The sequence below is a fragment of the Micromonospora sp. NPDC051924 genome (genome assembly GCF_055586005.1).
The window spans coordinates 56,757-106,125 of the sequence record NZ_JBVJJA010000028.1 but is presented as its reverse complement, the minus strand read 5'-3'; the positions used below and the strand labels follow the sequence as shown (position 1 = coordinate 106,125).

At 74.2% G+C, this 49,369-nt stretch carries 48 protein-coding genes and 1 riboswitch (1 of these 49 running past the window's edge); of the genes, 28 read left to right on the top strand and 20 right to left on the bottom strand.

The genetic code is table 11. The features are described from left to right. Positions 1-161 precede the first annotated feature (161 nt). The 3 genes from ACZ6S5_RS22190 (at position 162) to truA (ending at position 2,690) form a co-directional block, all read left to right on the top strand. Positions 162-1,184 carry a DNA-directed RNA polymerase subunit alpha gene (locus ACZ6S5_RS22190; protein ID WP_007073009.1) on the top strand — a complete coding sequence of 341 codons (1,023 nt, stop codon included), beginning with the start codon at positions 162-164 and terminating at the stop codon, positions 1,182-1,184. Between the two features lie 34 nt (positions 1,185-1,218). After that, positions 1,219-1,782: a 50S ribosomal protein L17 gene (rplQ, locus tag ACZ6S5_RS22185; RefSeq protein ID WP_466003248.1), complete on the top strand. Its 564-nt coding sequence runs from the start codon at positions 1,219-1,221 to the stop codon at positions 1,780-1,782. Positions 1,783-1,856: 74 nt separating this feature from the next. After that, complete coding sequence (truA, locus tag ACZ6S5_RS22180) at positions 1,857-2,690, top strand: tRNA pseudouridine(38-40) synthase TruA (protein ID WP_466003247.1); 834 nt, start codon at positions 1,857-1,859, stop codon at positions 2,688-2,690. Between the two features lie 48 nt (positions 2,691-2,738). Here truA and ACZ6S5_RS22175 read toward each other — a convergent pair whose 3' ends face one another. Continuing rightward, a complete protein-coding gene (locus ACZ6S5_RS22175; protein ID WP_466003245.1) occupies positions 2,739-3,881 on the bottom strand; it encodes a hypothetical protein in 1,143 nt (380 codons plus the stop codon). A 126-nt stretch (positions 3,882-4,007) separates the two neighbouring features. On the opposite strand from ACZ6S5_RS22175, the gene ACZ6S5_RS22170 reads away from it, so the two are divergent. From ACZ6S5_RS22170 to thiC, 11 genes are all read left to right on the top strand, one after another. Next, positions 4,008-4,613: a class I SAM-dependent methyltransferase gene (locus tag ACZ6S5_RS22170; RefSeq protein WP_466003254.1), complete on the top strand. Its 606-nt coding sequence runs from the start codon at positions 4,008-4,010 to the stop codon at positions 4,611-4,613. Between the two features lie 41 nt (positions 4,614-4,654). Continuing rightward, positions 4,655-6,331: an ABC-F family ATP-binding cassette domain-containing protein gene (locus tag ACZ6S5_RS22165; RefSeq protein WP_466003243.1), complete on the top strand. Its 1,677-nt coding sequence runs from the start codon at positions 4,655-4,657 to the stop codon at positions 6,329-6,331. Continuing rightward, positions 6,328-6,465, top strand: coding sequence for a hypothetical protein (locus ACZ6S5_RS22160; RefSeq protein WP_466003241.1), 138 nt, complete (start codon positions 6,328-6,330; stop codon positions 6,463-6,465). The genes ACZ6S5_RS22165 and ACZ6S5_RS22160 overlap by 4 nt, the downstream gene beginning before the upstream one ends. A 73-nt stretch (positions 6,466-6,538) precedes the next feature. Continuing rightward, positions 6,539-7,501, top strand: a complete 963-nt coding sequence (locus tag ACZ6S5_RS22155; protein WP_466003239.1) for an aldo/keto reductase — start codon at positions 6,539-6,541, stop codon at positions 7,499-7,501. Between the two features lie 210 nt (positions 7,502-7,711). Continuing rightward, a riboswitch (TPP riboswitch) is annotated at positions 7,712-7,822 on the top strand. Beyond that, positions 7,817-8,443, top strand: a complete 627-nt coding sequence (thiE, locus tag ACZ6S5_RS22150) for a thiamine phosphate synthase (protein ID WP_466003237.1) — start codon at positions 7,817-7,819, stop codon at positions 8,441-8,443. Its footprint overlaps the riboswitch before it by 6 nt. Next, positions 8,437-9,552, top strand: coding sequence for a glycine oxidase ThiO (thiO, locus tag ACZ6S5_RS22145; protein WP_466003235.1), 1,116 nt, complete (start codon positions 8,437-8,439; stop codon positions 9,550-9,552). Before thiE ends, thiO begins: the two co-directional genes overlap by 7 nt. Then, on the top strand, positions 9,543-9,743 hold the full coding sequence (thiS, locus tag ACZ6S5_RS22140; RefSeq protein WP_466003233.1) for a sulfur carrier protein ThiS: 201 nt from the start codon (positions 9,543-9,545) through the stop codon (positions 9,741-9,743). The genes thiO and thiS overlap by 10 nt, the downstream gene beginning before the upstream one ends. Beyond that, on the top strand, positions 9,740-10,519 hold the full coding sequence (locus tag ACZ6S5_RS22135; RefSeq protein ID WP_466003231.1) for a thiazole synthase: 780 nt from the start codon (positions 9,740-9,742) through the stop codon (positions 10,517-10,519). The genes thiS and ACZ6S5_RS22135 overlap by 4 nt, the downstream gene beginning before the upstream one ends. 77 nt (positions 10,520-10,596) lie before the next feature. Then, positions 10,597-11,265, top strand: coding sequence for a thiamine phosphate synthase (locus ACZ6S5_RS22130; protein ID WP_466003252.1), 669 nt, complete (start codon positions 10,597-10,599; stop codon positions 11,263-11,265). Beyond that, positions 11,262-12,050, top strand: coding sequence for a bifunctional hydroxymethylpyrimidine kinase/phosphomethylpyrimidine kinase (thiD, locus tag ACZ6S5_RS22125; RefSeq protein WP_466003229.1), 789 nt, complete (start codon positions 11,262-11,264; stop codon positions 12,048-12,050). Before ACZ6S5_RS22130 ends, thiD begins: the two co-directional genes overlap by 4 nt. A gap of 17 nt (positions 12,051-12,067) precedes the next feature. Beyond that, the gene (gene thiC, locus ACZ6S5_RS22120; protein WP_466003227.1) at positions 12,068-13,660 is read left to right on the top strand and encodes a phosphomethylpyrimidine synthase ThiC; all 1,593 of its coding nucleotides are present in this window, start codon (positions 12,068-12,070) and stop codon (positions 13,658-13,660) included. A 45-nt stretch (positions 13,661-13,705) separates the two neighbouring features. Here the strand turns inward: thiC and ACZ6S5_RS22115 are convergent, their stop codons facing one another. The 4 genes from ACZ6S5_RS22115 to ACZ6S5_RS22100 form a co-directional block, all read right to left on the bottom strand. Then, on the bottom strand, positions 13,706-16,372 hold the full coding sequence (locus ACZ6S5_RS22115; protein WP_466003225.1) for a hypothetical protein: 2,667 nt from the start codon (positions 16,370-16,372) through the stop codon (positions 13,706-13,708). 73 nt (positions 16,373-16,445) lie between these two features. After that, entirely contained in the window at positions 16,446-16,754 is a 309-nt protein-coding gene (locus ACZ6S5_RS22110) for a cupin domain-containing protein (RefSeq protein ID WP_466003223.1), read from the bottom strand. Further along, positions 16,751-17,701 carry an LLM class F420-dependent oxidoreductase gene (locus tag ACZ6S5_RS22105; RefSeq protein ID WP_466003221.1) on the bottom strand — a complete coding sequence of 317 codons (951 nt, stop codon included), beginning with the start codon at positions 17,699-17,701 and terminating at the stop codon, positions 16,751-16,753. Before ACZ6S5_RS22105 ends, ACZ6S5_RS22110 begins: the two co-directional genes overlap by 4 nt. Before the next feature lie 2 nt (positions 17,702-17,703). Beyond that, positions 17,704-18,546, bottom strand: coding sequence for an ABC transporter ATP-binding protein (locus tag ACZ6S5_RS22100; protein ID WP_466003219.1), 843 nt, complete (start codon positions 18,544-18,546; stop codon positions 17,704-17,706). Between the two features lie 288 nt (positions 18,547-18,834). Here ACZ6S5_RS22100 and ACZ6S5_RS22095 point away from each other — a divergent pair, with 288 nt between their 5' ends. Beyond that, entirely contained in the window at positions 18,835-19,866 is a 1,032-nt protein-coding gene (locus tag ACZ6S5_RS22095) for an ABC transporter substrate-binding protein (RefSeq protein ID WP_466003218.1), read from the top strand. A gap of 107 nt (positions 19,867-19,973) precedes the next feature. Next, complete coding sequence (locus tag ACZ6S5_RS22090; RefSeq protein WP_466003216.1) at positions 19,974-20,795, top strand: ABC transporter permease; 822 nt, start codon at positions 19,974-19,976, stop codon at positions 20,793-20,795. 152 nt (positions 20,796-20,947) lie between these two features. On the opposite strand, the gene ACZ6S5_RS22085 is transcribed toward ACZ6S5_RS22090, so the two are convergent. Beyond that, positions 20,948-22,129 (bottom strand): ABC transporter substrate-binding protein, encoded by a 1,182-nt coding sequence (locus ACZ6S5_RS22085; protein WP_466003215.1) that lies wholly within the window; start codon positions 22,127-22,129, stop codon positions 20,948-20,950. 446 nt (positions 22,130-22,575) lie between these two features. Between ACZ6S5_RS22085 and ACZ6S5_RS22080 the strand changes: the two genes are divergently transcribed. The 4 genes from ACZ6S5_RS22080 to ACZ6S5_RS22065 all read left to right on the top strand — a co-directional run bounded on the left by ACZ6S5_RS22080 (position 22,576) and on the right by ACZ6S5_RS22065 (position 27,056). Beyond that, entirely contained in the window at positions 22,576-25,620 is a 3,045-nt protein-coding gene (locus ACZ6S5_RS22080) for a sensor histidine kinase (RefSeq protein WP_466003213.1), read from the top strand. Beyond that, positions 25,617-26,024, top strand: a complete 408-nt coding sequence (locus ACZ6S5_RS22075) for a roadblock/LC7 domain-containing protein (protein WP_091666130.1) — start codon at positions 25,617-25,619, stop codon at positions 26,022-26,024. Before ACZ6S5_RS22080 ends, ACZ6S5_RS22075 begins: the two co-directional genes overlap by 4 nt. 68 nt (positions 26,025-26,092) lie before the next feature. Next, positions 26,093-26,458, top strand: coding sequence for a DUF742 domain-containing protein (locus ACZ6S5_RS22070; RefSeq protein ID WP_466003211.1), 366 nt, complete (start codon positions 26,093-26,095; stop codon positions 26,456-26,458). Further along, positions 26,439-27,056 (top strand): GTP-binding protein, encoded by a 618-nt coding sequence (locus ACZ6S5_RS22065; protein WP_466003209.1) that lies wholly within the window; start codon positions 26,439-26,441, stop codon positions 27,054-27,056. The genes ACZ6S5_RS22070 and ACZ6S5_RS22065 overlap by 20 nt, the downstream gene beginning before the upstream one ends. 51 nt (positions 27,057-27,107) lie before the next feature. Here the strand turns inward: ACZ6S5_RS22065 and ACZ6S5_RS22060 are convergent, their stop codons facing one another. The 5 genes from ACZ6S5_RS22060 to ACZ6S5_RS22040 all read right to left on the bottom strand — a co-directional run bounded on the left by ACZ6S5_RS22060 (position 27,108) and on the right by ACZ6S5_RS22040 (position 34,686). Further along, positions 27,108-28,196 carry a uroporphyrinogen-III synthase gene (locus ACZ6S5_RS22060; protein ID WP_466003208.1) on the bottom strand — a complete coding sequence of 363 codons (1,089 nt, stop codon included), beginning with the start codon at positions 28,194-28,196 and terminating at the stop codon, positions 27,108-27,110. Next, positions 28,196-28,543: a nitrite reductase small subunit NirD gene (nirD, locus tag ACZ6S5_RS22055; RefSeq protein WP_466003206.1), complete on the bottom strand. Its 348-nt coding sequence runs from the start codon at positions 28,541-28,543 to the stop codon at positions 28,196-28,198. Before nirD ends, ACZ6S5_RS22060 begins: the two co-directional genes overlap by 1 nt. Then, positions 28,540-31,071, bottom strand: coding sequence for a nitrite reductase large subunit NirB (gene nirB, locus ACZ6S5_RS22050; RefSeq protein WP_466003250.1), 2,532 nt, complete (start codon positions 31,069-31,071; stop codon positions 28,540-28,542). Before nirB ends, nirD begins: the two co-directional genes overlap by 4 nt. Positions 31,072-31,141: 70 nt before the next feature. Continuing rightward, positions 31,142-32,581, bottom strand: coding sequence for an FAD-dependent oxidoreductase (locus tag ACZ6S5_RS22045; protein WP_466003204.1), 1,440 nt, complete (start codon positions 32,579-32,581; stop codon positions 31,142-31,144). Beyond that, on the bottom strand, positions 32,578-34,686 hold the full coding sequence (locus ACZ6S5_RS22040; RefSeq protein ID WP_466003202.1) for a molybdopterin oxidoreductase family protein: 2,109 nt from the start codon (positions 34,684-34,686) through the stop codon (positions 32,578-32,580). Before ACZ6S5_RS22040 ends, ACZ6S5_RS22045 begins: the two co-directional genes overlap by 4 nt. A 146-nt stretch (positions 34,687-34,832) precedes the next feature. On the opposite strand from ACZ6S5_RS22040, the gene ACZ6S5_RS22035 reads away from it, so the two are divergent. After that, positions 34,833-35,528 (top strand): class I SAM-dependent methyltransferase, encoded by a 696-nt coding sequence (locus ACZ6S5_RS22035; RefSeq protein WP_466003200.1) that lies wholly within the window; start codon positions 34,833-34,835, stop codon positions 35,526-35,528. A 3-nt stretch (positions 35,529-35,531) separates the two neighbouring features. On the opposite strand, the gene ACZ6S5_RS22030 is transcribed toward ACZ6S5_RS22035, so the two are convergent. From ACZ6S5_RS22030 to ACZ6S5_RS22010, 5 genes are read right to left on the bottom strand one after another with little or no spacing between them, the layout of a single operon-like run. Beyond that, a complete protein-coding gene (locus tag ACZ6S5_RS22030; RefSeq protein ID WP_466003199.1) occupies positions 35,532-36,590 on the bottom strand; it encodes a hypothetical protein in 1,059 nt (352 codons plus the stop codon). Then, entirely contained in the window at positions 36,587-37,591 is a 1,005-nt protein-coding gene (locus ACZ6S5_RS22025) for a hypothetical protein (RefSeq protein ID WP_466003197.1), read from the bottom strand. Before ACZ6S5_RS22025 ends, ACZ6S5_RS22030 begins: the two co-directional genes overlap by 4 nt. A gap of 37 nt (positions 37,592-37,628) precedes the next feature. Continuing rightward, the gene (locus ACZ6S5_RS22020) at positions 37,629-37,955 is read right to left on the bottom strand and encodes a hypothetical protein (RefSeq protein WP_466003195.1); all 327 of its coding nucleotides are present in this window, start codon (positions 37,953-37,955) and stop codon (positions 37,629-37,631) included. A 21-nt stretch (positions 37,956-37,976) separates the two neighbouring features. Next, positions 37,977-38,381, bottom strand: a complete 405-nt coding sequence (locus ACZ6S5_RS22015; RefSeq protein WP_466003193.1) for a YbaB/EbfC family nucleoid-associated protein — start codon at positions 38,379-38,381, stop codon at positions 37,977-37,979. Then, complete coding sequence (locus tag ACZ6S5_RS22010; protein ID WP_466003191.1) at positions 38,378-38,722, bottom strand: YbaB/EbfC family nucleoid-associated protein; 345 nt, start codon at positions 38,720-38,722, stop codon at positions 38,378-38,380. Before ACZ6S5_RS22010 ends, ACZ6S5_RS22015 begins: the two co-directional genes overlap by 4 nt. 215 nt (positions 38,723-38,937) lie before the next feature. On the opposite strand from ACZ6S5_RS22010, the gene ACZ6S5_RS22005 reads away from it, so the two are divergent. The 6 genes from ACZ6S5_RS22005 (at position 38,938) to glmM (ending at position 43,571) form a co-directional block, all read left to right on the top strand. Continuing rightward, a complete protein-coding gene (locus ACZ6S5_RS22005) occupies positions 38,938-39,198 on the top strand; it encodes a DUF6364 family protein (protein ID WP_123242828.1) in 261 nt (86 codons plus the stop codon). Then, complete coding sequence (locus tag ACZ6S5_RS22000; RefSeq protein WP_199737173.1) at positions 39,176-39,481, top strand: hypothetical protein; 306 nt, start codon at positions 39,176-39,178, stop codon at positions 39,479-39,481. Before ACZ6S5_RS22005 ends, ACZ6S5_RS22000 begins: the two co-directional genes overlap by 23 nt. 124 nt (positions 39,482-39,605) lie before the next feature. Beyond that, positions 39,606-40,976, top strand: coding sequence for an MFS transporter (locus ACZ6S5_RS21995; protein ID WP_466003188.1), 1,371 nt, complete (start codon positions 39,606-39,608; stop codon positions 40,974-40,976). A gap of 192 nt (positions 40,977-41,168) precedes the next feature. Continuing rightward, positions 41,169-41,612 carry a 50S ribosomal protein L13 gene (rplM, locus tag ACZ6S5_RS21990; protein WP_091198201.1) on the top strand — a complete coding sequence of 148 codons (444 nt, stop codon included), beginning with the start codon at positions 41,169-41,171 and terminating at the stop codon, positions 41,610-41,612. A gap of 20 nt (positions 41,613-41,632) precedes the next feature. After that, complete coding sequence (rpsI, locus tag ACZ6S5_RS21985) at positions 41,633-42,097, top strand: 30S ribosomal protein S9 (protein ID WP_030501567.1); 465 nt, start codon at positions 41,633-41,635, stop codon at positions 42,095-42,097. Positions 42,098-42,215: 118 nt separating this feature from the next. Next, positions 42,216-43,571: a phosphoglucosamine mutase gene (glmM, locus tag ACZ6S5_RS21980; protein WP_466003186.1), complete on the top strand. Its 1,356-nt coding sequence runs from the start codon at positions 42,216-42,218 to the stop codon at positions 43,569-43,571. A gap of 15 nt (positions 43,572-43,586) precedes the next feature. On the opposite strand, the gene ACZ6S5_RS21975 is transcribed toward glmM, so the two are convergent. Together ACZ6S5_RS21975 and ACZ6S5_RS21970 are read right to left on the bottom strand one after the other, a co-directional pair. Next, positions 43,587-44,333, bottom strand: coding sequence for an ABC transporter ATP-binding protein (locus tag ACZ6S5_RS21975; RefSeq protein WP_466003184.1), 747 nt, complete (start codon positions 44,331-44,333; stop codon positions 43,587-43,589). A 2-nt stretch (positions 44,334-44,335) separates the two neighbouring features. Continuing rightward, positions 44,336-47,143 carry an FtsX-like permease family protein gene (locus ACZ6S5_RS21970; protein WP_466003182.1) on the bottom strand — a complete coding sequence of 936 codons (2,808 nt, stop codon included), beginning with the start codon at positions 47,141-47,143 and terminating at the stop codon, positions 44,336-44,338. Between the two features lie 99 nt (positions 47,144-47,242). Here ACZ6S5_RS21970 and ACZ6S5_RS21965 point away from each other — a divergent pair, with 99 nt between their 5' ends. Next, positions 47,243-47,845 (top strand): PadR family transcriptional regulator, encoded by a 603-nt coding sequence (locus tag ACZ6S5_RS21965; protein WP_466003180.1) that lies wholly within the window; start codon positions 47,243-47,245, stop codon positions 47,843-47,845. A gap of 52 nt (positions 47,846-47,897) precedes the next feature. On the opposite strand, the gene ACZ6S5_RS21960 is transcribed toward ACZ6S5_RS21965, so the two are convergent. Next, on the bottom strand, positions 47,898-49,013 hold the full coding sequence (locus tag ACZ6S5_RS21960; protein WP_466003179.1) for a threonine aldolase family protein: 1,116 nt from the start codon (positions 49,011-49,013) through the stop codon (positions 47,898-47,900). After that, on the bottom strand, positions 49,010-49,369 hold the 3' portion of the coding sequence (locus tag ACZ6S5_RS21955) for a pyridoxal phosphate-dependent aminotransferase (RefSeq protein ID WP_466003177.1). 828 nt of this gene lie beyond the right edge of the window; only the last 360 of its 1,188 coding nucleotides appear in the window; its start codon lies beyond the right edge, outside the window; it ends in the stop codon at positions 49,010-49,012. Before ACZ6S5_RS21955 ends, ACZ6S5_RS21960 begins: the two co-directional genes overlap by 4 nt.

The following is a 49,369-nucleotide window of genomic DNA, read 5'->3' as shown; positions in this document are numbered from 1 at the left end:
TCCCCCCCCCGCCGCCCCCCCCCCCCCCACCCCCAACGCCCCCCCCCCCCCCCCCCCCCCCCCCCCGCCCCCCCCCTCCCCCCCCCCCCCCCCCCCCCCCCCCCCACCGGAACAGTTTGTCGGGCGTCATATGGCGGGCGCCCCGGAAGAGAAGAGAAAAGATGCTCATCAGCCAGCGACCGTCTCTCTCCGAAGAGTCGATCAACGAGACCCGGTCCCGGTTCACCATCGAGCCGCTGGAGCCGGGCTTCGGCTACACCCTGGGCAACTCGCTGCGGCGCACGCTGCTGTCGTCCATCCCGGGCGCGGCCGTCACCTCGATCAAGATCGACGGTGTGCTGCACGAGTTCACCACGATCCCCGGGGTCAAGGAGGACGTGGTCGAGCTCGTCATGAACATCAAGGAGCTGTGCGTCAGCTCCGAGCACGACGAGCCGGTCAGCATGTACCTGCGCAAGCAGGGCCCGGGCGACGTGACCGCCGGTGACATCCAGCCCCCGGCCGGTGTCTCGGTGCACAACCCGGACCTGAAGCTCGCCACCCTCAACGGCAAGGGCCGGCTCGACATGGAGCTGACCGTCGAGCGGGGTCGGGGCTACGTCACCGCCGCGCAGAACAAGCAGGCGGGCGCCGAGATCGGCCGGATCCCGGTCGACTCGATCTACTCGCCGGTCCTCAAGGTGACGTACCGCGTCGAGGCGACCCGCGTCGAGCAGCGGACCGACTTCGACCGGCTGATCATCGACGTCGAGACCAAGCCGTCGATGGGCCCGCGTACCGCGCTGGCCTCGGCGGGTTCCACCCTGGTGGAGCTCTTCGGGCTGGCCCGGGAGCTGGACGAGACCGCCGAGGGCATCGACATCGGGCCGTCCCCGCAGGACGCCCAGCTGGCGGCGGACCTGGCTCTGCCGATCGAGGAGCTGGACCTGACCGTCCGCTCCTACAACTGCCTCAAGCGCGAGGGCATCAACTCCGTTGGTGAGCTGATCGGGCGTACCGAGGCGGACCTCCTCGACATCCGGAACTTCGGTCAGAAGTCGATCGACGAGGTCAAGATGAAGCTCGCCGGGATGGGCCTGGGGCTGAAGGACTCGGCTCCGAACTTCGACCCGGCGCACGTCGTGGACGCCTTCGGCGAGGCCGACTACGACACCGACGACTACCGCGAGACCGAGCAGCTCTAAGTCCGGCTGCCGCCACATCTGAGGAGCACCAACAATGCCCACGCCCACCAAGGGCCCCCGCCTCGGCGGCAGCCCCGCGCACGAGCGGCTGATGCTGGCCAACCTGGCCACTGCGCTGTTCCAGCACGGCAAGATCCAGACCACCGAGACGAAGGCCCGGCGGCTGCGTCCGCTGGCCGAGCAGCTCATCACCAAGGCCAAGCGGGGCGACCTCGCCGCGCGTCGGCGGGTGCTGGGCGTCGTCAAGGACAAGGACGTGGTCTACGCCCTGTTCGACCAGATCGCGCCCCGGTACGCCAACCGCAACGGTGGCTACACCCGGATCGTGAAGACCGGTCCGCGCAAGGGCGACGCCGCTCCGATGGCGATCATCGAGCTGGTCGAGGAGCTTCAGGTCGCCGAGCCGAAGGCGAACAAGAAGACCGCCGCCCGCAAGGCCGCCCAGCAGGACAAGGTCGAGGCCCTGGCCCCGGCCGAGGAGGCCCCGAAGTCCAGCGAGGTCGCCGACCAGGACGCTGACGCTCCGGTCTCGGCCTCCGGTGACACCGCCGCCGCCCGCGAGGACAGCGACGAGGCCACCGAGAACGAGAAGGCCTGAGCACAGGCAGCATCGTCGGGCCCGGCACCCCTTCGTGGGGTGCCGGGCCCGACGGCGTGAACGGGAGGTACGAGATGGACGAGCGGACCCGGCTGCGGCTGGACGTCTCGTACGACGGCACCGACTTCTCCGGCTGGGCCGCCCAGCCCACCCGGCGCACGGTGGCCGGCGTGCTCACGGAGACGCTGGACCTGGTCCTCGGCGCGGGCACCGCGACCGGGCTGACCGTGGCCGGCCGGACCGACGCCGGCGTGCACGCCACCGGGCAGGTCTGCCACCTCGACCTGCCGACCGAGGTCTGGCGGCAGTACGAGGGGAAGCTGCTGCGCCGGCTGGCCCGGCTGCTCCCGCCCGACGTGCGGGTCCGCGCGATGACCGAGGTGCCGGCCGAGTTCGACGCCCGCTTCTCGGCCACCTTCCGCCGCTACGAGTACCGGGTGACCGACGCCCGGTGGGGCGCCGAGCCGCTGCGGCGTACGGACACCCTCGCCTGGCCGAAGCCCCTGGACCTGGCGGCGCTGAACGCCGCCGCGGCCGGTCTGGTGGGGGAGCACGACTTCGCCGCGTACTGCCGGCGCAAGGAGAACGCCACCACCCTGCGCGAGGTGACCCGGCTGGACTGGCGGCGGGACCCGGACGGGATCCTGGTCGCCACCGTGCAGGCCGACGCGTTCTGCCAGAACATGGTGCGCAGCCTGGTCGGCGCGATGCTGGTCGCCGGGGACGGCCGGCGGCCGGTCGAGTGGCCGGCGAGCCTGCTCAGCCGTCGGGAACGGTCCAGCGAGGTGACCGTGGCGCCGGCGCACGGGCTGGCCCTGGTCGAGGTCGGCTACCCGGAGGACGCCGCCGGGTACGCCCGCCGCGCCGAACTCACCCGCCGGCTGCGGGTGCCCGTCGCCGAGGGCTGAACGCCGGCCCGCCGTCCTCATGGGACGACGGGCCGCTGCGGAGCGTCCTCAGTTGAGGGTGCCGTCCTGACCGGTGACGCCGTCCGTCGGGGCCTCGGTGGGCTGGCTGGCCACCCCGCCGTTCGCCCGCCGGTCGAGGACGCCCCGGTTGAGGTACACCTCGATCAGGTCGTACAGGATCTCGCGGGCCTTCGCGTCGGTGGCCGTGATCCGTTGCCCGTCGGCCCGGGTGACCAGGCAGTACGCGATGTAGTGGCCGCGTACCTGCCAGCCGATCCGGGCGGCGGCCTTCGCCACGGCCTCGGTGCCGGTGCCGGCCGTCATGCCCCGGAACCGGCCCTGCCGTTCGTCGAGCATCTGCCGGATCCGGTCCCGCGCGCGCTGCGCGCTCGCCACGTCGGTGAGGTTGAACAGGCCGGTGGTGAGCAGGTACTTCCCGTCGGAGGAGCGGAGCGTCGCCCGGACCACCTGGTTGCAGCCGAGACGGACCAGCAGGTCGGCGATCTCGCCGCTGACGGCGACCGCGCAGCTGCCGCTGGAGTTCGTTCTGAGCACGTCGTACGCCGGCTGGCCCTCGGTGACCACCAGCTGGCGGCCCGGGAAGACCTCCTTGGCGGTGAGCGCCAGCTGGTCCGTGTCCCGGGAGTCCAGGTCGGTCCCGTCGGCTGCGGCGGACTGCTCCACCACCGGCTGGCCGGTGGTGGCGCCGGCCTGCGGCGTTCCGGTCCGGTCCCGGAGCAGGGCGGCGACCGCCAGCCCGCAGAGGGCGAGCAGGACCAGCACGGCGGCCCCACCGATCAACGCCTGCCAGACCCGGCCGCCACGCCGGCGTTCGTCCCGGCGGGTGCGGGTCAGGTCGAGCGGCTCGGTGGTCCGGAACGCCGCGCTCTCCGGCGGGCGGGGCCCGCCGCCGATGGGCGGCTGCGGCACCGGGACGGCGGCCCGGGGAGCGGCGTGCTCGGCCGGGGGCTGGGCCGGTGCTGGGGCCGGGACGGGGGCCGGCGCCGGCGGGTGGCCGGCGTCGGCGGTCGGCCGGGTGGCCCGGACCGGCGGGGGCAGGGACGGGGTGGGGAAGCGGGACGGCGAGGGGCCTGCGGGCGGAGGCGGCGCGGCACCGGGCACGGACGGGTCCGACCCGGGCCTCGGGTACTCCAGGAAGGCGTCCTCATCGGACTCGTACCGATACACCATGTGAGCCACACTAGGGCCGATTGTCCCTTTCGAGGGTAATATCGGGAAATTCCGGCAGCGTGGCGTCGGGCCCTCCCGGCGGCACCGTCGCCGGTGCCCGGCCCGAGCGGTGCGACAATGCCCGACGTGACCGGCGACCACTACTTCACCGCTGAACCGACCACCGCCGCCCGGCCGCGGGCGGTCGAATTCTCCGTCGCCGGGCGCGACTACACGCTCGCCTCGGCCAGCGGGGTCTTCTCCGCCGACCGGCTCGACCCCGGCACCGCGGTGCTGTTCCGCAAGGCCGACCTGCCGGCGGCCGACGTGACCGGCGCGCTGCTCGACATCGGCTGCGGCTTCGGCCCGATCACCTGCGTGCTGGCCACCACCGCGCTGTCCGCCACCGTCTGGGCGGTGGACGTCAACCAGCGTGCCCGGGATCTCACCGCCGCCAACGCCGCCCGGGTCGGCGCCGCCGACCGGGTCCGGGTCGTCGCGCCGGACGGCGTACCGGCCGACGTCTCCTTCGCCCAGATCTGGTCCAACCCGCCGATCCACATCGGCAAGGCGGAGCTGCACGGGCTGCTGCTGCGCTGGCTGCCCCGGCTCGCCCCGGACGGGATGGCCTGGCTGGTGATCGCCCGGCACCTCGGCGGCGACTCGTTGCACCGCTGGCTGGTCGAGCAGGGCTGGCAGGTCGAGCGGCACGCCAGCCAGAAGGGCTACCGGGTGCTGCGGGTCACCCGGTAATCGAGTGTCGCCCGGCGGTGTCCCTCGGGCAGGATGCCCGCGTGGGATACGTGGACGTGGCTGGAGTCGGGCACATCCTCCCGGACGGCCGGGAGCTCTTCGCAGAGGTGTCGTTCCGGGTCGGTGAGGGGGCCAAGGTGGCCCTGGTCGGTCCCAACGGCGCCGGCAAGACCACGTTGCTGCGGATGGTCGCCGGCGACCTGCCGGTGAAGACCGGTGCGATCGCCCGCTCCGGCGGGCTCGGCGTGATGCGGCAGTTCATCGGCATGATCGGGGACGACTCGACGCTGGCCGACCTGGCGCTGGCGCTCGCCCCGCCGGCGCTGCGCGACGCCGGCCGGCGGCTCGCCGAGACCGAGGCGGCCATGCGGGCGGCCGAGGTCCGCGGCAAGTACAGCAACGCCGCCGGCAAGGCCCAGCTCGCGTACGCGGACTCCCTCGCCGCCTGGGGCGAGGCCGGCGGGTACGACGCCGAGGTGCTCTTCGACACCGTCGCCACCATCGTTCTCGACCTGCCCTGGGATGCCGCCCGGGAGCGTCCGGTGCGGACCCTCTCCGGTGGCCAGCAGAAGCGCTTCGCGTTGGAAATGCTGCTGCGCGGCCCGGACGAGGTGCTGCTGCTCGACGAGCCGGACAACTTCCTCGACGTGCCCGGCAAGCGCTGGCTGGAGGCCCGGTTGCGGGAGTCCGGCAAGTCGGTGCTCTACGTCTCGCACGACCGGGAGCTGCTGGCGCAGACCGCCGACCGGGTGGTCGCCGTGGAGGGCGGCAGCGCGTGGGTGCACCCGGGCGGCTTCGCCAGCTGGCACGAGGCGCGGGTGGCCCGGCACGCCCGCCTCGACGAGCTGCGCCGCCGCTGGGACGAGGAGCACCAGAAGCTGCGCGAGCTGATGCTGATGTACAAGCAGAAGGCCGCGTACAACAGCGGGATGGCCTCCCGGTACCAGGCGGCGCAGACCCGGTTGGGCAAGTTCGAGGAGGCCGGGCCGCCGCCCGTACCCCCGAAGGACCAGGACATCCGGATGCGGCTGACCGGCGGGCGGACCGGCAAGCGCGCGGTGATCGCCGAGCAGCTCGAGCTCGACGGCCTGACCTACCCGTTCGACCTGGAGCTCTGGTACGGCGACCGGGTCGCCGTGCTGGGCGCGAACGGGACGGGGAAGTCCCACTTTCTCCGCCTGCTGGCCCGCGGCGGCACCGACCCCGATCCGGCCAACATCCCGGTCGACGGGGCGAAGCTCGCGCCCGTCGCGCACGGCGGGATGATCCGCCTCGGCGCGCGGGTCCGACCCGGGCACTTCTCGCAGACCCACGACCGGCCGGAGCTGATGGAGAAGGCGCTGGTCGACATCCTCTGGCGGGGCGACGAGCACCGGGCCGGGATGGACCGGCACGCGGCAATGGCGGCGCTGTCCCGCTACGAGCTGGCCGGGCAGGGCGACCAGCGGTTCGGCACCCTCTCCGGCGGGCAGCAGGCGCGGTTCCTGGTGCTGTTGCTCGAGCTCTGCGGGGCGACCTTGCTGCTGCTCGACGAGCCCACCGACAACCTCGACCTGGCCTCCGCCGAGGCGCTCGAGGCGGGCCTGAACGCGTTCGAGGGGACGGTGATCGCGGTGACCCACGACCGCTGGTTCACCCGCTCCTTCGACCGGTTCGTGCTCTTCCGCGGGGACGGCGAGGTGGTGGAGACCCCGGAGCCGGTCTGGGACGTCGGGTGATCGACGGCCATCGGCCCGACTTCGACTGGGACCTGGGCCGGGTGGGCGTGGTGCGGCGGGCGGCCTGCGCGCGCCGCCGGGAGCGAGGGTGGCATCGCGGGCGGCAGGCGGGTGTCGAGGCGCTACGAACCTGATGTCGTGAACGACTCACCCCGGGGGAGCCGGACCCGCGGGCTCGACCGGTGGCCCGGTGGCGGGCGGCATAGGGTGGATCTCGTGACTGAGATGACCTACCGCCGGTTGGGCGACTCCGGGCTCGTGGTGTCCGTGGTCGGCATCGGCTGCAACAACTTCGGCCGCAAGCTCGACCTCGACGGCACCCGCGCGGTGGTCGACGCCGCGCTCGACGCCGGGATCAACTTCTTCGACACCGCCGACATCTACGGCGAGCCGCAGGGCGGCTCCGAGGAACTGCTCGGCCAGGCGCTCAAGGGGCGCCGGGACGACGTGGTGGTGGCCACCAAGTTCGGCATGGACATGCACGGCCTCAACGGGCCCGATCACGGCGCCCGGGGTGCCCGCCGGTACATCGCCCGGGCGGTCGAGGCGTCGCTGCGCCGGCTCGGCACCGATCACATCGACCTGTACCAGATGCACGAGCCCGACCCGGAGACCCCGATCGACGAGACCCTCGCCGCCCTGGACGACCTGGTCCGCGCCGGCAAGGTCCGCTACCTCGGCAACTCGAACTTCGCCGGCTGGCAGATCGCCGACGCCGACTGGACCGCGTCCTCCCAGGGGCGTACCCGGTTCATCTCCGCGCAGAACCACTACTCGCTGCTGGAGCGGAGTGTCGAGGCGGAGGTCATCCCGGCCTGCGAGCGGTTCGGCCTGGGCATGCTGCCGTTCTTCCCGCTGGCCAACGGCCTGCTCACCGGCAAGTACCACCGGAACGAGGCGCCCCCGGCGGGCAGCCGGCTCTCCGGCGGCGGCCGCTACGCCGAACGGCTGGCGGCGGCGGACTGGGACACCATCGAGGCGATCGAGGCGTACGCGGCCGAGCGTGGGCTCACCATGCTGCAGGTGGCGATCGGCGGCCTGGCCGCCCGCCCGGCGGTGACCTCGGTGATCGCCGGCGCCACCACCCCGGAACAGGTACGCGCCAACGCCGAGGCGGGCACCTGGCAGCCCACCGACGAGGATCTGGACGCCCTCGACGCCATCCTCTGACCGGCTTCGTCCGCTGCCCCGGTGCCGTCCCGATCGGCGCCGGGGCAGCGTGCTGCTCGGGTCAGGCCGCCGATACCGCTTCGCGGGCATCCGGACAGCATGGCGTGAGTGGACGATCACCCACTGTCCCCGTCCTCCAATCGGGACGGTGGGTGGGAAAAGTGTCACCCACCCTTGGCGGATCCGGGGGAACGCCGTACGGTAGGCCGCAAGTGACCCACGGGAGCCCGGTGCGTACCGGGCTGAGAGGGGGGCTGGAAGCCCCCGACCGTCGAACCTGATCCGGGTAATGCCGGCGCAGGGAGGAGTGTTGCCGTGCCGTCCCTGGGACGACTGCATCTGATCACCGACACCCGGCCGGGGCGGGACCCGCTCGGCGTGCTGCGCGTCGCCCTGCCGGTGGCCCGCGCCGAGCTGGTCGTCCAGGTCCGGATGGCGGACGACGCCACCGACCGCGAGGCGTACGAACTGGCCCGGCAGGTGGTCGCGCTGTGCCGGCCGTACGGGGCGACGTGCCTGGTCAACGACCGGCTGCACGTGGCGCTGGCGGTGGGCGCGGCGGGCGGCCACGTCGGGGCGGACGACCTGCCGGTGCGGGCGGCCCGCCGGGTGCTCGGCGCCACGGCCGTGCTCGGCGCGACCGCCCGGGAACCGGTGACCGCCGCCGAGGCGGTCGCCGCCGGGGCCAGCTACCTGGGCGTCGGCCCCTGCCACGCCACCACCACCAAGTCCGGCCTGCCCGACCCGATCGGCCCCGACGGAGTGCGCGCGGTCGCCGGGGCGGTGGCCGTGCCGGTCATCGCGATCGGCGGGGTGACTCCCGCCTCGGTGCCGGCGCTGCGCGCCGCCGGGGCGTACGGGGTGGCGGTGGTCGGGGCGATCTCCGCCAGCCCTGATCCCGCCCGTACGACCGCCGAACTGATCGAGGCGCTGGCGTGCTGACCCGGCCGGACGTCGCCATCGTGGGGGCGGGACCGGTCGGGCTGGCGATCGCGTGGCGCTGCGCGCAGCGCGGGCTGCGGGTGGTGGTGCACGATCCCGCCCCGGGGTCCGGCGCCTCGCACGTCGCCGCGGGCATGCTGTCGCCGGTCGCCGAGGCGTACTTCGGGGAGCACGAGCTGACCGGCCTGCTCGCCGAGTCCGCCGCCCGCTGGCGCGGTTTCGCCGCCGAGCTGGTGGAGGCCGCCGGCGTCGGGATCGGGTACCGCACCGACGGCACGCTGGTGGTCGGGCTGACCGCCGACGACCTGGCCGAGGCGCGCCGGCTCTGGACGTACCAGCAGGGGTTGGGGCTGCCGATCACGCCGCTGCGCCCCTCGGCGCTGCGGGACCGCGAACCGGCGCTGGCCCCGCGGGTCCGTGGCGGCGCGGTCGCCCCCGGCGACCACCAGGTCGACCCGCGCCGGCTGGTCACCGCGCTGCGGACCGCCGCCGAGCGGGCCGGCGTGGGGTGGCGGCCGGGCGCGGTCCGTGAGCTGTCCGAGCTGGACGCGCCGGTCACCGTGGTCGCCGCCGGCTGCGGCGCGGCGGCGCTCACCGGCCTTCCGGTCCGGCCGGTGAAGGGCCAGGTGCTCCGGCTCCGCGCGCCCGGTCGCGGCGCGCCGGACTTCCGGCACGTGATCCGGGGGTACGCGGACGGCGAGTCGGTCTACCTGGTGCCCCGGGACAGCGGCGAGGTGGTGGTCGGGGCGACCGTCGAGGAGCGCACCGACACCGAGGTGACCGCCGGGGCGGTGCTCCGGCTGCTCCGCGCCGCCGTGGACCTGGTTCCCGAGCTGGCCGAGTACGACCTGGTCGAGGCGTCCGCCGGGCTGCGCCCCGGTACGCCGGACAACGCGCCGATCCTCGGGGCGTTGCCCGGGCGGCCCGGCGTGCTCGCCGCCACCGGACACCACCGGCACGGCATCGTGCTCACCCCGGTCACCGCCGACCTGGTCGCCGAGCTGATCGTCACCGGCGAGCCGGACCGGCTGCTCGCCCCGTTCACCCCCGACCGGTTCGCCGGCACGGACCGGACCGCATCCGCCAGCGAGGAGGAGACGTGCAACTGACCGTCAACGGTGCGGGGCGTGACGTGCCCGGCGGGACGACCGTCGCGGACGTCGTCCGCACCGTCACCGACCAGCAGCGCGGCCTGGCCGTCGCGGTGAACGGCGAGGTGGTGCCGCGCGGCGGCTGGCCGGCGATTGTGCTGCGCGACGGCGACCGGGTCGAGGTGCTCAGCGCCGCCCAGGGCGGGTGAGCGCGGTGTCCGTCGAACTCGGCGGGGTCACGTTCGGCTCCCGGCTCATCCTCGGCACCGGCGGCGCGGCCAACCTGCACGTGCTGGAACAGGCGATCCGCGCCTCCGGGACCGAGCTGGTGACGCTGGCGCTGCGCCGGGTGGACACCGCCCCGGGCACCGCCGGCGGCCTGCTCGACCTGCTGGACCGGTGTGGCGTACGGCTGCTGCCCAACACGGCGGGCTGCGGCACCGCCGCCGAGGCGGTGAAGGTGGCCCACCTGGCCCGGGAGGCGTTCGACACCGACTGGGTGAAGCTGGAGGTGATCGGGGACGAGCGCACCCTGCTGCCCGACGGGGTGGAGCTGCTGCGCGCGGCGGAGGAGCTGGTCGAGGACGGGTTCACCGTGCTGCCGTACACCTCGGATGATCCGGTGCTGGCCCGGCGGCTGGCCGACGTGGGCTGCGCGGCGGTGATGCCGGCCGGCGCCCCGATCGGCTCCGGGCTGGGGGTGAGCAACCCGCACCACATCCGGTTGATCCGGCAGTGCGTGGACGTGCCGGTGATCCTCGACGCCGGCATCGGCACCGCCTCGGACGCGGCGCTCGCCATGGAGCTGGGCTGCGACGCGGTGCTGCTGGCCAGTGCGGTCACCCGGGCGGCGGATCCGGTGGCGATGGCCACCGCCATGCGGTACGCGGTGGCGGCCGGGCGGCACGCGTACGGGGCGGGCCGGATCGCCCGCCGCTTCCACGCGCTCGCCTCCACCCCCGACGACGGACGGCCCGACCTGTGACCGGCGTGCCGCAGGTCGCGGCTTCCGAGCTGAGTCGTGGCAGCGAGTGGCCCCTCGACGGGCCGCGATCGTCCACGATGTCCGGCAGTCCGGTGCCGTCGGGGGTGGTGCTGCTGACGGACCGGCGGGTGGCGCGTAGGCCACTGGCGGAGGTGGTCGCGGGGGTGGGGGCCGGGGGAGTCAGGTTCGTGGTGCTGCGGGAGAAGGACCTGCCGCGCGCCGAGCGTCTCGCCCTCGCCGTCGAGCTGCGCGCGGTGCTCGCCGAGGCAGGCGGCACCCTGATCGTCGCCGGCCCCGACCCGCTCGACGGCGATGCCGTGCACCTGCCCGCCGCCGGCCCCTATCCACCGCCGCCCGTCGGCCTGGTCGGCCGCTCCTGCCACGACGCCACGGAACTCGCGCGTCTCACCACCGAGGACTACGCCACCCTCTCGCCGGTATTCCCGACGAGAACCAAACCCGGCTACGGCCCACCCCTCGGCACGACCAGGCTGGCCGGGCTGGTCCGAGTCAGCCCCGTCCCGGTCCTGGCGCTCGGCGGCATCGAGACGCCCGATCAGGTCGAAGCATGCGTCGAGGCAGGTGCGGCAGGGGTGGCGGTGCTCGGCGCGCTCATGCGAGCCGAAGACCTCACCGAGACCGCCACCACGCTGGGCAGAGCCTTCGAAGAGGCGGTCGGCCCGGTGCCGCGAAGCCGGCACGGTCGGCCGCAGCCCCAAAGCGCAACCACCGAAGGGGAACAGTGACCCCCACAACCATCCTCACCATCGCCGGATCGGACTCCGGCGCAGGCGCCGGCATCCAGGCCGACCTCAAGGTCTTCGCCGCCCTCGGCGCGTACGGCACCAGCGTGATCACCGCCGTCACGGCGCAGAACACCCGGGGCGTGGGCGCCGTCCTGCCACTGCCCCCGCAGACCGTCCGCGACCAGCTCGACAGCGTGCTCGGCGACTTCGCGGTACGGGCGGTGAAGACCGGCATGCTCGGCACCCCGGCGGTCGCCGACGCGGTGGCCGAGGCGGCGGAGGCGGGCCGGCTGCCCCGGCTGGTCGTCGACCCGGTGCTGGTCGCCAGCAGTGGACACCGGCTCGGCGTGGTGGAGGCGGTCGAGCGGCTGCTCCCGTACGCCGAGGTGGCGACGCCGAACTGCGCGGAGGCCGCAGCCCTGACCGGACGCCCGGTGACCACGGTCGAGGAGATGGTCGCGGCGGCCGAGGCCCTCGCGACCGGCGGTCCGGCGCACGTGGTGGTCACCGGCGGTGACGTGGACGCCGGCGGCGAGGCGGTGGACGTGCTGGTCGGCGGGGGGACGACCACGCTGCTGCGGGGGCCCCGGGTGGCCACCCGGCACAGCCACGGCACCGGCTGCTCGTTCTCGGCGGCCATCGCCGTGCGGCTGGCGGCCGGCGATCCGGTGCCGGTCGCGGTCGCCGCCGGCAAGGAGTACGTGACCCGTGCGCTGACCGGCGCGCGGCACTGGGAGCTGGGCGCGGGACGCGGCCCGCTGGACCACTTCGGCTGGTCCTGTTGACCATCAGGGAGGCTGTCATGCAGGCACGACGCAAGGTCTACGTGGAGGGGTCGCGGCCGGACCTCCGGGTGCCGTTCGCCGAGGTGGGGCTGGCCGGGGACAACCCGCCGGTCCGGCTCTACGACACCTCCGGCCCCGGGTCCGACCCGGAGGTCGGGCTGCCGCCGCTGCGGGGGCCGTGGATCGCCGCGCGCGGCGACGTCGCGCCCGTCCGGGGCGCCGGAACGCCGTTGGCCGGCGTGGACGGGAAGCGCCCGACGCAGCTCGCGTACGCCAGGGCCGGCGTCGTCACGCCGGAGATGGAGTTCGTGGCGATCCGGGAGGGCGTGGCGCCGGAGTTCGTCCGGGACGAGATCGCGGCCGGGCGGGCCGTGCTGCCGCTCAACGTCAACCACCCGGAGTGCGAACCGGCGATCATCGGCAAGGCGTTCCTGGTGAAGGTGAACGCCAACATCGGCACCTCGGCGGTCACCTCCTCGATCGCCGAGGAGGTGGAGAAGCTGACCTGGGCCACCCGGTGGGGCGCGGACACCGTGATGGACCTGTCCACCGGCAAGCGGATCCACGAGACCCGCGACGCGATCGTGCGGAACTCGCCGGTGCCCATCGGCACCGTGCCGATCTACCAGGCGCTGGAGAAGGTCGGCGGCGACCCGGTGAAGCTGAGCTGGGAGGTGTTCCGGGAGACCGTCATCGAGCAGGCCGAGCAGGGCGTCGACTACATGACCGTGCACGCCGGGGTGCTGCTGCCGTACGTGCCGCTCGCCGTGGACCGGGTGACCGGGATCGTCTCCCGGGGCGGCTCGATCATGGCGGCCTGGTGCCTGGCGCACCACGAGGAGAACTTCCTCTACACCAACTTCCGGGAGCTCTGCTCGCTGCTGGCGAGGTACGACGTGACCTTCTCGCTCGGCGACGGGCTGCGGCCGGGCTCCATCGCGGACGCCAACGACGAGGCGCAGTTCGCTGAGCTGAGGACCCTCGGCGAGCTGACGAAGGTCGCCTGGGAGCACGACGTCCAGGTGATGATCGAGGGCCCGGGTCACGTGCCGATGCACAAGATCAAGGAGAACGTGGACCTCCAGCAGGAGTGGTGCCACGAGGCCCCGTTCTACACGCTCGGCCCGCTGACCACGGACATCGCGCCCGCGTACGACCACATCACCTCGGCGATCGGTGCCGCGATGATCGGCATGTTCGGCACCGCGATGCTCTGCTACGTGACCCCGAAGGAGCACCTCGGGCTGCCCGACCGGGACGACGTCAAGGCGGGCGTCATCGCGTACAAGATCGCGGCGCACGCGGCGGACCTGGCCAAGGGGCACCCGGGGGCGCAGGCCTGGGACGACGCGCTCTCCAAGGCGCGCTTCGAGTTCCGCTGGGAGGACCAGTTCAACCTCTCGCTGGACCCGGAGACCGCGCGGTCGTACCACGACGCGACGCTGCCGGCCGAGCCGGCGAAGACGGCACACTTCTGCTCGATGTGCGGGCCGAAGTTCTGCTCGATGAAGATCACGCAGGAGTTGAAGGACTACGCCGCGCGGGGGATGAAGGACAAGTCCGAGGAGTTCGTCTCCGCCGGGGCGCGGGTCTACCTGCCGCTGGCCTGACCCGCTCCGGGGCGGGCCGGTCACACCGTCGGCCCGCCCCGGAGGTCAGTCGCGGTGGTGGCGGCCGGTCCGCAGGGTATGGGCGTCGTCGGGGTTTTCGTCCGAGGCGAGGCCGGCGACCCAGTCGACGTACTCCTCGTCCCGCGTCAGCGCCGCGGCCGCGGGCGCCTCGGCCTCCTTGATCTCCTTGGTCTCCTTGGTCTCCTTGGCCCGGTTGCGCCGGAACAGGCCTCGCCGCTGCTTCGCCTTCCCGTTGCCGGGCTCGTCGTCCGCGTCGCCCGGGATGGTCGCCTGCTCCCCGGGGTGCGGGTCGTCGGCGGCCGGCGTTCCGGCTGCGGCGTGCGCGGCCTGCCGCCCGTCCTCGCCGGACTGCGGGTCTTCCCCAGCGGTGGGGGTGGCGTGCCTGGCGGTGGCGAGGGCGTCCCACCCGCTGCCCCGGCTCAGGTCCGGCAGGGCGCGGTGGCGGGGGCGCGGCGCGGGCTCGACCCGGGCCGGCTCGGTCGGGGTGCCGTCGTCTCCGCTGGTGCCGTCCGGGGCGCCGCCGTTGTCGCGGGGGTTGACCGGCCGGTTCGACGTGGGCGCGATCGGCCAGGCGGGCCGGACGCTGCCCGGGCCGTCCGACACGTCCTCGAAGATCGGGAAGCGTGGGCGGGGCGATGTCGGGGCGTCGACCGGTTCCGGGTCCAGGAAAAAGGTGCGCTCCCTCGGTGAACCGTCGCTGGTGGCGTCCGGCCGCCCGGCGACCGGCGCCGCCGGCGGCTCGTCGGGCAGCGGCGCGCCGGCGAAGCCGGCCGGCTCGGTGGGCGTCGCCGTCGCGATCGGTTCCGTGGCCGGGCTGGTCCGACCCTTGCGCGGGCGCTTGGACCGGCCGGCCGGGCGCGGCTCGGCCGGCGCGGGGCGCTCGACCACCGGGGCCTCCGTGGTGGGCGCCTCGGATCGCGCCGGTTCGGGGCCGGTGGCCGACGTCGCCGGGGCCGGCTCCCGGCCGGTGCCGCTGGCGCCACCGGCCGCGGGCGAGGCCGGTCGCTGTCGGCGGTACCGGGGTACGGCGGTGGTCCCCGTGGCGACCTCGGCCGCCGGAGCGGTGGGTTGTTCCGCCACCGGTGCGCCCGTCGGTGCGGGCTCCGCCGCCGGCGCGGCCGGACCCGGCTCCGGCGACGACGGCAGCCGTCGCGCGGCGCGGTCCGGCGTCGACCCGGCGTCCTGCTGCTCCCGGTCGCGCCGCCCGGCCGGCGTGGCGTCCGCGGCGGGGGCGGTACCGGTCGGCTCGACCGGCGGCTGGCCGACCGGCCGACCGGCAGCCAGCACGTCGATCGCGGCGGTCCGCCGGCCGGGCGGCAGCAGCCCGGGCACGGGCAGGGACCGCATCAGGTCCTCGGTGTCCCGCCCGGCGGAAGGCGGCTCGTCGGCGTCCGCCTCACCGCTGAGGCCGGCCCGGGTCGGTCCGTCCTCGCCCGGCTCGCCGTGCCGGCCGGTCCGCACCGGTTCGTCCGGTGCCGCGCCGCCGAACAGGCTGGCCGGCGCCGGCTCGTCGGACCGGCCGGTCGGAGTCCGCTCGTCCTCGGCGACCAGGTCGTCGCGGCGGATGTCCGGGCCGGGGCGCACCTCGTCCCGGTGGGCCCGGCCGGTCGGTACCGACGTCGGCGTGACACCGGCGGGCACCGGCCAGTCCCAGTGGGCGGGGGTGTGCCGGCCGGCCTCTCGCGGCCCGATGGTCGGGGCCGCCGCCTCGTCCGTGCCGTCGGGGGCCGGCCGCGTGGCGAGCGCCGAGGAGCCGGCGGCCGGGGTGCCGGGGACGGCGGGCGACGCGGGCAGCGGCTGGAGGATGTCGGTGGGCTCGATGGCGTCGGACCCGGCCGCGGTGGCCGGCCGGCGCAGCACCGCGGTGGCGGCCGAGCCGAGCGCGCCCGCGGCGACCGCGATCAGCGCGCCGTAGTAGGGGGCGAGCTGGTAGCGGTCGGCGGCGTCGCCGGGCCCGGCGGTCAGGTACGCGAAGGCCAGCAGCACCGGCCCGGCCGCCCCGGCCGCCCCGCCGACCAGGGGCAGGTGGCCACGGCGGCGGGCGTGCCCGCCGACCGCCGCGCCGGCGAGCAGGGACACCGTCGGCAGGATCAGCATGGCCAGGCGCTGGGCCGCCCCGGCGTCCAGCCAGGACGGTTCGAGAACCCCCAGGCGTACGGTGTGCAGCGGGCGGGCCGAGGCCACCGTCGGCACGACGGAGAGCAGCGCGAGAAGCCAGACGGCGGCCGCGGTCAGCACGATGTTCCACCCGAACGGTGGCTTGAGCAGGACGGCGATAGAGGCACCCGCCCCGACCACCGCGCCGAGGATCGCGCAGATGCCCACCGCCCACACCGGGTCGACGGTGCCGCCGAGTTCGGCGGCGCGGGCGGGCTGCATGCAGAGCGGTGCGACCACGATCGCGCCGAGCGCGGCGGCGCCGGCCACGGCGAGCTGTTCGGTGGTGCCACCCGGGAAACCGTCCCGGCGGGCGAGGCGTTCGGTGAGCACCGTACCGGCCACGGCGGCGACCGCGGCGAACCAGCCGACCCAGGCGAGCTGGGCTGGCCACCGGTTGACCGAACCGTCGGCGAACACGCCGTCGAGGCGTACGACGCCGAAGCCGTACGCGATGCCGAGCTGGCCGGCCCCGGCCAGCACGCTCACCCCGAGCGCCGTGAGCAGCAGTCTGCCCCACGTCCGAAAGGCCATGTCGGGCACGTTACGGCCCGGTGCCGTCGATCGCCACTTGCCACTCCTTACGGAGCAGCGGCGTGAGCAGTGCCTACTTCAACTCGACCAGGCGGGCCAGATAGGTGGTGTCCCCGACGTTGGTCAGCATGTGCACGGCGCCCGGGTCGCGGTAGACCACCCCGCCGGTCGGTTCGTCGGCGTCGATCTGCGTGCCGTCGATCGTCTGCACCACGTTCTTCGCGCCCTGGATCGCCACCACCAGGTACGGGTGGTCGTGCCGGTGCAGCGGCTGCCGCTCGCCCGGCTCCAGTCGGATGTGCCAGACGCGCACCCGGTCGTTCTCGTAGACGATCTCCTGGCCCACCGGGCCGAGCTCGACGTCGGGGGAGAGGTGGGTCATCGGGTTCCGTCCAGTTGGGGGAGCACCTCGGCGGCGATGAGCTCCAGGTGGTCGAGGTCATCGAAGTCGATCAGGCGCAGGTGCACCCGGGTGGTGCCGATCGCGGCGAACTCGCCCAGCCGGTCGACGAGCTGGGCGGGGGAGCCGACCACCGGGTCCTCCGGCGGCAGGGCACTCTTGACGTGCAGCGGGGCGGCCCGGCGCTGCGCCTCCGCGTCGGTCCGGCCGATGGCCACCACCACGCCGGCGGAGAGCACCAGGGGCACCCGTCCCGACCCGTTCCGTCCGGTCCGCTCGCACGCCTCGCGTACCCGCTGGTAGGCGGCGGCCGTCTCGGCGACGGTCTTGAACGGCATGTTGAACTCGTCGGCGTACCGGGCGGCCAGCTCGGGGGTGCGCTTCGGGCCGCGCCCGCCGACGATCACCGGCGGCCCCGGCCGCTGCACCGGCTTGGGCAGCGCGGGCGCGTCCAGGAGCTGGTAGTGCTCGCCCTTGAAGCTGTACGTCTCGCCGGGCGGGGTGCGCCACAGCCCGGTGACGATCTCGAGCTGCTCGGCCAGCCGGTCGAACCGCTCGGCGACGCCGGGGAACGGGATGCCGTAGGCGGTGTGCTCCCGCTCGTACCAGCCGGCGCCGATGCCCAGCTCGACCCGGCCGCCGCTCATCTGGTCGACCTGGGCCACCATCACGGCCAGCGGGCCGGGCGGCCGGAAGGTGGCCGAGGTGACCAGGGTGCCGAGCCGGATCCGGGAGGTCTCCCGGGCCAGCGCGGCCAGCGTCAGCCAGGCGTCGGTGGGGCCGGGCAGCCCGGGCTCGTCGCCCATCGCCCGGTAGTGGTCGGCCCGGAAGAAGCCTTCGTAGCCGGTCTCCTCGACCCGCCGGGCGAACCGGAGCTGGTCGTCGTAGCTGGCCCCGCGGTGCGGCTCCGTGAAGACGGAAACCCGCATGCTCACTGTCCTCCCGTGCCGGCCGGCGCCGGCTCCTCCGTCGGCTCGGTCGGCTCCGCCGGTCCGGCCGGCGCGGGTACGCCGACCGGGGCGTCCCGCTCCATCAGCAGTTCGTGCAATTCGGCGCTGATCCGGGCCACGTCGGCGAGGTGCGCGTGGCGGCCCAGCGTGCGCGGCCGGGGCACCTTGACCTCGACGATCTCGCGGATCCGGCCGGGCCGCGGGCTGAGCACGACGACCCGGTCGGCGAGCAGCACCGCCTCGTCGATCGAGTGGGTGACGAAGACGATGGTCGCCTTCGTCTCCATGTGCACGCGCTGGAGTTCGCCGGAGAGCTCCTCGCGGGTGAGCGCGTCGAGCGCCGAGAAGGGCTCGTCCATGAGCATCACGCGCGGCTCGCCGATCAGTGATCGGCAGAGCGAGACCCGCTGCTGCATGCCACCGGAGAGCTCGTGCGGCAGGCGCTTCTCGAAGCCGCCCAGGCCGGCCATCTCCAGCAGCGCGCGGGCCCGGTCGCGGTGCTTCGCCCGGCTCCAGCCGAAGATCTCGACCGGCAGCAGGACGTTGTCCAGCACCGAACGCCAGGGCAGCAGCGCGGGCCGCTGGAACAGCATGGCGATGTCGCGGCGCGGCTTCGTGATCGGCGTACCGGCCACGGTGATCTCGCCCGCGGTGACCGGTAGCAGGCCGGCGATCATGCGCAGCAGTGTCGACTTGCCGCAACCGGACCGGCCCAGCACGGCGACGAACTCGCCCTCGGCGACGTCGAGGTCGATGCCGCGCAGCGCCTCGACGCGGCCGGAGCGGCCGTCGAAGGTGCGGGACACCCCGGACAGTCGGATCATCTCGCCGCCGGCTCCCTTCCGCGTGCTGAACGCGAGCCGGGCTAGCGTAGCGGGAGTCGCTCCTTATAGCACCGTCCGGGGTGGACGTCAGTCCACTTTCCGTCAGGCAACTTCGTTTCCGTTCCGCAACCGTACGCCCGGGCATCGTCGCGCTGCGCTTCTCGTACGCTGTTGCGCGCGAAGAGTCCCCTCACGACGGTCCGGTCGGCTGCCCCTTCCTGTCGGCCCCGTCGGACCCACGACCCGTCCGGGCGAACATGGCCTGGTCGGAAAGGACATGGTGCACTGATGAGAAGGCTGACCCGTACGGTCGCCGCCGCCGCGCTGGCCACCGCCCTCGCCCTGGTCTCGGGTTGCAGCAGCGACTCGGGTAAGTCCGGGGACACCAAGGCCGCCGGTGGTGCGGCCCTGGAAAAGGTGACCTACCTCACCTCGTTCGGCAACTTCGGCCGTGACTCGTACGCCTGGGTGGCGAAGGAGAAGGGCTTCTTCAAGGAGGCCGGTTTCGACGTCGACATCAAGCCCGGTGAGGGCACCGGCTCGGTCATCGGCCTGGTCACCAGCGGCCAGGCCGACTTCGGCCCGATCGACCTGACCGGTGGCATCCTCCAGTTCGGCAACGGCCAGGCCAAGGACTTCGTCGCGGTGGCGGCGATCCAGCAGCGCACCATGGCCGCCATCGTGTCGGTCGAGGGCAAGAACATCGCCACCCCGAAGGACCTCGAGGGCAAGAAGCTCGCCGACACCCCCACCTCCGTCGTGCGCAACCTCTTCCCGACGTACGCCAAGCTGGCCGGCGTCGACGCCAGCAAGGTGACCTGGGTCAACGGTCAGCCGCAGACCCTGATGGGCACGCTGGCTTCCGGCGCCGTCGACGGCATCGGCCAGTTCGTGGTCGGCCAGCCGACGGTCGAGGCGGTGACCAAGAAGAAGCCGGTCGTGCTGCCCTACAGCAACGTGATGCAGGACCTCTACGGCAACGCGCTGATCACCTCCACGAAGATCGCCAAGGAGAAGCCGGAGATGGTCAAGCGCTTCACCGCGGCGCTGCTCAAGGGCCTGGAGTACGCGCTGGCCCACCCGGAGGAGGCCGGCCAGATCCTCAAGAAGAACGTGGACGCCGCGAACCCGCAGGCCGCCGCCGCCGAGCTCCAGCTGATGGCCGCGTACGTCCGGTCCAGCAACTCCGGCACCGCGCTCGGCACCCTGGACCAGGGCCGGGTCGCCAAGAGCATCGCCCTGCTCCAGGGCGCGGGCGCGCTCAAGGGCAACCTCACCCCCGACCAGATCATCGACTTCAACCTCGCGCCGAAGGCCTGACCGGTCGGCTCGGACAACGGGGGTGCGCCCCACCGGGTCGCGGTGGGACGCACCCCCTTCGCGTGCCGGCCGTCGGCCGGCCGAGAGAGGAGGACACGTTGGCGCAGATGACCGGAACCCGGCCGGGGGCGTCGACACCGGCTGCTGCGCCGCCCCGATTCGGCCTACGCCCGTCGGCGGTGGTGTTGCCGGCGTGCGGCCTGGTGATCACGGTGGCGGCCTGGTGGCTGGTCAGCTCGGGGCTGCACCTGATCCACCCGGCGGTGCTGCCACCGCCGCAGGCGGTGTGGAGCGGGCTGACCGGTGCGGCGCACGTCCTGCTGCCGGCCCTCGGGATCACCGTCTGGACGACGGTGTTCGGCTTCCTGCTCTCGTCGGTGGCCGGCGTGCTGATCGGGATGGCGCTGGCCGCCTCGAACCGGGTGGAGCGGATGTTCGCGCCGCTGCTGGTGGCGGTGAACGCGGTACCGAAGATCGCCTTCGGTCCGCTGCTGGTGGTCGCGGTGGGCTGGGGGCAGAAGCCCATCCTGACCATGGTGTTCCTGCTCTGCTTCTTCCCGATCGTGCTCTCCACCGCGACCGGGCTGACCACCACCCCGGCCGACCTGGCCGAGCTGGCCCGCTCGTGGAACGCGTCCTGGTGGCAGTCGTTCCGCAAGGTGCGCTTCCCGGCCGCCCTGCCGCAGATCTTCGTCGGGCTGAAGGTGGCCATGCCGCTCGCCGCGATCGGCGCCGTGATCGGCGAGTTCTACTCCGACAAGCCCGGCCTGGGCTACCAGATCCTCCAGTACAACGGCGTCGGCGACACCGCCACGGCGTGGGCCGCGATCGTCCTGGTGGCGGTCATGAGCATCGTCCTCTACTCCGCCCTCACCCTCGTCGAACGCCTCGCCCTCCCCTGGGTGAAAGCCACCACCTCAGCCCGCTGACAGGAACTCACCGTCGACAGTAGAGCCGCGAGGTCCACAGAAACGGACGGATGGCGGGCGCCCATCGAGGTGTCGGCCCCGGCCCAACCGGCGGAGGGATCAAGCCTGACCGCCCGGAGCCGGTGGTGCCGGGGCCGACACCCCCACAGCGACTAGCCAGCCAATCGCCAGCGACCACCACGAGCGACCAGCGTCGTCAACGCCTGCGGCATCAGCCCGGAGTGGTTGTCCGGGGTCATCCGGATCGGGCCGGTGAGCCCGTCGAGCTGTGAGGTCTCCAGGACGTCGCGCAGCGCGTCCCGGTTCACCGTGCCCGGCTCGGCGCCGGAGCGCAGCTCGGCGTCCGTGATGAGCTGCACGGCGTCGGCAGCGAAGGAGGAGAACCCGTTGTAGCCGCCGTAGCGGGCGGTGTAGTCCTGGAACCACTGCCGGCGGGCCGCCTTGGCCGGGGTGGTGGCGATGACGTCGTCGATCACCATGGTCTGGGTGAAGATCAGCGTCGCCCGCTCGGTCGAGCGGGACGAGGCGCCGAGGAAGAGGTCGCCGGCCGCCGAGGCGTCGAAGAAGAGCGAACCGGCGAAGCTGTCCTGCCGGGCGGCGGCCGCGGCGAGGGCCGCCTGCTCCGGCGGCGTCCAGACGACCACCGCGTCGGGCTTCTTGTCGACCAGGGCGGCGACCTGGCTGCTGACGTCGGTGTCGGTGGTGCGTACCGCCTCCGCCCGGACCAGGTCGAGGCCGGCCTTGCCGAACTCGCTCCGCAGCGCGGACAGTCCCTCCTCGCCGTAGCCGTCGGCGCTGTGCAGCACCGTCACCTTGTCGAGCCGGCGACGCTTCAGCTCGGTGGTGAGGGCCGCCGCGCTGTCGGCCGCGTTCGGGGCCAGCTTGAAGACGTAGCGCCGCTCGGCGACCGGTTCCGTGATCGCGCCGGAGGAGGCGAGTGCGATCGTCGGAATGCGCTTCTCACCGATGGTCCGGACCGCGCCGGTCGCGCATTCGTTGCAACCGCCCATGATGATGGCGCTCACCCGGGAGTCGGCGCTGAAATCGTTGATGTTGCGCAACGATTCCGCGGCGTCGGAGCGGTTGTCCTTCACCTTGAGCTCGATCTTCCGGCCGCCCAGTGCGCCGGAGGCGTTCAACTGCTCGACCTTCAGTTCCAGTGCCCGTTGATACACCTTGCCGATCGGCGCGGAGGCCCCGGACAGTTCGAGGTCCGCGGCGATCACGATGGGGGTCGTGTCCTGCTGCTCCCCGCCGAACTGGCAGCCGGTGAGGGTGGTGGCCAGCACGGCCGATGCGAGCGCCGCGATGCTCGCGGAGCGGATGGGGCTCAACTCAGTCCTCCAGGTGCGGCGCGGGTTACCCCCGATCACCGCCGCTCATCCGTCCTCAGTGGAGGGACGGGATTGGTGTGCCGTACGGTGTGCGCGAAGCCTGCAAAACCTTGCCAATGCCGGGCCCTGTGGTCAAGCGCGGAGGTCGGGAGCAGTTTCGGGACGCCCGTCCCACATGTTGGGGACACGGAGCGTTAACGAACAATTACTGCGCAGATTCGTCCGGCCACTCTGGAGTTACATGCCCTGTTCAGGGGCTTGGGGAAATGAAGGTATTAGTTGACCGCTGCACGGGTTGAGTCACCGCCGACCGTTTCCTGTCTCACTGCGGCTTCCCAAATCGGATTTCGTCTGATGAAATCGCGGCCGTGCCGCGCGCGGCGCTGGCCGCCGCACCAGGCACGGGTCGGCGGGTCAGGCGTGGAAGAATCGACGGAGGCGATGTCGTGAGCACCGGACCTACGACCCTGCCCGCGAGTCAAGGTGCCGACCAGCGGAACCGGCGACGGCGAGTGCCCCGGCTGCGTGACGCACGGATCCGGTCCAAGCTCGCCCTCATCCTGGTCGTCCCGGTGGCCGCTGTCATCGCACTGGCAACTATCCGACTCGTCTCGGTCGGCGAGGGCGCCTACGAGGCCAGCCGGATCCGCTCGCTCACCGCGCTGTCGATCGACGTCTCGGCGCTCGCCCAGGACCTGCACAAGGAGCGGATGGCGGCGGCCGCCTACCTGGCCGTGGCGAACCAGAAGCCGGACGACTACAACCTGCGGGTACGGCGCACCGACGAGCGGATCGCGGCGTACCGGGAGGAGCGGGGGCGGATCGGTGACGTGCCCGCCTCGGTCCGGGACCGGCTGAAGGTCATCGAGGACCACCTGGCCACGCTGAACGGCACCCGCCAGGAGGTGCTGGACCGGCAGCAGATGCCGGTCGCCGAGGCGAGCCTGCGCTACGGCATCATCCTCAGCGACCTCGTCGCGTACGGCGACACGCTCGCCCAGCAGCCCGGCGCGGAGGGCATCGCCGACGCCCGCCGCGCGGTGGCCGCCTTCTCGCACGCCAAGGCGGAGGTGGCCGAGGAGCAGGCCGTCGCCTTCACCGCGCTGGCCACCGGCCGCCTCGACGAGGAGCAGTTCTCCTCGTTCGTCGCCACCCTGACCGGCCAGCAGGAGTCGCTGCTGTCGTTCTCCCGCGCCGCCGAGCCCGGGCAGCGGTCCCTGGTGGACGGTACGGTCTCCGGTGACGCGGTGCAGCTCGCCGACCGGGTCGCCAACGACCTGTCCCGCTCGGTCGGGCAGGCCCCGCTGGTCACCCGGGACGAGGCCAGCGCCGCGATCGGCGCGGTCGACGACCTGATGCGGTGGGCCGAGATCCAGCTCCAGGACCGACTGCTGGCCGAGGCCGACACGGTACGCACCGACGTCCTCCGGCAGGCCGTCGTGGAGAGCCTGCTCGTCCTGCTCACGCTGATCATCGCCGTGACTCTGGCCGTGGTGCTGGCCCGCTCGCTCAACGACTCGCTGCGCCGGCTGCGCGAGGGCGCCCTGGCGGTGGCGAACCACGACCTGCCGGACGCGGTGAGCCGGCTGCAGAACGTCAACGCCATCGGCGACGGCGGCGTGGACGAGATCGTCCAGCAGGTCCGGGACCCGATCAAGCTGACCAACCGCGACGAGGTCGGCCAGGTGGCCGTGGCCTTCAACGTGGTCCACCGCGAGGCGGTCCGGGTGGCGGCCGAGCAGGCCGCGCTGCGGACCAGCGTCTCGGCGATGTTCCTCAACCTGGCCCGGCGCTCGCAGAGCCTGGTCGACCGGATGATCGGCGAGCTCGACGCGATCGAGCGCGGCGAGGAGGACCCGAAGCGCCTGGCCCAGCTCTTCGAGCTGGACCACCTGGCCACCCGGATGCGCCGCAACGACGAGAACCTGCTGGTGCTGGCCGGCGCCGACTCGGCCGTGCCGCGCCGCGAGGACGCGCTCCTGGTCGACGTGCTGCGCGCCGCCCAGTCCGAGGTCGAGCTCTACAACCGGATCGAGTTCGGCACCGTGGACACCGACATCTCGGTCGCCGCGCACGCGGTGAACGACGTGGTCCGGCTGGTCGCCGAACTGCTGGACAACGCCACCCGCTTCTCGCCGCCGAACACCACCGTGGTGGCCGACGGCCGGCGGATCCGGGACTACGTGCTGATCCAGGTCGAGGACCGGGGCCTGGGGCTGAGCGACGAGCAGCTCGACTCGCTCAACCGGCGGCTGGCCGCGCCGCCCACGGTGGACGTGGCCGCGTTCCGGCTGATGGGTCTGGCCGTGGTGAGCCGGCTCGCCTCCCGGTACGGCATCCGGGTGGAGCTGCGGCGCAACGTCGAGGGCGGCACCGTCGCCCAGGTGACCCTGCCGAACTCCGCGGTGGTGCTGCCGGCCAACCGGGGCCAGGCCCCGCTGACCCGGCCGCGCCAGCCGCTCGCCGTCGAGCCGTCCCCGCTGAGCCAGCTCGGCTCCTCGGCCGGCGACGCGCTGGCCGGCGACGCGTTGGCCGGGGCAGGCCGGGGCGGCACCGCCACGCTGACCGACCAGTGGCCCAACGCCGCCCCGCCGCCGGCCCGCTGGCAGGCCGCCGAGGCGCGGGAGACCGGCCCGGCCGTGCAGGTGGGCGGGGGCACCGGCGCGCTGCCGAGCCTGCCCACCGTGCCGACCACCGCCCCGGTCGCCTCCGCGCCCCCCGCCCCGTCGACCCCCGTCTCGGGCGCCGGCTACGCCATGGGCAGCTCGACCGCCGCGTACCCCGCGCTGGACCCGCTGCCGAAGCGGACCCCGGGGGTGGACGCGGCGACCACCGCCGCCCCTGCGGCGCCCGCGCCGGTGGCGCCGCCGGCGTACCAGTCCGCGCCGGCGTACCAGCCGACCGCGGTGACCCCGCCGGCCGCGCCGGTGGCCGCCCGGCCCGAGCAGCCGGCGGAGGCGCCGATCTTCCGGGAGATGGAGGCCGTCTGGTTCCGCTCGCACGGCGAGGACGAGACGACCATCTTCGCCCGGCCCCAGTTCGACGAGGCGCCGGCGCAGCCGGTGGCCGCGGCCCCGCCGCCGCTGCCCACCCGCACCCCGGGCGCGCAGGCCTCGGGCGTGGCCACACCACCGCCGTACACGCCGCCGGCGGTGCCGTCCCCACCGCCCGCCGCCGCCGTACCTCCGCCGGCCGCGACACCGGCGGCCGGCGCGGAGGCCTGGCGGACCGCGGCCGACGAGGGCTGGTCGCGGGCCAGCCGGGCCGCGGAGCCCGCCACCGGCGGCACCACCCGTTCCGGCCTGCCCAAGCGGGTGCCGCAGGCCCAACTCGTGCCCGGCGGCATCGAGCCGAAGGGCGGCCGGGCCCGGACCCGGCGCACGCCGGACGAAGTACGCGGCCTGCTGTCGGCCTACCACCGCGGTGTGCAGCGGGGTCGGACGGCCGGCGCGGACCTGAACAGCACCTCGACCAAGGAGACGAACCGATGAACAGGCCGGCGGCCATGCAGGACATGGGTTGGCTGCTCACCAACTTCGCCGACAGCGTGGCGGGCATCGCCCACGTGGTGGCGGTGTCCGCGGACGGGCTGCTGCTCGCCTCCTCCCGGGACCTGCCCACGGACCGGGCCGACCAGCTCGCCGCGATCACCTCCGGCGTGGTGAGCCTGACCGAAGGGGCCGCCCGGATGTTCAGCGCCGGCGGTGTGCTCCAGACGGTGATCGAGATGGACAGCGGATACCTCTTCCTCATGTCCATCAGCGACGGCTCGTCGATGGCGGTGCTGGCCGCCCGCAGCTGCGACGTCGGCCAGGTGGGCTACGAGATGGCGCTGCTGGTGGAACGGGTCGGCCAGGCCCTGTCCCCGCTGCCGAGGGACGCCGTCCGGTCCTGACCGGACGTTCGATGTGACCGGGTGATCCGGAGCCGGCCCGGCTCCGTACGGAGGGAGGTGATCGCGAGATGGAACCACGGCGGGACCCGCGCGGTGCGCTGGTGCGACCGTACGCGGTCACCCGTGGCCGCACCGAGCCGCTGCAGAACATCGCGCTGGAGGCGGTGCTGTCCTGCACCGCCACCCAGTGCGCCGAGGCGCGGTTCGCGGGGCACGACAAGTACCGCATCGCCACGGTCTGCGAGGGCCGGGCGCAGTCGCTGGCGGAGATCGCCGCGTACACCCGGATGCCGCTGGGCGTCACCCGGGTGCTGGTCGCCGACCTGGTGGCCGAGGGCCTGCTGACGCTACACACTGCTGCCGCTCCCGCGACGGGCTTCGCGGCGCGGATGAACCTGCTTGGAAGGGTGCTGAGTGGACTTCGCGAACTATGACCCCGCCGGGGCGAACCGCAGCCGGGAGATCATCTCCGCGAAGATCGTGATCGCGGGTGGCTTCGGCGTGGGCAAGACGACCCTGGTCGGGGCGATCTCCGAGATCCAACCGCTGACCACCGAGGCGCTGATGACCGCGGCCGGCGTGGGCATCGACGATCCGTCGAAGGTGCCGGGCAAGGAGACCACCACGGTCGCCATGGACTTCGGCCGGATCACCATGGCCGAGGACCTGATCCTCTACCTCTTCGGCACGCCGGGCCAGACCCGCTTCTGGTTCATGTGGGACGAGATCATCCGGGGTGCCGTGGGCGCCGCCGTGCTGGTGGACACCCGGCGGATCACCGACGCCTTCGCCCCGCTGGACTACTTCGAGAACCGGAACCTGCCGTACCTGGTGGCGCTGAACCGGTTCGACGGCGCGCCGCAGTACGAGCTGGAGGAGGTCCGCGAGGCGCTGGCGATCTCGCCGGACGTGCCGCTGGTGTCCTGCGACGCGCGGCACCGGGAGTCGGTCAAGCAGGTGCTGGTCACCGTCGTCGAGCACGCCATGCTCCGGCTCCAGGCCGAGCACGGCTACCCGGCCTCGGTCGGCTGACCGCCCGGGGCCGGCGCGCCGCCCGGGCCCGCGCCGGCCCCGGGCGGGGGTTCAGTCGACCCGGAGCCGGTAGCCGCGCTTGACCACGGTCTGCACCACGCGGGGGGCGTTCAGCCCGACCCGCAGCCGGGCGACCGCCATCTCCACCGCGTGCTCGTCCGCGCCCCGCGGCAGGGTACGCAGCAGCGCCGTGCGGGACAGCACCTTGCCGGGCGACGCGGCGAGCGCCCGCAGCACCGCCATCGGGGCCGGGGCGAGCGGCCGCAGCTCCCCGTCGACCACGGCGGCGTGCCCGCGCAGGGTCAGCAGGTGGCCGCCCGCCTTCACGCTCACCGTCCGCCGGGGCAGCTCGTCGACGATCGTCCGGACCAGGGCCCCGAGCCGGGCCCGGCTCGGGGCGCTCACCGGCACCCCGCGGCGCACCAGCGGCTCGGCGGTGACCGCGCCGACGCAACTGGCCAGCACGTCCTCCCGGAGCGCCGCCAGCACTGTCTCGGTGCGGTCCCCGGCCGCCCGTAGCAGGGCCTCCGCCGCCGGCGCGGAGGTGAACGTGACCGCGTCGACCAGCCGCCCCGCCACCAGGTCGATCAGCCGGTGCAGCGGGGCCGGGTCGGTGGGCGGTGCCCAGCGGTATACCGGCACCTCGATCACCGTCGCGCCCGCCGTCTCCAGCGCCTCGGTGCACTCCGGCTGCCGCTCGCCGTGCAGCTGCATGGCGACCACCTGGCCGGCCACGCCCCGCCGGACCAGGTGGTCGATCACCTCCTCGCAGCTCTCCGAGGCCGGCGACCAGTGCTCCCGCAGGCCGGCGGCCCGGATGGCGCCGGTCGCCTTCGGGCCCCGCGCCACCACGTAGGACCGGCCGAGCACGCCCCGCAGCGGCTCGGCCAGCCCCCAGCCCTCGGCCGCCTCCAGCCAGCCGCGCATCCCGATGCCGGTGTTGGCCATCAGGACATCCGGCGGGCGGTCGAGGCAGGCCCGGGTGGCCTCGCGCAGGTCGGTGTCGTCGGCGAGCGGCACGATCCGCAGCGCCGGGGCGAGCACCACCCGCGCGCCACGCCGTTGCAGCAGCGCGGCCAGCTCGTCGCGCCGCCGGTCGGCGGTGACCCCGATGGTGAAGCCGGCCAGTTCGTCGCGCATCACTCCTCCTGTCGCAACCGCACCTCGACTAGCCCGTCCCGGCAGCGCGCCCCGTGCCGCCGCAGCGCCACCCCCGGCAGGTCGAGGCACCGCCCGGTACGCAGGTCGTAGACCTGCTTGTGCAGGGGCGAGGCGAGCGTCGGCACGCCACCCCGGCTGCCCACGATGCCCCGGGACATCACGTACGCGCCGCCGACCGGGTCCAGGTTGTCCACCGCGTACAGCTCGCCACCGGTCCGGAAGAGCGCCACCTGCACGCCGTCCACCAGGGCGGCCACGCCGCGGTCGGGGTCGAGCCGGTCGAGCGGGCAGACCGGCGTCCAGTCGAGAGTGAGCAGGGGACTCATCGGCGTACCTCCGGAAGGCCGAGCGCGACGGGCTGGGGGCGACGGTCGGGGGCGGCGACCGGCGGCGCCCCGCGGGCGGGCACCGGCTGGCCGCGTTCGACCGCGAAGGTGATGGACGGGTCGGGCACGTCCGGTGCGTTGACGAAGGAGGTGAAGCGGCGCAGTCGTTCCGGGTCGTCCAGCACGTCCCGCCACTCGTCCGAGTACGACGCGACGTGCCGCGCCATGGCCGCGTCGAGTTCGGCGCAGAGCCCGAGCGAGTCGTCCACGATGACCGCCCGCAGGTGGTCGAGGCCGCCGTCCATCGCCTCGAGCCAGGCGGCGGTGCGCTGCAACCGGTCCGCGGTGCGGACGTAGTACATCAGGAACCGGTCGATCAGCGTGACCAGTTCCTCGGTGCTCAGGTCGGTGGCGAACAGGTCGGCGTGTCGCGGGCGGAAGCCGCCGTTGCCGCCGACGTAGAGGTTCCAGCCGGTCTCGGTGGCGATGATGCCGAAGTCCTTGCCGCGCGCCTCGGCGCACTCCCGGGCGCAGCCGGAGACCGCCGACTTGAGCTTGTGCGGGGCGCGCAGGCCCCGGTAGCGCAGCTCCAGCGCGACGGCCAGCCCGACCGAGTCCTGCACCCCGTACCGGCACCAGGTCTCGCCGACGCAGGACTTCACCGTGCGCAGCGCCTTGCCGTACGCGTGGCCGGACTCGAAGCCGGCGTCGACCAGCCGGCGCCAGATCTGCGGGAGCTGCTCGACCCGGGCCCCGAACAGGTCGATCCGCTGCCCGCCGGTGATCTTGGTGTAGAGCCCGAAGTCGCGGGCCACCTCGCCGATCACGATCAGCTTCTCCGGGGTGATCTCCCCGCCGGGAATCCGGGGCACCACCGAGTAGCTGCCGTCGCGTTGCAGGTTGGCCAGGAAGTGGTCGTTGGTGTCCTGCAGGGACGCCTGCTCGCCGTCGAGGACGTGCCCGGTGCCGAGCGAGGCGAGGATCGAGGCCACCACCGGCTTGCAGATGTCGCAGCCGCGCCCCCGCCCGTGCTCGGCGATGAGCCGGGAGAAGGTCCGGATGCCCCGGACCCGGACGATGTCGAACAGCTCCTGCCGGCCGGCGTCGAAGTGCTCGCAGAGCGCGGTGGACTGCTGCACCCCGGCCGCGTCCAGCAGCTGCTTCAGCATCGGCACGCAGGAGCCGCAGCTGGTGCCGGCCCGGGTGCACGCCTTCAGTGCCGGCACGTCGGCCGCCCCGCCGGCGATCGCCGCGTCGATGTCGGCCCGGGTCACCGCGTTGCAGGAGCAGACCTGCGCGGCGGCCGGCAGGGCGCCCGCCCCGGCGCCGGCGCCGCCGGCCGGCGCCAGCAGCGCCAGCGGGGGAGCGGGCAGCGGCCCGTCGACACTCGCCCGCAGCGTCGGGTACGCACTCGCGTCGCCGACCAGCACGCCGCCGAGCAGCGTTTTCGCGTCGTCGGAGAGGACCAGCTTGGCGTACGAGCGGGTGGCCGGGTCGGTGAAGGTGACGTCCAGGCAGCCCGGGGTGGTGCCGTGCGCGTCGCCGAACGAGGCCACGTCGACCCCGAGCAGCTTGAGCTTGGTAGCGGTGTCCGCGCCCGGGAAGGTGGCCGCCCCGTCGAGCAGCCGGTCGGCGACCACCTCGGCGGTCGCGTACCCGGGGGCGACCAGGCCGTGGCAGGTGCCGTCCACCGCGGCGCACTCGCCGACCGCCCAGATCCGCTCGTCGGCGGTCCGGCAGGTGGCGTCGACCAGCACCCCGCCGCGCGGGCCGAGCGGCAGCCCGGCCGCCCGGGCCAGCTCGTCCCGGGGCCGGATGCCGGCGGCCACCACCACCAGGTCCGCGTCGACCGTGCGGCCGTCGGCGAGCTCCAGCGCGGCGACCGTGCCGTCCGGGCCGGGGCGCAGCGCGCTGGTGGCCACCCCGAGGTACGGGGCGACGCCCAGCTCCTCGACGTACCGGCGGAGCATCGCCCCGCCCGCCTCGTCCACCTGCACCGGCATCAGCCGGGGCGCGAACTCGACCACGCTGGTGTCCAGCCCGAGCAGGCGCAGCGCGTTCGCCGCCTCCAGGCCGAGCAGGCCGCCGCCGATGACCGCCCCGGTCCGCCGGCCCTCGGCGTACGCCCGGATCGCCGCCAGGTCGTCCAGCGTCCGGTAGACGAACACCCCCGGCAGGTCGGTGCCGTCGACCGGCGGCACGAAGGCGTACGAGCCGGTGGCCAGCACCAGCGCGTCGTACGGGTGCTCGCCGGCCGCGGTGAGCACCACCCGCCGGTCCCGGTCGATCCCGAGGACCGGCTCGCCCAGCCGCAGCTCCACCCCGTCGTCGGGGGTGTGCAGGTTCAACTCCTCGGCGTTCACCCCGTCGAAGAAGGCCGAGAGTCGCACCCGGTCGTACGCCGGCCGCCGCTCCTCGGCCAGCACCGTCACCTGCCAGCGCCGGTCGTGGTCCCGGGCCCGCAGCGCCTCGACGAAACGCTGCCCCACCATGCCGTTGCCGACGACCACCAGCCTGCCGCCGCTCATGCCGGCACTCCGCTCGCTCATCGCGTCACCTCCACGCGGTCAGTCGCGCCACCTGCCCGGACGCTGCCGCTCATCGCGCCGCCACCGGATCCGCCTCGGCGAGCCAGTCGGCGATGCCGGCGACCGCGTCCCGGCACCCGCCGCAGCCGGTGGCGGCGCGGGTGGCCGCCGACAGCTCCGCGACGGTCCGGGCGCCGGCGCGCCAGCACGCCACCAGCGCGCCCTTGCTCACGTCGTTGCACTGGCACACCGTGGCCGCGTCCGGCATCAGCGCCGGGGACGCGGCGGGGGCGGCCGGGGCGGCGCCGGACGCCCGCCCGAGCAGCAGCGAGCGCCGGTCGGCCGGCACCGGGGCGCCCCGGTCGAAGAGCTGCACCACCGTGCCGACCGCCGGGTTGTCGCCGAGCAGGATCGCGCCGGTCAGCCGCTCGTCGCGGATCCGCAGCCGGGCGTACGTGCCCCGGGCCGGGTCGGCGAAGGTCAGCTCCTCGACCGGCCCGCCGTCGGCCGGGGCGGTGTCGCTGGCGTCGCCCATCGCGGCCAGGTCGATGCCGACCGCCTTGAGCCGGGTCACCACCGGGCGGGGGCGGTACCGGGTCAGCCGGTCCGTCCCGGCCAGCACCTCGGCGACCACCCGGGCCTGCGCCCAGGCCGGGGCGACCAGCCCGGTCAACAACCCGTCGTGCTGGGCGCAGTCGCCGATCGCCGAGATCCGCCGGTCGCTGGTCCGCATCCGGTCGTCCACCACCACGCCCCGCTCCACGGCCAGCCCGGCGTCGGCGGCCAGCGCGGTGTCGGGACGTACGCCGCAGGAGAGCACCAGCAGATCGGCGGTGAGCGCGCGGCCGTCGGCGAGGTCCAGGCGGACCCGGTCGCCGTCGGTCGCCACCGCGGTGGCCGACACCGCGAGTTCGGTACGCACGCCGAGCCCGGCGAGGGTGCCGGCGAGGACCGCGCCGGCCGGCGGGTCGAGCTGCCGCTCCATCAGGTGGCCCATGGGGTGGACCACGGTCACGTCCAGTCCCCGGGCGGCGAGGCCGCGGGCCGCCTCCAGCCCGAGCAGGCCGCCGCCCAGCACCAGGGCGCTGCGGGCGCCCCGGGCGGCGGCGAGGATCCGCCGGCAGTCGTCCAGGGTGCGGAACGGGACCACCCGCTCGGGCAGCGGGTCGAGTCCGGTCAGCGGCGGCACCACGGCCCGGCTGCCGGTGGCGAGGACCAGGTGGTCGTAGCCGATCCGGTCGCCGTCGGCGGTGCGTAGCTCTCGGACGCCCCGGTCGATCGCGGTCACGGCCACGCCGGTCCGCACGTCCACGCCCTGCCCGGCGACCTCGGCCAGCTCCACGTCCGGCTCGCCGATCTTCCCGGCCAGCAGGGTGGACAGCATGATCCGGTTGTACGCCCGGTGCGGTTCCGCCCCGAGCACGGTGACCTTCCGGTCCCCGTCCCGCGCGTGCAGCTCGGCGGCGAGCCGGGCGCCCGCCATCCCGTACCCGACGATGATCACGTTCATGACTTCTCCACCCGGACGGCGCAGATCTTGAACTCCGGCATCCCCGAGACCGGGTCGACGGCGTCGTTGGTGACGGAGTTGGCCCGGGCCGCGCCCGGCCAGTGGAACGGCGCGAAGACGGTGTCCGGCCGGATCGCCGGGCTGAGCCGGGCCGGTGCGCGCAGCTCGCCCCGGCGGGAGACCACCCGCACCTCGTCCCCGTCGGCCACGCCCAGCCGGTCGGCGAGGTCGGGGTGCAGTTCGACGAAGCCGCCGGGCGCGGCCCGGCGCAGCGCCGCGACCCGCCGGGTCTGCGCGCCGGACTGGTACTGGGCGAGCACCCGGCCGGTGGTGAAGTGCAGCGGGTACTCGGCGCAGACCGGCTCGGCGGCCGGCCGGTGGCGCACCGGGTGGAACCGGGCCCGGCCGTCCGGGGTGGGGAACCGGTCGGCGAAGAGCCGGGGGGTGTCCGGCCCGGACGGGTCGGGACAGGGCCAGAAGACGCCGGTGTCGGCGTCGATCCGGTCCCAGCTGACCCCGGCGTAGTCGGCCGGCCCGCCGGCCGAGGCCCGGCGCAGCTCCTCGAAGACCGTGGCCGGGTCGGTGGGGAAGTCACCGGGGGCGTCGAGACGGTCGGCGAGGGCGGCGAGGACCGCCAGGTCGGTGCGGACGCCGGGCGGAGGTTCGCGCAGCGCCCGGCGGCGCAGCACCCGACCCTCCAGGTTGGTCATCGTGCCGTCCTCCTCGGCCCACTGCGCGACGGGCAGCACCACGTCGGCCAGCGCGGCCGTCTCGGAGAGCAGGAAGTCGGCGACCACCAGCAGGTCCAGGTCGCGCAGCCGGGACTCGACCCGGGCCGCGCGGGGCGCGGACACCACCGGGTTGGAGCCGAAGACCAGCAGCGCCCGGGGGCCGGTCGCGGTGCCGAGCGAGTCCAGCAGGGCGTACGCGGGCACGCCCGGCCCGGGCAGGTCGTCGGCGGGCACGCCCCACACCCCGGCCACGTGCGCCCGGGCCGCCGGGTCGTCGATCCGCCGGTAGCCGGGGAGCTGGTCGGCCTTCTGCCCGTGCTCCCGGCCGCCCTGCCCGTTGCCCTGGCCGGTAAGGCAGCCGTACCCGGAGCCGGGGCGGCCGGGCAGCCCCAGGGCGAGCGCCAGGTTGAGGTAGGCGGTGACCGTGTCCACGCCCTTGGCGTGCTGCTCCGCACCCCGGGCGGTGAGGATGATCGCCCGGTCCACGGTGGCCAGCGCCCGGGCGGTCGCCTCCAGGTCGGCCACCGGCACCCCGGAGAGGCGTTCCACCTCGGCCGGCCAGTACCCGGCCACGGTCCGCCGCACCTCGTCGAAGCCGGTGGTCCGCTCCGCCACGTACGCCCGGTCGAGCCAGCCCTCGGTGAGCGCGATGTGCAGCAGCGCGTTGGCCACCGCCAGGTCGGTGCCGGGCAGCGGTTGCAGGTGCCGGGAGGCGTGGCGGGCCGTGGCGGTCAGCCGGGGGTCGATCACGATCAGCTGGCCGCCCCGCTCGCGCTGGTCGGTCAGGTGCCGCAGCAGCGGCGGCATGGTCTCGGCCGGGTTGGCGCCGACCAGCAGCAGGGTGTCCGCCCGGCCGAGGTCGGCGAGCGGGAACGGCAGCCCCCGGTCGACGCCGAAGGCGCGCAGGCCGGCCGCCGCCGCCGAGGACATGCACCAGCGGCCGTTGTAGTCGATGTGCCGGGTGCGCAGCGCCACCCGGGCGAACTTGCCGAGCGCGTACGCCTTCTCGTTGGTCAGCCCGCCACCGCCGAAGACGGCGACCGCGTCCCGGCCGTGCCGGTCCTGGACGGCGCGCAGGCCGGCGGCCACCCGGTCGAGGACCTCGTCCCAGCCCGCCGGGCGTAGCTCGGCGCCGGGCCGGTCGCGCAGCAGCGGGGTGGTCAGCCGGTCCGGGTGGTCGAGCAGTTCCGCCGCGGTCCAGCCCTTCTGGCAGAGGCCGCCGCGGTTGGTGGGGAACTGTCGGGGCGCCACCTCGATCCGCCCGCCGGTCTCGCGCAGGACCATGCCGCACTGCAGGGCGCAGTACGGGCAGTGCGTGGCCGCCTCGCGGGGCGGTGTCCCTGGCAGCGTCGCGACGCGCGCACCGTCTGTCATGTCCGAGAAGCGTGCCGCCGGGCGGTTTCCGGTCCGGGTCCCTTCTGTTTCGGTCCTGTCAAGAGCGGCTCACACCGTACGGGGGTGACGGACCGGTCCGCCAGGTTTAGAATGTGAGACACAAATCCTGAATAATGGGAGATGCGATGAGTGTGGCGGACGCGTTCGACGCGGTGGCGGGCAGCTACGACGCGGCGCGGCGCAGGCTGGTGCCCTGCTTCGACGCCTTCTACGGCACCGCGGTCGAGGTGGCCGCGCCGCCGCTGCGGGCGGCCCTCGCGGCCGGGCGTACCCCCGAGGTGCTGGACCTGGGCGCGGGCACCGGCCTGCTCTCCCTGCTGCTCGCCGCCGCGGTCCCGGGGATCCGGCTGACCCTGGTCGACGCCGCGCCCGGCATGCTGGCGATGGCCACCGGCCACCTGGCGGCCCGGGGCGTGCCGCACCGGACGGTGCTCGCCGACCTCACCGACCCGCTGCCCGCCGGCCGGTACGACGCAGTGGTCTCCGCGCTGGCCATCCACCACCTCGACGACGAGGGCAAGCGGGCCCTCTACCGGCGGGCGGCTGACGCGCTGGTGCCCGGTGGCGTCCTCGTCAACGCCGAGCAGGTGGCCGGCCCGACCCCCGACCTGGACCGGCGCTACGACGAGGTGTGGACCGCGCAGATCACCGCGCTCGGCTCGGACGCCGAGGAGATCGCCGGGGCCCGGGAGCGGATGCGGCACGACCGCCCGGCATCCGTGCCCGACCAGCTGCGCTGGCTCGGCGAGGGCGGCCTGGCCGACGTCGACTGCTACTTCAAGGCGTGGCGGTTCGCCGTCATCGGCGGCCGTCGCCCGTGACCGTCAGCGCGGCTCCGGTGCGACCGTCGCGGTGAACCGGGTGACCCGGGTGGGAATCTCGGTGCCCCGCTGCACCGACTGCACCTCGGTGCGGGTCCGCACCCGCAGCTCCAGCCGGGTGACCCGGCCGGCGGTGATCCGCACGGGCACCCGTACCGGCTCGGCCGGGGCGACCTCGGCGCCGGCCGGCGGACGGGCCTGCACCAGCACCTCGTGCTCGCCCGGCGGCAGCCGGTAGGCCCAGGTCCGCCAGGAGAACTGGCGTTGTTCGCCGTCGATCGACAGGACCGGCCAGGGGATCCAGGAGTTCGGGTCCTGCGCCGGCCGGGCGAACGCGCCCAGCCCGTTCCACCGGTACTCCTGCGCCGACGCGCCGGTGACCACGAGGGCGCCGTGCGCGGCGTCGGCCAGCCCCGCCGGCGGCTCGCCGTCGCCGAGGAACATCCCCCGGTCGGCGTCCCGCACGTTCCCGGCGGCCTCCTCGGACGCGGACACCCGCCGGCGCCGGTCGACCGCGCGCTTGCCCCGGCTGACCAGCAGCACCAGACCGATCATCACGGCGACCAGGCCGACGGTCGCGGCACCGGCCACCGCCGCGCTCGTGGTGCGGGGCAGCAGCGGAAAGAAGGACGCGGCGAGCAACGGCGCCACGATCACCCACGCCCCGGGGCCCGGCCGGCGGCGCACCGGGGGCCGCGCCAGCAGCCCCTCGACGGTGCCGTACGACGCGGGCATGAAGTACTCCAGCTCGACGATCTCGCCGGCGCGGACGGTCACCCGGCGCGCCGACTCGGCCGACGCCGCGCCGCGTACCTCGACCAGGTGCTCGCCCGGCTCGACGACGGTGACCATCCGGCCGTGGCCGCGCCACATCGGACGGTCGTCCACCCCGACGGCCTTGAGCTGCACCCAGTTCGCCGGGTCGGCGCCGCGGGTCCGGATCCGGACCGACACGCCCGCGGCACCCGCCGGCAGGGCGGGCGGGGGACCGCCCACCGGCCACGGCGTGACCGGCGCGTCCGGGTAGCCCTGTGCGGGTGTCGTCCGCTCCCAGCGGTTCATTTCGTCACGTCCAACCCCGCGTCGATCTGCTCGTCCGACATGCTGGAGTCACCGGCCTCCTGGTTCTTCCAGATGCCCGTGCCGAGGTTCACCCCCGGCCCGGCGTAGCCGCCGGGATCGCGCAGCACGCCGCCGGCGATCCGGCCCACCGTGGACAGGACGGCCGCGGACCCCCGGAACTCCACCACACTCTTGCCGACCTTCGCCATCAGCGGCGCCGGCAGAATCCGGGTCATCAGCTCCCGGATCCGCAGCAGCAGCTGGACGACCCGGTCCATCACCCGGACCGCCCGGCTGGTGGCGACGGTGGCCTGCACCCCGGTGGCCGCCCCCGCGGCCGCCACCGAGCCGCCCATGGTCGGCGCCGCGGCGGCCATCGCGATCGCCCACTCGACGATCATCCACTCGATCAGGGTCGCCAGGATGCCGATGATGATCTGCTGGGCGGCGCCCATGATCTTCGAGAAGAGGGTGAGCAGCCCCGAGATCGAGGCCGCCTCGCCGCCGGTGGCCTCGATCGCGTCGGCGAACTCCAGCAGCCGGGCCTTGGCGGCGGCGGCGTCCCGGCCGGCCCACTCGATCAGCTCGTCGGTGGCGGCCTGCCGGACGGCCGCGGCCAGCGGCGCCAGCGCCGTACCGAGCTGCTGCCACTGCTCGGCGTACGGCTCCATCCGCTCGGAGTTGCCGGTGACCAGGCTGAGCAGGTCCTCCAGCGGCTGCACGAAGTCGATCAGGAAGGTGAGGCCGGCGGAGATGAGCCAGTTCAGCGGGTCGGCCCAGACCGCGAACGCGTTCGCGGCGAAGTCCGCGACCCCGGCGGAGATGTCCGACCACTCACCCTGGGAGATCCCGGTGTAGAGGTTCTTGACCGCCTCGCCCATCGGGAGCACGGAGTCCGGGCCGAGGTCGACCGAGTCGGTGATGCCGAGGTTGCCGGCGTACTGGCTGCCGTCGTCGGTGTTGTTGCTCAGGTAGGCGTCGTTGTCGTCGGTGCTCGTCACGAGGGGGTCGCTCCCGTTGTCGTCGGCTCGGCGCCGCTCACTTGCCGCCGGAGAGTTTGTCCTGGAAGCGGGCGAACGCCTGCTGCAGCTCCGCGTCCAGCTGCTGGTACCGGTCGGCGCTCGCCCGGATCGCGCCGCCCTGCGAGTGGAGCGCCTTCGAGATCGTCCGGATGTGGTCCCGGGTCTGCTCGGCCTTGCCGTCGTACCAGCCCTTCATCAGCAGCCCGAGGGCGCCCCAGAGCACGTCCGGCGGGTCGGCCTGGGCCAGGCCGTCGGCGATCTGGTCGGCACTCGTGGCGAGCGCCTTCATCACCTCGGCGGTGCTGGTCAGCTTGTCGGACGGGACGACGACGCCGTCACCCACGGTGGTCTCCTCTCGGCCCGGTCACCAGCGCCGGCCGCGGCGCTGGTCGAGGCTGTCACGGACGTGCTCGGGGATCGCCTCGCGGACCAGGTCGAGGGTGGGTACGGTGCCCAGCTCGGCGCCCAGCTCCGCGAGCTTGAGCGCGCGGGCGGCCTGGGCCTCCCGGATGGCGCCGAGGACCATGCCGGCGAGGAGGGTGCCGTGCCGCAGCGCCGCGTCGGTGATGTTCACGGTCGACACGTGGCCGTTCTCGTCGACCTCGACCCGGACCCCGCCGTCCGTGGAGAAACCCTCGCCGGTCAGCCCGCCGGCCTGCTCGGCGAAGCGCTCGTACCGCTCCGCCATGGCCCGGTTGCGTTCCCGGATGCCGTCCAGGAACGCCAGCACCTCGTCCGGGTCCTGGAAGTCGCGGGGTCGTCCGGTCACTGGACCGGCTCCTCGGCCCGATCCAGCTCCGCCCGCAGCTGCGCCGGGGTCGGCAGCGGGGCGAACGGCTCGCCGACCCGGCCCCCGGTGAGCTCGGCGAGCGTCTCCGCCAGGTCCCGCTGGAGCAGCGCGTTCGCGTCCCGGATCGTGCGGACCACCAGCGCGCCCAGCTCGGCCCCGGTGTACCGGGCGGCCCGGGCGGTGAACTGCAGGTCACGGACCGCCCCGCCGGGGCCGACCACCACGGTGACCGCGTGGTCCTCGCTGGTCAGCTCCGTGGACGCCGCCGCGACCGCCTCCCGTACCCGGCGCGCCCGTTCGGCGATGACGTGCGGCTCCACGGCTTGTGCTCCCTCCGATCCGGGGGTGGTGTCCGGATCATCGAGAACCCTAGGGGCGGACGGCCTTCCTGTCCGCCCCTCCGGGTCGGGTGATCGGCTGACCCGCCGGCTCGGGCGACCGTCCCGGCTCGTGCCCGCCCGGGTGGGATGTCCGGTTCGCCGACGGGTGCGCGCGCGGATGACTGGTGGTCATACCAGCGGGTAATCTCTCCGGCATGACCGCCAAGGTGACATTGTCGTTCTCCGACGAGACGATCGAGGAGGCGCGCCGGTTCGCCAAGCGGGAAGGGCTCTCCCTCTCCGCCTGGATGGACCAGGCCGCCCGGGAGAAGGCGCTGCGCGAGGTCTTCACCGCGCACGCCGCCGCCGTCGGTCGGGCCGGCCTCGATCTGGAGTCCGCGGCCCTGGCCGACGCCCAGGAGGCCGCGCTGGTCGACGACGCGCTCTTCGGCGGTGGGCGACCGCGTGCTGCGTAGGGGAGAGGTCTGGCGTATCTCGGGCGCCCGGGAACGCCTCGGTCTGGTGATCAGCTCCGACGTCTACAACTCCACCGACGTGCCGATCGTGATGGTGGCCGAGGTGGTCGAGGAGTCACTGCTGCGGGACTCGCCGCTCGCCGTGCCGATGGGCGGGTACGTGGTGATGCCCGACCGGCTCTCCTCGCCGATGAAGAAGTGGTTCACCGAGTGCGTGGACGTGGCCGACACCGAGACCATGCAGCGGGTGGGCCGGGCCCTGCGGATCCTCCAGGAGCTGTGACCGGCTCACCGCGGCCCCGTGGCGGACGTGCGATCTCCGTTTCCCGAACGACGCCGGACGGGTACGGCCGGGAAACCGCCCCTTCCTAGCGTCCCCCTCGTCGCCAACGAGGAGGAGTCGCCCCGTGAGCACGCTCGCTTCCACCCCGACCCGGGCACCGGCCGCCGCCGGCCGCCGGCCGATCACCGACTGGCGCCCCGAGGACCCCGAGTTCTGGGCCGCGACCGGGGCCCCGGTCGCGCGCCGCAACCTGTACGTCTCGATCTTCGCCGAGCACGTCGGCTTCTCCGTGTGGAGCCTCTGGTCGGTGATGGTGCTCTTCCTCGGCCCGGAGTACGGCATCGACCCGGCCGAAAAGTTCCTGCTCACCGCCGTGCCGGCCGCGCTGGGGGCAGTGCTGCGGCTGCCGTACACGCTGGCGGTGGCCCGGTTCGGTGGCCGGAACTGGACGGTGGTCAGCGCGCTGCTGCTGCTGGTGCCGGCCGTCCCCATGGCGCTGCTGATCGAGCCCGGGGTGTCGTACGCCACGCTGATGGTGCTGGCCTGCCTGACCGGGGTTGGCGGGGGCAACTTCGCCTCCTCGATGGCGAACATCAACCTGTTCTTCCCGGACCGGCTCAAGGGCCGGGCGCTGGGCCTGAACGCGGGCGGCGGCAACCTCGGCGTGCCGGCGGTGCAGTTGGTCGGGCTGGCGGTGCTGGCCACCGCCGGGGCCGCGTACCCCCGGCTGGTGCCCGCGGTCTACCTGCCGCTGATCGTGCTCGCGGCGCTCGCGGCGGCGCGCTGGCTGGACAACGTCCCGGGCGCGCGCAACGAGCCGGGCGCGCTGCGCGCGGCGGCCCGCGACCCGCACACCTGGGTGATGTCCCTGCTCTACGTCGGCACCTTCGGCTCGTTCATCGGCTTCGGCTTCGCCTTCGGCCAGGTGCTCCAGCTCCAGTTTCACGACCGGTTCCCGACCCCGGTCGACGCCGCCTGGCTGACCTTCCTCGGGCCGCTGATCGGCTCGCTGATCCGGCCGCTCGGGGGGCAGCTCGCCGACCGGCTCGGCGGCGCCCGGGTGACCTTCTGGAACTTCGTCGCGATGGCCGCCGGCGCCGGGCTGGTGCTGTACGCCGCCCGGGACCGCTCGTTCCCGCTCTACCTGGCCGGGTTCCTGGCGCTCTTCGTCTTCTCCGGGATCGGCAACGGGTCGACCTACAAGATGATCCCGGCGATCTTCCGGGCCCGGGCGGCGACCGAGGCGGCGCTGACCGGCGACCGGGCGGCGGCCGAGCGGCGGGCCCGCCGGCTCTCCGGGGCGCTGATCGGCATCGCCGGGGCGGTCGGCGCCTCGGGTGGGGTGCTGGTGAACGTGGCCTTCCGGCAGTCGTTCCTCGCCGCCGGCAACGCGGACGCGGCCTACCTGGCCTTCATCGGCTGGTACGCGCTCTGCTTCGCGGTGACCTGGGTGGTGTACCTGCGTCCGGGCCGGCGTAAGCTGTCCGGCGTGTGACCTGCGCCATGCGCGAAAGCGCAGGCCATGCGGGGTGACACCCCGTTTTGACCTGCCGCCGGGCGGCCGGGTATCGTTGCCTGCTGTTGTACGACATTCAGAGGCGTGCCGCATCAGGTACGCTTGGTCGTTCGTGCGCGCCTGGTCACCTCGGCGCGCGACCCCAGACCGACGACGAGACAAGGTAGACCTGTGCGTACGTACAGCCCGAAGCCGGGTGAGATCGAGCGTCAGTGGCACGTCATCGACGCCTCTGATGTCGTGCTGGGCCGCCTGGCGACCCACGCCGCCACGCTGCTGCGTGGCAAGCACAAGCCGACTTTCGCGCCGCACGTCGACACGGGCGACTTCGTCGTCATCGTGAACGCGGGCAAGGTCGCGCTGACCGGCAACAAGCGCCAGCAGAAGATCGCCTACCGCCACTCCGGCTACCCGGGTGGTCTGAAGCAGGTCGGCTACGACGAGCTGCTGACCAAGCGGCCCGAGCGGGCCATCGAGCTGGCTGTGAAGGGCATGCTCCCGCACAACAAGCTGGGCCGTCAGATTCTCAAGAAGCTGAAGGTCTACGCCGGTGCCGAGCACCCGCACGGCGCGCAGCAGCCGGTGCCGTTCGAGATCAAGCAGATCGCGCAGTGAGCGCGGGCGAAGGAATCAGCATGACCGACATCACCGCCACCGAGGTTGCCCCTGAGGCCACCGAGGCGCCGGCGCCCGTCGCCCGCGCGCCTCGTGGCGACCGCCCGATCCAGACCGTGGGTCGGCGCAAGGAGGCCATCGTCCGGGTCCGCATCGTCCCGGGCAGCGGCAAGATCACCTGCAACGGCCGCGACCTCGAGGCCTACTTCCCGAGCAAGGTGCACCAGCAGCTGATCAAGGACCCGCTGGTCACCGCCGAGAAGGCCGAGGCCTTCGACGTGATCGCCAACCTGCGTGGCGGCGGCACCACCGGCCAGGCCGGCGCGCTGCGTCTCGCCATCGCCCGGGCGCTGATCGTCAGCGAGCCGGACGACCGCCCGGCCCTGAAGAAGGCCGGCTTCCTGACCCGTGACGCGCGGGTCAAGGAGAGCAAGAAGTACGGCCTCAAGAAGGCCCGTAAGGCTCCTCAGTACTCGAAGCGCTGATCACCACCAGCGCCTTGTACTTCTGACGGACGGCCGGGTCCGCCTCCCCCTCGCGGGAGGTGGCCCGGCCGTTCCGCTTTACTCCTTCTTCACGGCAGTTCATCGGAGGGTGGCGGGTATGGGCCGGTTGTTCGGCACGGACGGCGTACGCGGGCGGGCGAACGCGGATCTGACTCCGGAGTTGGCGCTCGCGGTGGCGGTCGCCGCCGCCCACACGCTGGCCGAGACGGACAAGAGCCATCCGCCGCTCGCCGTGGTCGGCCGGGACACCCGGGCCAGCGGCGAGATGCTGGAGGCCGCCGTGGTGGCCGGGCTCACCAGTGCCGGCGCCAACGTGGTGCGGGTCGGCGTGCTGCCCACCCCGGCGGTGGCGTTCCTCACCGCCGAGGCCAAGGCCGACCTGGGCGTGATGCTCTCCGCCTCGCACAACCCCATGCCGGACAACGGCATCAAGCTCTTCGCCGCCGGCGGGCACAAGCTGCCGGACGAGATCGAGATGCGCATCGAGGCGGCCGTCGAGGCGAACGCCACCACCGCCTGGGAGCGGCCGACCGGTGCCGGCGTTGGCCGGGTGCACGACCTGCTCGACGGCGCCGACCACTACGTCCAGCACCTGGTGGGCACCGTGCCGCACCGGCTGGACGGGATCAAGGTCGTGGTCGACTGCGCCAACGGGGCGGCCGCCGAGGTCGCGCCGGTGGCGTACCAGGAGGCGGGTGCCGAGGTCGTCGCGATCCACGCGGAGCCGGACGGCCTCAACATCAACGACGAGTGCGGCTCGAACCACATCGAGGCGCTGCGTGCCGCCGTGGTGGAGCACGGCGCACACCTGGGCATCGCCCACGACGGCGACGCCGACCGCTGCGTCGCGGTGACCGCCGACGGCGACGAGGTCGACGGCGACCAGGTGATGGCGATCCTGGCCCTGGCCATGCGGGACTCCGGCGAGCTGACCCAGGACACCCTGGTCGCCACCGTGATGAGCAACCTCGGCCTCCGCCTGGCGATGTCCGCGCAGGGCATTCGGCTGGTCGAGACCAAGGTCGGCGACCGGTACGTACTGGAGGAGCTGCGCGCCTCCGGCCTCGCCCTCGGCGGCGAGCAGAGCGGGCACATCGTCATGCCCGCGTACGCCACCACCGGCGACGGGGTGCTGACCGCGCTGCACCTGATGTCCCGGATGGCCGCCACCGGCAAGTCCCTGGCCGAGCTGGCCGCCGTGGTCACCAAGCTGCCCCAGGTGCTTATCAACGTTCCGGTCGGCGACCGGACCGTGGGCTCCGCCGCGCCGGCCGTCCGGGCCGAGGTGGAGCGGGCCGAGGCCGAGCTGGGCGAGACCGGCCGGGTGCTGCTCCGCCCGTCCGGCACCGAGCCCCTGGTCCGGGTCATGGTCGAGGCGGCCACCGAGTCGGCTGCCCGCTCCGTCGCGGAGCGCATCGCCGAGCAGGTCCGCACGGCCAGCCCGGTCGCCTGACCCGCCCGTACCGGCCTACAGCCGCAGCCGGCTGACCCGCTCGTACGTGTCGGCCGGGTCCTCTCCGCCGGTGAGGTCCACGTCCTCGACGACCTGCCCGTCGCCGAGCCGGACCAGGCGGTCGCAGCGGGCGGCGATGGCTCGCTCGTGGGTGGCCAGCAGGATCGTCATGCCGCGCCGGTCGCGCAGGTCCAGCAGCAGGTCGAGGATCTGCGCGCCGGTGGTCGAGTCGAGGTTGCCGGTCGGCTCGTCGGCCAGCAGCAGGCGGGGCGCGCCCATCAGCGCCCGGGCGATCGCCACCCGTTGCTGCTGGCCGCCGGAGAGCTGGGCGGGCAGCGCGCGTTCCCGGCCGGCGAGGCCCACCGCGTCCAGCAGCTCCCGGGCGCGGGTCGCGTGGTCGGCGCGGCCCCGGCGGGGCAGCACCGGCGCGATCACGTTGTCCAGCACGGTCAGCGCCGGCAGCAGGTGGTAGCGCTGGAACACGAAGCCGACCCGCTGGCGGTACCGGGCCAGGGCGGTCCGCCGCAGCGCGGTGACCTCCACGTCGTCCACCGTCACCGTGCCCCGGTCGGCCTGCTCGATCGCGCCGACCAGATGCAGCAGGGTGGACTTGCCGGAGCCGCTCGGCCCGGTCAGCGCCACCACCGACCCCGCCGCGATCTCCAGCGACACGTCGTCGACGGCGGTGAGCCGCTCGGTACCGCTGCGGAACTGCCGGACCAGTCCGGCGATGCGCACCGTGCTGCCCGTCGTCGCGTCCATGGTCACTCCTCTGCCAGTAGTCGTGCGGTGGGAAGGCGGCGCAGCAGCGCGGCCGGGACGAGCGCCGCCAGGCAGGTGACCAGCACCCCGGCCAGCGCCACGGTGGCGGCCACCGACACCAGCGCCGCCGGCACTTCGCCGACCAGCCAGGCCGCCCCGCCGAGTCCGAGGCCGGCGCCGGCGAGCGCGCCGAGCGCACCCAGCAGGAACCCCTCGTAACCCACCAGGCGGCCCAGCGCGGCGTCGGTCCAGCCGGTCGCCCGCAAGGTGGCCAGCTCGGCGGCCCGGTCCCGGATGTTCAGGTAGAGCACGTCGGCGACCGCGGCCGCCCCGAGCAGCACGGTGGCGAGCGCCGCGAGGGCGTCCGCGCCGCGCACGCTGAGCGACACGGTGTCGCCGAGCAGGCTGCCCACGATCGCGCCGCGGAAGGCGTACGCGGCGGCGGCGACCAGGGTCAGCGCGGCCACGCCGATGGCCAACGCGCTCGCGCCGAGCAGGGTGCGGCCGGGGGTGCGGACCAGGTTCACCAGGGCCAGGCCGGGCAGGGTGCGCGGTCGGCGTACCCAACGGGCGGTGGCCACCGGCGGGCGCAGCGCGGCGGCCGGGTGGGCGCGCGCGGCCCGCAGCGCGGGCGCTAGGCCCGCGACCAGCGCCAGCAGCAGAGCGATCGGCACGGCGAGCAGCGCCTGCGGCCAGTCGACGCCGATGTCCAGGGCCGCGCCGAGCGGGAACGCCAGGCCGACGGAGAGCAGCCCGGCGGCGAGCCCCAGCGCGGCGACCTCGCCGAGGATCAGCGCCCCGATCCGGCGGGCCGGCCAGCCGAGGCAGGCGAGCACCGCCAGCTCGGGCCGGCGGTCCCGGACCGCGGCGGAAACCGCGTTGCCGAGGAAGAGCACGCAGACCACCAGCACCAGCACGAAGAGCGCGGCGCTCTTACGGTCGACGGCCTTCGTGATGGTGGAGGCCACGCCCAGCGCGGACCAGTTCTCGCTCAACCGCAGCGCGGGGCGGCCGAACGCGCCGGCCGGCAGCTCCACCGTCTGCGGCGCGGGCGAGGAGCCGAGGGTGATGTCGACGTCGAGGCCGGTGGACTGGGCGATCCGCTCGGCGATCAGCCGGACCCGCTCGGCGGAGCGCTCGCTGTATCCGTGCACGTCGGCGGCCCGGACCCGGATCGCGCTGATCGGGGCGGTGCGCTGCGGGCTGGTGCCACCCTTCAGCAACCCGGGCACGCTGGCCAGGCTGGTCAGCAGCAACGGCGGGGCGGAGAGGTAGCCGGCCGGGTTACCGCTCGGCTCCAGCGGCCGGCCGCCCAGCGCGGCCCGGCTGCGGTCGTCGGCGCCCCGGGCCACCGGCGGCTCGTACGTCTCCAGCGGCACCTTGCCCAGGTCGCTGAAACCGGTCAGCTTCTCCGGGTCGAAGAGGCCCACCGAGCGCCACTGTCGGGCCTCGGAGTCGCTGGTGGACGTGCCGAGCGCGGCCAGCGGGCGGAACGCGGTGTCCTCGACCAGCCACGGCTTGGGCAGGAAGCCGGCCGTCCGTTCGTCGCCGTACGCGGCGGGGTCGGGGGTGGCTGTGCGGGGGCGGAGGACCCCGTCGGGCAGCTGGTCGTATGTGGTCCGGCCGGGCTGGATCACCCGTTGTGCCTGCCCCCAGCAGCACTCCTGCGGGTTCGTGAGCTGGGACCGGTACGCGGTGACCGAGTCCAGTTCCGTGCCGCCGGCCGGTGTGCCGGGGGAACCCCGCAGTGCGCCGGCCAGCTCGTCGGGCAGAAGATCCGAGATGCTGCGGGAGAGGGCGATCCGGGTGTAGCTGGCGCGGATGGCGCCGTCCAGGTACGGCCGGCTACTGGCCAGCACGGGCAGGGTGGAGGAGGAGAACCCCCCGTTCCGCCGGACGCTCACGGTGTCGTCGGAGGACAGCGTGCGCCCTTGGACGACGGCGTCGGAGAGGCCCACCAGCCGTTGTTCCGCCGCCGGCTCGACGGCGGCGAGCAGGAACGGAACGGTGAGGCTCAACCGCAGCACCAGGCGGGGGGTCGACCGGGAGGCCGGGGCACCGGGGAACGCCGCCTGCCGGCTCTGGAAGCTGCCGTCCGGCAGCAGCCGGATGCCCTCGACGGACCACTCCTCCCGCTCATTCAGCAGGCCCATTCCTGGGCTGAGGGTCCAGAGCGGGTCGCAGATCGGCGCGCTCCGGCCGCCGGGCAGCACCTCACGCGGCACGGGGCCGCAGAGTTCCGAGTCGTATTTCCGGCCGTCGTCGTACGGGATGGCGTCGCTGCTGAACGCGTCGCCGACGCGTGGCCAGAGCATCGGGTGCCTGGTGACGTAGACGTAGACCGGGTGGGCGGGGGCGTGCGTGAGGCCGCGCTCGGCGAGGAACTCGCGGTCGACCCGGATGACCTGCCGGTCCAGCGACCGGTCCACCGCGTCGGTCAGGTCGAGCGGCATGTCGATCCGGGTGGTCGAGTAGCCGAGCATCGCGATCGGGGCCGCGACGTCCACCCCGTCGACGGCCTTCACCTGCTCGTACTGGGCGGTGGTGATGCCGCCGTAGAGGCCGGAGAGGTAGTTGGGCCGGACCAGCCCGCGCGCGGCCTCCAGCGGCGTCCGCGTCCCCTTCGGACGGACCAGGATGTCGTACGCGGCGCGGGTGTTCCGCTCGACCGTGCCGGTGACGGCCAGCCGGGAGGTGGTGGTGGCGCCGGTCAGGACGACGAAGCCGGTGGTTGCCACCAGTACGCCGGCCAGCAGCGCCACCGACCGTCCCGCACGGCCACGAAGCTGCCCCCAGATGAAATGGAACATGTCGCGCCTCCCCGTGTGCTGACCCACACTGTGCGCGATACATTGTCACAATGCAAGGCCCCTCCCGGGCACCTGTCCGGAACCGGATCGGAGGAGACAGTGGCGATCCAGCACGCGGTCCTGGCTCTGCTCGCCCGCGGAGCCAGCTACGGCTACGAGCTGAAGGGCGCCTTCGAGGCGGCGGTCGGCCCGCAGTGGGGCCCACTCAACATCGGGCACCTCTACCAGATCCTCGACCGGCTCTCCCGGGACGGACTGGTGGTCGCCGAGCGGCAGGCCCAGCCGGTCAAACCCGACCGGGTGGTCTACGAGATCACCCCGGCCGGCCGGACCGAGCTGGAGCGCTGGCTCGCCGAACCCAGCCCGCGCAGCGGCGGGTTCCGGGACGACTTCTTCCTGAAGGTCACCGCCGCGGCCCGGTCGGGTGAGGCGGCCACCGTCCGCACCGTCCTCGCCAACCAGCGCGCCCACCTCATGCGCGAGCTGCGCAACCTCGACGGGCTGCGGCGCCGCGCCGACGACCCCGTGGTCCGGCTGCTGCTCTCCGCCGCCAGCCGGCACGTCGAGGCGGACCTGGCCTTCGTCGACGACGCCGAGTCGGCGCTGCTCACCGACGGAGGAGCGGTGCTCGCCGGTCTCACCGCCGCCCGCCCGGCAGCCGAGCCGGGCGGGGAGGCCGGGCCGGCGCGCGCCGCCGGCTGAACCGACCGCGGCGACCGCCGCCGTCCGGGTGCGGCCTCGGCGAGTAGGTGGCTCAGGTCAGGGTGGACGCCACCCGCCGCAGGAAGCGGTCGGCCAGGTCGACCACCCGGTCCGCGTCCAGCTCCAGCGCCGGCGCGGCCACCGTCACCTCGGCCAGCGCGGTCCCGGGCACCTCGCTGTCCCGCCAGCCGCCGACGAACCACGCCTTCTCCTCCTCGGCGAGGGCGAGGTTGGCCTCGTTCAGCGCCGCCGCGGGATGCGGCAGAAAGAGCCGGAACTGGTGGGTGTGCGGCGGCTCCGGGTGGACCCGCGCGCCGGGCAGGGTGGCCAGGGCGGCGGCCACCACCTTCGCGTGCGCCACGTAGCCGGGCAGCCGGGGCAGCTCGCGGGCCAGGCCGGCGAGCGCGGCGAGGGCGGCCGGCCACTGCTGGAAGAGGTTGCCGCCGTGCCGGTGCCGCCAGGCGCCGGCGTACCGGACCAGCTCCGCGTCCCCGGCCAGCGCTGCCCCCGAGTGGCCCTTGAGGGACTTGTAGAACGAGACGTACGTGCTGTCGGCCAGGGCCGCCACCTCGGCCGGCGAGTGCCCCAGGTGGACGGCGGACTCCCACAGCCGGGCCCCGTCCAGGTGCACCCGGGCGCCCCGCGCCCGGGCCGCCGCCACCACCGCGGTCAGCTCGTCCCAGGTGGGCAGCACGAACCCGGCGTCCCGCAGCGGCAGCTCCAACATCAGCGTGCCGATCGGCTCGTCGAGCGCGGCCACCTCCTCGGCGGTCGGGTTGCGCGGCGCGTCCGTGGTCCGCACCGTCCGGAGGCCGCCGAGCACCAGGTGCGCGTCCCGCTCGTGCAGCACCGGATGGCTGAGCGGGTGCAGGCCGACCCCGTCCCGGCCGGTCAGCTCGGCGCCGTACCGCATGGCGATCTGCTGGGCCATGGTGCCGGTGGGGAAGAAGGCGGCCGCCTCGGTGCCGAGCAGTTCGGCGACCTGGCCCTCCAGCTCCTCGACCGGCCCGCCCTCGCCGTAGAAGTCGGGCACCGGGTCGTCGGTGGCGGTCTCCCCGATCACCGCGAGCTGCTCCCGCATTGACGGCGGCCGCATGCCGGAGAGGATCGTGTCGCAGCCGCGCTGGGCCGTGAACCGGCGTACCAGCTTCGCGCGCTCGTCGGTCACCCGTCCTCCTTCAACCGGCGTAGCCGGGTCACCGCCTCGGTGAGCACCTCGGGCCGCTTGCAGAAGGCGAACCGGACCAGGCGTCGCCCCGCCTCGGTGTCGTCGTAGAAGACCTGGGTCGGCACCGCCACGACGCCGCAGCGCTCCGGCAGCGATCGGCAGAACTCCACCCCGTCCCGGCCGCCGAGCTTACCGACGTCGGCCGTGACGAAGTACGTGCCCTCCGGCGCGAGCACCTCGAACCCGGCGTCGGCCAGGCCGGCGACGAGCTGGTCCCGGCGCCGCTGCAGGCCCGCGGCGAACTCGGCGAAGTACGCGTCCGGCAGTCCGAGCGCCACCGCGACGGCCGGTTGCAG

What these genes read in the sequence shown, in the direction of transcription:
- ACZ6S5_RS22190 (WP_007073009.1), top strand. Translation starts at nt 162, where the DNA reads ATGCTCATCAGCCAGCGACCGTCTCTCTCCGAAGAGTCGATCAACGAG.
- rplQ (WP_466003248.1), top strand. Translation starts at nt 1,219, where the DNA reads ATGCCCACGCCCACCAAGGGCCCCCGCCTCGGCGGCAGCCCCGCGCAC.
- truA (WP_466003247.1), top strand. Translation starts at nt 1,857, where the DNA reads ATGGACGAGCGGACCCGGCTGCGGCTGGACGTCTCGTACGACGGCACC.
- ACZ6S5_RS22175 (WP_466003245.1), bottom strand. Translation starts at nt 3,881, where the DNA reads ATGGTGTATCGGTACGAGTCCGATGAGGACGCCTTCCTGGAGTACCCG.
- ACZ6S5_RS22130 (WP_466003252.1), top strand. Translation starts at nt 10,597, where the DNA reads ATGTCCGGCAGTCCGGTGCCGTCGGGGGTGGTGCTGCTGACGGACCGG.
- thiC (WP_466003227.1), top strand. Translation starts at nt 12,068, where the DNA reads ATGCAGGCACGACGCAAGGTCTACGTGGAGGGGTCGCGGCCGGACCTC.
- ACZ6S5_RS22115 (WP_466003225.1), bottom strand. Translation starts at nt 16,372, where the DNA reads ATGGCCTTTCGGACGTGGGGCAGACTGCTGCTCACGGCGCTCGGGGTG.
- ACZ6S5_RS22110 (WP_466003223.1), bottom strand. Translation starts at nt 16,754, where the DNA reads ATGACCCACCTCTCCCCCGACGTCGAGCTCGGCCCGGTGGGCCAGGAG.
- ACZ6S5_RS22105 (WP_466003221.1), bottom strand. Translation starts at nt 17,701, where the DNA reads ATGCGGGTTTCCGTCTTCACGGAGCCGCACCGCGGGGCCAGCTACGAC.
- ACZ6S5_RS22100 (WP_466003219.1), bottom strand. Translation starts at nt 18,546, where the DNA reads ATGATCCGACTGTCCGGGGTGTCCCGCACCTTCGACGGCCGCTCCGGC.
- ACZ6S5_RS22095 (WP_466003218.1), top strand. Translation starts at nt 18,835, where the DNA reads ATGAGAAGGCTGACCCGTACGGTCGCCGCCGCCGCGCTGGCCACCGCC.
- ACZ6S5_RS22090 (WP_466003216.1), top strand. Translation starts at nt 19,974, where the DNA reads ATGACCGGAACCCGGCCGGGGGCGTCGACACCGGCTGCTGCGCCGCCC.
- ACZ6S5_RS22075 (WP_091666130.1), top strand. Translation starts at nt 25,617, where the DNA reads ATGAACAGGCCGGCGGCCATGCAGGACATGGGTTGGCTGCTCACCAAC.
- ACZ6S5_RS22070 (WP_466003211.1), top strand. Translation starts at nt 26,093, where the DNA reads ATGGAACCACGGCGGGACCCGCGCGGTGCGCTGGTGCGACCGTACGCG.
- ACZ6S5_RS22060 (WP_466003208.1), bottom strand. Translation starts at nt 28,196, where the DNA reads ATGCGCGACGAACTGGCCGGCTTCACCATCGGGGTCACCGCCGACCGG.
- nirD (WP_466003206.1), bottom strand. Translation starts at nt 28,543, where the DNA reads ATGAGTCCCCTGCTCACTCTCGACTGGACGCCGGTCTGCCCGCTCGAC.
- nirB (WP_466003250.1), bottom strand. Translation starts at nt 31,071, where the DNA reads ATGAGCGGCGGCAGGCTGGTGGTCGTCGGCAACGGCATGGTGGGGCAG.
- ACZ6S5_RS22045 (WP_466003204.1), bottom strand. Translation starts at nt 32,581, where the DNA reads ATGAACGTGATCATCGTCGGGTACGGGATGGCGGGCGCCCGGCTCGCC.
- ACZ6S5_RS22040 (WP_466003202.1), bottom strand. Translation starts at nt 34,686, where the DNA reads ATGACAGACGGTGCGCGCGTCGCGACGCTGCCAGGGACACCGCCCCGC.
- ACZ6S5_RS22035 (WP_466003200.1), top strand. Translation starts at nt 34,833, where the DNA reads ATGAGTGTGGCGGACGCGTTCGACGCGGTGGCGGGCAGCTACGACGCG.
- ACZ6S5_RS22030 (WP_466003199.1), bottom strand. Translation starts at nt 36,590, where the DNA reads ATGAACCGCTGGGAGCGGACGACACCCGCACAGGGCTACCCGGACGCG.
- ACZ6S5_RS22005 (WP_123242828.1), top strand. Translation starts at nt 38,938, where the DNA reads ATGACCGCCAAGGTGACATTGTCGTTCTCCGACGAGACGATCGAGGAG.
- rpsI (WP_030501567.1), top strand. Translation starts at nt 41,633, where the DNA reads ATGACCGACATCACCGCCACCGAGGTTGCCCCTGAGGCCACCGAGGCG.
- glmM (WP_466003186.1), top strand. Translation starts at nt 42,216, where the DNA reads ATGGGCCGGTTGTTCGGCACGGACGGCGTACGCGGGCGGGCGAACGCG.
- ACZ6S5_RS21975 (WP_466003184.1), bottom strand. Translation starts at nt 44,333, where the DNA reads ATGGACGCGACGACGGGCAGCACGGTGCGCATCGCCGGACTGGTCCGG.
- ACZ6S5_RS21970 (WP_466003182.1), bottom strand. Translation starts at nt 47,143, where the DNA reads ATGTTCCATTTCATCTGGGGGCAGCTTCGTGGCCGTGCGGGACGGTCG.